Source organism: Planomonospora sp. ID82291, from assembly GCF_015711645.1.
Classification (GTDB): Bacteria; Actinomycetota; Actinomycetes; order Streptosporangiales; family Streptosporangiaceae; genus Planomonospora.
In genome coordinates, this window is the sequence record NZ_JABTEX010000001.1 from 56,849 (window position 1) to 113,837 (window position 56,989).

At 73.0% G+C, this 56,989-nt stretch carries 53 protein-coding genes and 1 tRNA gene (1 of these 54 only partly in view); 29 read left to right on the top strand and 25 right to left on the bottom strand.

Translation table 11 applies throughout. The annotated features are described in order from the left end of the window. The first annotated feature begins 280 nt into the window (after positions 1-280). Together HS045_RS00270 and HS045_RS00275 are read left to right on the top strand one after the other, a co-directional pair. A complete protein-coding gene (locus HS045_RS00270) occupies positions 281-550 on the top strand; it encodes a hypothetical protein (protein ID WP_196449171.1) in 270 nt (89 codons plus the stop codon). A gap of 347 nt (positions 551-897) precedes the next feature. Next, positions 898-1,458: a DUF6461 domain-containing protein gene (locus tag HS045_RS00275; RefSeq protein WP_307827330.1), complete on the top strand. Its 561-nt coding sequence runs from the start codon at positions 898-900 to the stop codon at positions 1,456-1,458. Positions 1,459-1,859: 401 nt separating this feature from the next. Here the strand turns inward: HS045_RS00275 and HS045_RS00280 are convergent, their stop codons facing one another. The 9 genes from HS045_RS00280 to HS045_RS00320 all read right to left on the bottom strand — a co-directional run bounded on the left by HS045_RS00280 (position 1,860) and on the right by HS045_RS00320 (position 5,964). Then, entirely contained in the window at positions 1,860-2,273 is a 414-nt protein-coding gene (locus tag HS045_RS00280; protein ID WP_196449173.1) for a type II toxin-antitoxin system VapC family toxin, read from the bottom strand. A 1-nt stretch (position 2,274) separates the two neighbouring features. After that, positions 2,275-2,478 (bottom strand): hypothetical protein, encoded by a 204-nt coding sequence (locus HS045_RS00285; protein WP_196449174.1) that lies wholly within the window; start codon positions 2,476-2,478, stop codon positions 2,275-2,277. Positions 2,479-2,671: 193 nt separating this feature from the next. After that, a tRNA-Val gene (locus HS045_RS00290) sits at positions 2,672-2,743 on the bottom strand. Between the two features lie 32 nt (positions 2,744-2,775). Beyond that, positions 2,776-3,741: an ROK family protein gene (locus HS045_RS00295; RefSeq protein ID WP_196449175.1), complete on the bottom strand. Its 966-nt coding sequence runs from the start codon at positions 3,739-3,741 to the stop codon at positions 2,776-2,778. A 101-nt stretch (positions 3,742-3,842) separates the two neighbouring features. Further along, positions 3,843-4,157: a hypothetical protein gene (locus tag HS045_RS00300; RefSeq protein WP_196449176.1), complete on the bottom strand. Its 315-nt coding sequence runs from the start codon at positions 4,155-4,157 to the stop codon at positions 3,843-3,845. Between the two features lie 58 nt (positions 4,158-4,215). Then, entirely contained in the window at positions 4,216-4,686 is a 471-nt protein-coding gene (locus HS045_RS00305; protein WP_196449177.1) for a peroxiredoxin, read from the bottom strand. A 100-nt stretch (positions 4,687-4,786) separates the two neighbouring features. Next, positions 4,787-5,215, bottom strand: a complete 429-nt coding sequence (locus tag HS045_RS00310) for a DUF3052 domain-containing protein (RefSeq protein WP_196449178.1) — start codon at positions 5,213-5,215, stop codon at positions 4,787-4,789. Positions 5,216-5,342: 127 nt separating this feature from the next. After that, a complete protein-coding gene (locus HS045_RS00315; protein ID WP_196449179.1) occupies positions 5,343-5,759 on the bottom strand; it encodes a secondary thiamine-phosphate synthase enzyme YjbQ in 417 nt (138 codons plus the stop codon). A 10-nt stretch (positions 5,760-5,769) separates the two neighbouring features. After that, on the bottom strand, positions 5,770-5,964 hold the full coding sequence (locus tag HS045_RS00320) for a DUF1918 domain-containing protein (RefSeq protein ID WP_196449180.1): 195 nt from the start codon (positions 5,962-5,964) through the stop codon (positions 5,770-5,772). A gap of 283 nt (positions 5,965-6,247) precedes the next feature. On the opposite strand from HS045_RS00320, the gene aceE reads away from it, so the two are divergent. Further along, positions 6,248-8,995 (top strand): pyruvate dehydrogenase (acetyl-transferring), homodimeric type, encoded by a 2,748-nt coding sequence (aceE, locus tag HS045_RS00325; RefSeq protein WP_196449181.1) that lies wholly within the window; start codon positions 6,248-6,250, stop codon positions 8,993-8,995. Between the two features lie 89 nt (positions 8,996-9,084). After that, a complete protein-coding gene (locus tag HS045_RS00330; protein WP_196449182.1) occupies positions 9,085-10,608 on the top strand; it encodes an alpha/beta hydrolase in 1,524 nt (507 codons plus the stop codon). 87 nt (positions 10,609-10,695) lie between these two features. Here HS045_RS00330 and HS045_RS00335 read toward each other — a convergent pair whose 3' ends face one another. Further along, positions 10,696-12,507 (bottom strand): bifunctional serine/threonine-protein kinase/glutamate ABC transporter substrate-binding protein, encoded by a 1,812-nt coding sequence (locus tag HS045_RS00335; RefSeq protein ID WP_196449183.1) that lies wholly within the window; start codon positions 12,505-12,507, stop codon positions 10,696-10,698. A 217-nt stretch (positions 12,508-12,724) separates the two neighbouring features. On the opposite strand from HS045_RS00335, the gene HS045_RS00340 reads away from it, so the two are divergent. Further along, positions 12,725-12,955, top strand: coding sequence for a hypothetical protein (locus HS045_RS00340; RefSeq protein WP_196449184.1), 231 nt, complete (start codon positions 12,725-12,727; stop codon positions 12,953-12,955). 145 nt (positions 12,956-13,100) lie between these two features. Here the strand turns inward: HS045_RS00340 and HS045_RS00345 are convergent, their stop codons facing one another. Together HS045_RS00345 and HS045_RS00350 are read right to left on the bottom strand one after the other, a co-directional pair. Continuing rightward, on the bottom strand, positions 13,101-13,487 hold the full coding sequence (locus tag HS045_RS00345; protein ID WP_196449185.1) for a VOC family protein: 387 nt from the start codon (positions 13,485-13,487) through the stop codon (positions 13,101-13,103). A gap of 77 nt (positions 13,488-13,564) precedes the next feature. Next, the gene (locus HS045_RS00350) at positions 13,565-14,266 is read right to left on the bottom strand and encodes a YafY family protein (protein ID WP_196449186.1); all 702 of its coding nucleotides are present in this window, start codon (positions 14,264-14,266) and stop codon (positions 13,565-13,567) included. 140 nt (positions 14,267-14,406) lie between these two features. On the opposite strand from HS045_RS00350, the gene HS045_RS00355 reads away from it, so the two are divergent. From HS045_RS00355 to HS045_RS00395, 9 genes are all read left to right on the top strand, one after another. Further along, positions 14,407-14,811, top strand: a complete 405-nt coding sequence (locus HS045_RS00355; protein WP_230883370.1) for a hypothetical protein — start codon at positions 14,407-14,409, stop codon at positions 14,809-14,811. A 10-nt stretch (positions 14,812-14,821) separates the two neighbouring features. Next, positions 14,822-15,982, top strand: a complete 1,161-nt coding sequence (locus HS045_RS00360) for a glutathionylspermidine synthase family protein (protein WP_196449187.1) — start codon at positions 14,822-14,824, stop codon at positions 15,980-15,982. A 70-nt stretch (positions 15,983-16,052) separates the two neighbouring features. Then, positions 16,053-16,541: a DUF350 domain-containing protein gene (locus HS045_RS00365; protein ID WP_230883371.1), complete on the top strand. Its 489-nt coding sequence runs from the start codon at positions 16,053-16,055 to the stop codon at positions 16,539-16,541. 134 nt (positions 16,542-16,675) lie between these two features. Then, the gene (locus HS045_RS00370) at positions 16,676-17,785 is read left to right on the top strand and encodes a CdaR family transcriptional regulator (protein WP_196450965.1); all 1,110 of its coding nucleotides are present in this window, start codon (positions 16,676-16,678) and stop codon (positions 17,783-17,785) included. A gap of 118 nt (positions 17,786-17,903) precedes the next feature. Continuing rightward, positions 17,904-18,836, top strand: coding sequence for an ACP S-malonyltransferase (locus tag HS045_RS00375; RefSeq protein ID WP_196449188.1), 933 nt, complete (start codon positions 17,904-17,906; stop codon positions 18,834-18,836). A gap of 73 nt (positions 18,837-18,909) precedes the next feature. Then, complete coding sequence (locus HS045_RS00380; protein WP_196449189.1) at positions 18,910-19,863, top strand: beta-ketoacyl-ACP synthase III; 954 nt, start codon at positions 18,910-18,912, stop codon at positions 19,861-19,863. Positions 19,864-19,948: 85 nt separating this feature from the next. Next, positions 19,949-20,188, top strand: a complete 240-nt coding sequence (locus tag HS045_RS00385) for an acyl carrier protein (protein ID WP_068898652.1) — start codon at positions 19,949-19,951, stop codon at positions 20,186-20,188. Positions 20,189-20,243: 55 nt separating this feature from the next. Further along, on the top strand, positions 20,244-21,476 hold the full coding sequence (gene fabF / locus HS045_RS00390; protein WP_196449190.1) for a beta-ketoacyl-ACP synthase II: 1,233 nt from the start codon (positions 20,244-20,246) through the stop codon (positions 21,474-21,476). 12 nt (positions 21,477-21,488) lie between these two features. Beyond that, positions 21,489-22,931, top strand: a complete 1,443-nt coding sequence (locus HS045_RS00395) for an acyl-CoA carboxylase subunit beta (RefSeq protein WP_196449191.1) — start codon at positions 21,489-21,491, stop codon at positions 22,929-22,931. A 249-nt stretch (positions 22,932-23,180) separates the two neighbouring features. Here HS045_RS00395 and HS045_RS00400 read toward each other — a convergent pair whose 3' ends face one another. Further along, positions 23,181-23,675 carry a DUF3145 domain-containing protein gene (locus HS045_RS00400; RefSeq protein WP_196449192.1) on the bottom strand — a complete coding sequence of 165 codons (495 nt, stop codon included), beginning with the start codon at positions 23,673-23,675 and terminating at the stop codon, positions 23,181-23,183. 388 nt (positions 23,676-24,063) lie between these two features. Between HS045_RS00400 and HS045_RS00405 the strand changes: the two genes are divergently transcribed. The 4 genes from HS045_RS00405 to HS045_RS35980 all read left to right on the top strand — a co-directional run bounded on the left by HS045_RS00405 (position 24,064) and on the right by HS045_RS35980 (position 29,023). Beyond that, on the top strand, positions 24,064-25,128 hold the full coding sequence (locus HS045_RS00405) for a S8/S53 family peptidase (protein WP_196449193.1): 1,065 nt from the start codon (positions 24,064-24,066) through the stop codon (positions 25,126-25,128). 60 nt (positions 25,129-25,188) lie between these two features. Further along, positions 25,189-25,746 carry an RNA polymerase sigma factor gene (locus HS045_RS00410; RefSeq protein ID WP_196449194.1) on the top strand — a complete coding sequence of 186 codons (558 nt, stop codon included), beginning with the start codon at positions 25,189-25,191 and terminating at the stop codon, positions 25,744-25,746. Then, complete coding sequence (locus tag HS045_RS00415; protein WP_196449195.1) at positions 25,743-26,216, top strand: hypothetical protein; 474 nt, start codon at positions 25,743-25,745, stop codon at positions 26,214-26,216. The genes HS045_RS00410 and HS045_RS00415 overlap by 4 nt, the downstream gene beginning before the upstream one ends. A gap of 185 nt (positions 26,217-26,401) precedes the next feature. Beyond that, positions 26,402-29,023 carry a CHAT domain-containing tetratricopeptide repeat protein gene (locus tag HS045_RS35980; RefSeq protein WP_196449196.1) on the top strand — a complete coding sequence of 874 codons (2,622 nt, stop codon included), beginning with the start codon at positions 26,402-26,404 and terminating at the stop codon, positions 29,021-29,023. On the opposite strand, the gene HS045_RS00425 is transcribed toward HS045_RS35980, so the two are convergent. Genes HS045_RS00425 through HS045_RS00440 form a run of 4 tightly spaced genes read right to left on the bottom strand, consistent with a single transcriptional unit; the run spans position 28,936 to position 34,302 of the window. Further along, a complete protein-coding gene (locus HS045_RS00425) occupies positions 28,936-29,748 on the bottom strand; it encodes a sulfurtransferase (RefSeq protein WP_196449197.1) in 813 nt (270 codons plus the stop codon). The two genes, HS045_RS35980 and HS045_RS00425, sit on opposite strands and share 88 nt — an antisense overlap. Then, positions 29,745-30,860, bottom strand: a complete 1,116-nt coding sequence (locus HS045_RS00430; RefSeq protein ID WP_307827331.1) for an alkaline phosphatase family protein — start codon at positions 30,858-30,860, stop codon at positions 29,745-29,747. The genes HS045_RS00425 and HS045_RS00430 overlap by 4 nt, the downstream gene beginning before the upstream one ends. After that, positions 30,857-31,450 carry a DUF5998 family protein gene (locus HS045_RS00435; protein WP_196449198.1) on the bottom strand — a complete coding sequence of 198 codons (594 nt, stop codon included), beginning with the start codon at positions 31,448-31,450 and terminating at the stop codon, positions 30,857-30,859. Before HS045_RS00435 ends, HS045_RS00430 begins: the two co-directional genes overlap by 4 nt. A 56-nt stretch (positions 31,451-31,506) precedes the next feature. Further along, complete coding sequence (locus tag HS045_RS00440) at positions 31,507-34,302, bottom strand: bifunctional GNAT family N-acetyltransferase/acetate--CoA ligase family protein (RefSeq protein ID WP_307827332.1); 2,796 nt, start codon at positions 34,300-34,302, stop codon at positions 31,507-31,509. Between the two features lie 178 nt (positions 34,303-34,480). Between HS045_RS00440 and HS045_RS00445 the strand changes: the two genes are divergently transcribed. Next, the gene (locus HS045_RS00445) at positions 34,481-35,374 is read left to right on the top strand and encodes a carbohydrate kinase family protein (RefSeq protein WP_196449199.1); all 894 of its coding nucleotides are present in this window, start codon (positions 34,481-34,483) and stop codon (positions 35,372-35,374) included. Positions 35,375-35,557: 183 nt separating this feature from the next. On the opposite strand, the gene HS045_RS00450 is transcribed toward HS045_RS00445, so the two are convergent. Together HS045_RS00450 and HS045_RS00455 are read right to left on the bottom strand one after the other, a co-directional pair. After that, positions 35,558-37,627 (bottom strand): RecQ family ATP-dependent DNA helicase, encoded by a 2,070-nt coding sequence (locus HS045_RS00450; RefSeq protein WP_196450968.1) that lies wholly within the window; start codon positions 37,625-37,627, stop codon positions 35,558-35,560. Positions 37,628-37,777: 150 nt separating this feature from the next. After that, positions 37,778-38,581: a hypothetical protein gene (locus HS045_RS00455; protein WP_196449200.1), complete on the bottom strand. Its 804-nt coding sequence runs from the start codon at positions 38,579-38,581 to the stop codon at positions 37,778-37,780. Positions 38,582-38,674: 93 nt separating this feature from the next. Between HS045_RS00455 and HS045_RS00460 the strand changes: the two genes are divergently transcribed. Together HS045_RS00460 and HS045_RS00465 are read left to right on the top strand one after the other, a co-directional pair. After that, complete coding sequence (locus HS045_RS00460) at positions 38,675-39,265, top strand: GNAT family N-acetyltransferase (protein WP_374191353.1); 591 nt, start codon at positions 38,675-38,677, stop codon at positions 39,263-39,265. A gap of 83 nt (positions 39,266-39,348) precedes the next feature. Then, entirely contained in the window at positions 39,349-41,859 is a 2,511-nt protein-coding gene (locus HS045_RS00465) for a DNA topoisomerase (ATP-hydrolyzing) subunit A (protein WP_196449201.1), read from the top strand. A 107-nt stretch (positions 41,860-41,966) separates the two neighbouring features. Here the strand turns inward: HS045_RS00465 and HS045_RS00470 are convergent, their stop codons facing one another. Further along, positions 41,967-42,335 (bottom strand): VOC family protein, encoded by a 369-nt coding sequence (locus HS045_RS00470; protein ID WP_196449202.1) that lies wholly within the window; start codon positions 42,333-42,335, stop codon positions 41,967-41,969. A gap of 96 nt (positions 42,336-42,431) precedes the next feature. Next, on the bottom strand, positions 42,432-42,749 hold the full coding sequence (locus HS045_RS00475; RefSeq protein WP_196449203.1) for a hypothetical protein: 318 nt from the start codon (positions 42,747-42,749) through the stop codon (positions 42,432-42,434). 165 nt (positions 42,750-42,914) lie between these two features. Between HS045_RS00475 and HS045_RS00480 the strand changes: the two genes are divergently transcribed. After that, positions 42,915-43,409: a carbonic anhydrase gene (locus tag HS045_RS00480; RefSeq protein ID WP_196449204.1), complete on the top strand. Its 495-nt coding sequence runs from the start codon at positions 42,915-42,917 to the stop codon at positions 43,407-43,409. A 222-nt stretch (positions 43,410-43,631) separates the two neighbouring features. Here HS045_RS00480 and HS045_RS00485 read toward each other — a convergent pair whose 3' ends face one another. Continuing rightward, entirely contained in the window at positions 43,632-45,704 is a 2,073-nt protein-coding gene (locus tag HS045_RS00485) for a type IIA DNA topoisomerase subunit B (RefSeq protein ID WP_196449205.1), read from the bottom strand. A gap of 240 nt (positions 45,705-45,944) precedes the next feature. On the opposite strand from HS045_RS00485, the gene HS045_RS00490 reads away from it, so the two are divergent. Then, a complete protein-coding gene (locus HS045_RS00490; RefSeq protein ID WP_196449206.1) occupies positions 45,945-46,175 on the top strand; it encodes a hypothetical protein in 231 nt (76 codons plus the stop codon). A gap of 26 nt (positions 46,176-46,201) precedes the next feature. Here HS045_RS00490 and HS045_RS00495 read toward each other — a convergent pair whose 3' ends face one another. Then, a complete protein-coding gene (locus HS045_RS00495) occupies positions 46,202-46,996 on the bottom strand; it encodes an N-acetyltransferase (protein WP_196449207.1) in 795 nt (264 codons plus the stop codon). 115 nt (positions 46,997-47,111) lie between these two features. Here HS045_RS00495 and HS045_RS00500 point away from each other — a divergent pair, with 115 nt between their 5' ends. Further along, positions 47,112-47,849 carry a YaaA family protein gene (locus HS045_RS00500; protein ID WP_196449208.1) on the top strand — a complete coding sequence of 246 codons (738 nt, stop codon included), beginning with the start codon at positions 47,112-47,114 and terminating at the stop codon, positions 47,847-47,849. Between the two features lie 175 nt (positions 47,850-48,024). Here the strand turns inward: HS045_RS00500 and HS045_RS00505 are convergent, their stop codons facing one another. Both HS045_RS00505 and HS045_RS00510 read right to left on the bottom strand, forming a co-directional pair. Next, on the bottom strand, positions 48,025-49,665 hold the full coding sequence (locus tag HS045_RS00505; protein ID WP_196449209.1) for an RNA polymerase sigma factor: 1,641 nt from the start codon (positions 49,663-49,665) through the stop codon (positions 48,025-48,027). 241 nt (positions 49,666-49,906) lie between these two features. Continuing rightward, entirely contained in the window at positions 49,907-52,000 is a 2,094-nt protein-coding gene (locus HS045_RS00510; RefSeq protein ID WP_196449210.1) for a SpoIIE family protein phosphatase, read from the bottom strand. A gap of 677 nt (positions 52,001-52,677) precedes the next feature. Between HS045_RS00510 and HS045_RS00515 the strand changes: the two genes are divergently transcribed. The 5 genes from HS045_RS00515 to HS045_RS00535 form a co-directional block, all read left to right on the top strand. Next, positions 52,678-52,920, top strand: coding sequence for a hypothetical protein (locus tag HS045_RS00515; RefSeq protein WP_196449211.1), 243 nt, complete (start codon positions 52,678-52,680; stop codon positions 52,918-52,920). 340 nt (positions 52,921-53,260) lie between these two features. Next, entirely contained in the window at positions 53,261-54,772 is a 1,512-nt protein-coding gene (locus HS045_RS00520) for a hypothetical protein (protein ID WP_230883556.1), read from the top strand. A gap of 9 nt (positions 54,773-54,781) precedes the next feature. Continuing rightward, positions 54,782-55,537 (top strand): LamB/YcsF family protein, encoded by a 756-nt coding sequence (locus HS045_RS00525; protein WP_196449212.1) that lies wholly within the window; start codon positions 54,782-54,784, stop codon positions 55,535-55,537. A 14-nt stretch (positions 55,538-55,551) separates the two neighbouring features. After that, positions 55,552-56,193, top strand: a complete 642-nt coding sequence (locus tag HS045_RS00530; RefSeq protein ID WP_196449213.1) for an allophanate hydrolase subunit 1 — start codon at positions 55,552-55,554, stop codon at positions 56,191-56,193. Positions 56,194-56,221: 28 nt separating this feature from the next. Beyond that, on the top strand, positions 56,222-56,989 hold the 5' portion of the coding sequence (locus tag HS045_RS00535; RefSeq protein ID WP_196449214.1) for a biotin-dependent carboxyltransferase family protein. Its footprint extends 78 nt past the window's final position; the window shows 768 of its 846 coding nt (coding positions 1-768); its start codon is at positions 56,222-56,224; the stop codon falls past the right edge of the window.

The window sequence follows — 56,989 nt, forward strand, 5'->3', positions numbered from 1 at the left end:
GATCACCTCGGCGCCGTGGAGAGCGGAGAGATGCCGCCACCGACCGTTCCACCACGACGGCAGCGGCCGGATCACCGTGATCATGGCGACCACCGCACCGAGCCTGACAGGACGAACGTATGGTCACGACCTCTGGGGCGTCGGGTCCGGCGTCACGCGGAGCAAGCCGTCACGGACGCTCCAACCGATACCCGCGTCGTCCCGGTCGACGGCGCCCGGCAGTCGGGCGACGCCCCTCTTCTCGACCGGGCTGCGATCGGGGACGCCTTCCGGCGGCTCGGTGATCGTCTCGCCCGGCGCGGACGGTTCGGCCCGCCGGGTCTTCGACCATCCGGGACTGCGTGTGTCCGCGGCTTCAGCAGAGCACCTGCCCGCGATGAAAGTCCTGGCCGCTCGGCGACGGGACACCGGCGACATCCGCACCCTCGTCGGCAGACTCGCGCTCGGCTCCGCGGACGAGGTGCTTGCCCTCTGCACGGAGGTCTTCCCCGACGAGCCCGTTCCCGACCGTGCCCGCCTCATGCTGGAAGACCTGTTCGACGAGAGCTGACGGCAACGCCGATCAGCGGGCCACGGCACGACGCCCCGTTCCCGAGATCAGGAACGGGGCGTTTCGGCTGGTGGGCGTTATCGGGCTCGAACCAGTGACATCTCGCTTGCAAGGCAATCCGAACGGCTCCCCGAGCAGGACCGATATCGGCCATGACCTGCGGCTACGGTCTCTGGCCGTCCACCGGTGTCCAGCCCTATCCCCGGTCGTTGTCAACCAGTTGGTCACCCGGAACACAGCCCTGAGTCTGGGATCGTCCCCTGGCACTCCTTCATCGGCCGGGACTCCGAACCCCTTTTGTCGGCGACGACTGCAACCATGCCCCTCACATGATTCAAGGAGCGACAGTGATCGAGTATCTCGAGGAGTTCCGCTGGCTCTCCGACTGCGAAGAACTGGATGAGATCTACTGCGTGTCCTTCGTCCGGGATCTCACCCCGGAGGAAGTTCTCCGCCGGTTCAGCGGGGACGAGAACACCACGGAGGAGTGCGATGCAGCCGATTACGTCGGCACCGCGAAGATCGGCGACTGGACCCTGGTCGTCGAACCAGGAGGATGGGAGCTCGCCGCCACCCCCGAGATATACACCCGGGTCGGACGGGGAACCGAGATCGTTTCAGTCTCCCGCCACGACTGCGCCTCGGACACCTTCGTCTACATCGTCGATGGCGAACCCGTCGTCCAGTTTGAACCGATGTTTCCGGGAGATCGGTCAGGCACCGATCCAGACCGCCTCGTCGAGGAGATGCGCGTGGTCGGGCTGAACCCCGACCACGACATCGACGGACCGGACATCGGTTCCCCGATCGAGAGGTCATTCGCCCTGGCCAGTAAAATCGTCGCTCTCCACTTCTCTCCGGAGATGCTGGAGCTCTGCTCCTTCCGCACCGCACCTCGTGAGGACTGATCGGCACCCGCGGGAAGACCAGTTCGCTGAGGATCTCAGGGGTTCAGGGGATAACGGGTCGACAGCTCCCGAACTTGGAGAACGTCCGAGCAGGGCTTGAGAGGGACCAGGACCGCGCAGCGCGCCAGATGGCCCAGATGGTGCGGTCACTGGGCAGGCTGGCGTACATGTCCGGCATTCGCGACGCCGTGCTCGCAGCGTCCTCCGGCTCATTGTGGCGTCGGTCGAAGCCACGGCCGACCGGGACAGGTACGACGCCGGTCCTCCGAAGCGAGCAGGACGCCATCACGCCTGCGAGCAGCGGTGAGTTCGGGCAGGCGGGCGCTTGCCGTTACTTCGAGCGTTCATGTCGGACCGGGCCCTCTGCGACGCGCCCGGCTGGATTTCCGAATGACGACCGGTCAGCCCGGCAGCAGGGTGAATGCCGATATGTGCCGCGGTCTGACAACCCGGAAGTGACGATGGTCCACCGTGGCGATCTCCTTCAGCGCCAGCCGCTCAGCGATAGCGATCACTGCCGCATCGACCAGCCCGAGGGGCAGATCGATGTAGGTCTCAACGAGCTGGGCCATTCGAGGAAGGTCTTCGTCTTCCAGCTCCGCCACGTGGAATCCATCGCCCCCGAACGACTTGAGGAACGTCACCTCGGCTCTCGGACCGACACGGGACTCCAGCAGATAACCGATCTCCCCCATCACCGGAGAAGGCACGAGCAGCGGACCGCGCGCCCGGCGGAGCAGCTTCAGGCATTCGTGATGGTGCCGGTCCTTCACATTGCCCGCAGCGAGGAGCACGCCCGTGTCGCATAGAAGCACCTCAGTGACCCCATTCCGAGCGGAGGATCTCCTCGTGCCGCTCGGACAGCTCAGGTTCGGCTTCGAAGGAAGCGAAGAACGGTAGATCCCGCTCGGCTCCTTCGCACTCCCCCAGACGGCCCCGGATCAGTTCCAGAGCCGGACGCAGTTCCACCTCCGGCAGCTGATCCACCAGGTGGTGCAGTTCCTCACGCATGGCGCTCATATGGACGAGTGTAGGCCTCTGACCTCGATCACCAGGGCTGTCCCGGTGCTCCAGGTGCCGACCATGCTCCGGAGAACCGGTTCTGGCTTGGCGACTCGCTGGCGAAGCGAGCGCTCACCAAGTGGTGAACGCTCGACTCTCCGCCGAAAAAACTGCACCCCTGACCTGTCGATGCAGTTCAGGGGCCTGAAGGTGGGCGCTACCGGGTTCGAACCAGTGACATCTCGCTTGTAAGGCGAGCGCTCTACCGCTGAGCTAAGCGCCCGGGAAATCCCGTCGCACAGACGGGATACAACCTTACGGCACGGCGGAGGTCGTCGGCACATCGAGCGACCACGACGCACCCGCCTCCGGCGCCCCGGCCGCGCGCCAGCCGAGCAGGGCCGCGCCGAGCATGCCCGCGGCGACGCCCAGGGCCGCCTTGCGCAGCGGCGGGGCCGCGCGGAAGGTGAGCCGTTCGCCGAGCCGTACGGCCAGCGGGTCGGACAGCAGGGGGCCCGCCTCGGCCAGGCCGCCGCCCAGGACGATCGCCGAGGGGTCCAGCAGGAGCGTGTAGGTGGCCAGGGCGAGCGAGAGCGCCTCGACCGCGTCGTCCCAGGTCTTCACCGCCAGCGGGTCCCCGGCGGCGGCCAGCGCGGCGACCTGCTCGGCCGTGGCGGCGGACGCGGCACGGGCCGAGTAGCGGCGGGAGACGGCCGAGGCGGAGGCGTAGGTCTCCAGGCAGCCGATCTGGCCGCAGGCGCACCGCTCACCGCCGGGGAAGACCGGGATGTGGCCGATCTCGCCGGCCCAGCCGGAGGTCCCGCCGTACGGCCCGCCGCCGATGACCATCGCGCCCGCGATGCCGGTGCCGATCGGCAGGAACAGGAAGTCGGAGAGCTCCCGGCCGGCGCCGAGCACGCTCTCGGCCAGCCCGCCGGTGCGCACGTCGTGGCCGAGCAGGACCGGGACGTCCAGGGGGACGAGCCCGGCGGCGGGGACGTCGCGCCAGCCGAGGTTGGCGGCGTAGAGCGCGGTGGCCGTCGCGTCGTCGACCAGCCCGGGGACGGCGATGCCGGCCGCCGCGGGCGCCGTGCCGAACAGCTCCGCGCCGCGGGCGGCGAGGTCGCCGGTGAAGGAGCGGATGACGGCGATCACGTTGTCCGGGCCCCGCTCGGCCCCGGTGGGACGGCGGTCGGTCGCGACGACCGTGCCGGTGCGGGTGACGATCCCGCCCTTCATCGAGGTGCCGCCGACGTCGACGGCCACCACGTACTCGCTCATCCCGGCCTTTCCCGATCACCGGCGCGGACGCGCCTCCGCACGGGAGGGAGCACGTCATCTGTCCTTTTCGCGCCGACTCACCCTAACGCAGAGCCGGCAGGTCAGGCCGGGGAGAACCGTCCGAGCACGCGGTCCAGCGCCGCCGCGACCTCGTCGGCCAGCCCGTCGGGCCGCTCGGGATCCGCCTGGGGCCGTTCGGCGAGCCGTACGGCCCCGCAGGAGCGGCACTCCACCTCCCCGAGCCGGCAGATGAGCGCGATGGACCCGCACGAGGAGCAGGTGTCGAGGTCCAGGTCGTGCACGCGCTGGCAGTCCGGGCAGATGAGCACCTGGGTCTGCCGGCGTACCCCGCGCTTCCAGGGGCTGGCGCCGCGGACCGGGTCGGTCTGCCGGGCCCCGCACGAGAAGCAGGGCATGATCGCCTCCGAGTGGTCGAGGTCGGCGGATCCGTGGAGGACCCCGCCGGATAACCGCTTAGGAAAGTTCGGCGAGCACCTTGAGGTACTCGGCGATGTCACGTGCCTGCGGGAGCGGGTTCACCACGCGCCAGCGGACCACGCCGTCACCGTCGATGACGAAGGTCCCCCGCAGCGCCGCGCCCTTCTCCTCGTCGAACACACCGTACGCCCGCGCGACCCGCCCGTGCGGCCAGAAGTCGGAGAGGAGGGGAAACCCGTAGCCTTCCCGGTCGGCCCAGGCCCGCAGGGTGAACACCGAGTCGGACGAGACGGCGAGGACCCGGACGTCCTCGGGAGCGGCGGGGACGAACTCGTCCCGGAGCGCGGAGAGCTCACCGCGGCAGACACCGCTGAACGCGAAGGGGTAGAAGATCAGCAGGACTCTGCGGCCGCGGTGGCCCGAGAGCCCGACCGGGGCGCCGTGCTGGTCCCTCAGCTCGAAGTCCGGAGCAGGCGAACCCACCTCGACCGCCGTGTGCACTGGCATGTCCGCTGGATCCTCTCACCCCGATGGCGGATGGGCACACCATCATCCTGCCGTACGGCTCACGCGAGCCGTACGGCAGGGGGGACCCGTACCCGACCCCTTACCGGCGCGCCTTGGGTGTGGCCAGCCGCGTCCCCGACCAGTCGGGGGCGGCGCTGATGCTGCTGGTCTGCGAGAGACCCGCGGTCGTCGCGTCCTCCCCGATGTCACTGGGCTCCACGTGGCCCTCTCGACCGGCCTTGGGAGTGAGCAGCCAGATCTGGCCGCCGTCGGTCAGGTTGGTCACCACCCCGCTCAGGGCGTCGAACAGGTCACCGTCCCCGTCCCGCCACCACAGCAGCACGACGTCGACAACGTCCTCGTAGTCCTCATCGACCAGTTCGCTGCCGGTCAGCTCCTCGATGGAGTCGCGCAGATCGTCGTCGACGTCGTCGTCCCATCCGACTTCCTGCACCACTTGACCCGGCTTGAGGCCGAGACGTTCGGCCAGGCTGCGTTCGCCCTGCGCCTGACCCGCGGTCGCGCTCACGTTCATCCCTCCTGCTTCGATGGCCCCGCCCCTTGTGCGGCGGTGCTCACAGTGCTTCGGCACAGTCCACACGCTGTGACCCTCAGTCGTCAACGGTCGCCACGGCAACGACTGGGCTACGCGTGAATTAGCCCGACAAAAATGACAACCGGACCCGCCGCTCGCGGTTGTCCACGTTGAGGTCCACCACGGCGACGGACTGCCACGTGCCCAGCGCGAGTCTCCCGGCCAGGACCGGGACGGTGGCGTACGGAGGGATGAGGGCCGGCATGACATGCGACCTCCCATGCCCTGCGGATCCGTGCGCATGCCGCCACCGGTCGTCGGCCGGGAGCAGGTCCGCGAGCGCGGCGAGCAGGTCGTCGTCGCTGCCCGAGCCCAGCTCGATCAGTGCGACCCCCGCGGTCGCGTGGGGCACGAAGACGTGCAGCAGGCCGTCCAGGCCGCCGTCCCCGCACGACCGGACGAAGTCCTCGCACGCGGCGGTGATGTCGTGCACCCGCTCGCGGGAACCGGTCACCACCTCGATCATCTGGGATCTCACACGCGGAATCCTATGATCCGCGCTGGGCGGGGACGACGATCGCGTCCGGACCGGGGACCATCAGGCCCGTGTGTCCGTCCTCGAACCGCACCAGATAGGGAGGTTCTCCCTCGTTTCCCCGTACTTCGAGAACCTCGCCCCGCCGGTCGCGGTGGCCGACCGTGTCGCCGTGGACCAGTATCTGATCACCCACTGTCGCGCGCATTGCGCTCCTCCTTCCCGAGGCGGCCTTTCCCAAGGCGACCTTCCCGAGGCGGCGGAATGCCCCCTCTCCAGGGTCGTACCCTGCGGTCTTCCAGAAAAGAGCGCCCCCGGTGTTACCTTTCCCCGCCATTCGTCCTACCATCGGTGGACTAGGCCACATCGTTGCCCCTGCCAGCGGGGACATCCTGGTTACCGGTCGGTAGAGATGCACTTTCCGGAGCAAGAGACCAGGATGGACAGTGACCGACACCAGACAGAAGTCCATCCTCGGAAGGCGAGACCCAGTGGCTTCCGGACGCCAGCGTTTCTCGATCATCAGTGACGGCCTACCCAGTCAGCTCCCTGATGTCGACCCCAGCGAGACCCAGGAGTGGCTCGAGTCGCTCGACAACGTCGTCAAGACGGAGGGCCGCACGCGCGCCCGCTACTTGATGCTCCGCCTGTTGGAGCGGGCGCGGGAGCACCAGGTCGGCGTCCCCGGCCTGCGCAGCACCGACTACATCAACACGATCCCGCCGGAGCGCGAGCCCTGGTTCCCCGGCGACGAGCACGTCGAGCGGCGGATCCGCGCCTACATCCGGTGGAACGCCGCGGTCATGGTGACCCGGGCCAACGCCCGGACCAACGTCGGCGGCCACATCGCCACCTACGCCTCGGCCGCGTCGCTCTACGAGGTGGGCTTCAACCACTTCTTCCGCGGCAAGGACCACGGCGAGTCGGGCGACCAGGTCTTCTTCCAGGGCCACGCGGCCCCGGGCATCTACGCCCGGGCGTTCCTGGAGGGCCGCCTCAACGAGGCACAGCTCGACGCCTTCCGGCAGGAGCTGTCGCACGGGTTCAAGGGCCTGCCCTCCTACCCGCACCCGCGCCTCATGCCGGACTTCTGGGAGTTCCCCACGGTCTCCATGGGCCTGGGCCCGATCGGCGCGATCTACCAGGCGCGGTTCAACCGCTACCTGCTCAGCCGCAAGGTCAAGGACACCAGCCGCAGCCACGTGTGGTGCTTCCTCGGCGACGGCGAGATGGACGAGCCCGAGTCGCTCGGCGCGATCGGCGTGGCCGCCCGCGAGGAGCTCGACAACCTCACCTTCGTCATCAACTGCAACCTGCAGCGCCTCGACGGCCCGGTCCGCGGCAACGGAAAGATCATCCAGGAGCTGGAGACCTACTTCCGCGGCGCCGGCTGGAACGTCATCAAGGTCGTCTGGGGCCGCGACTGGGACCCGCTGCTGGCGGCCGACGTCGACGGCGTGCTCGTCAACCAGATGAACACCACCCCCGACGGCCAGTTCCAGACCTACTCCGTCGAGTCGGGCGAGTACATCCGCGAGCACTTCTTCGGCGGCGACCCGCGCCTGCGCAAGATGGTCGAGCACCTGTCCGACGACGAGATCCGCAAGCTCTCGCGCGGCGGCCACGACTACCGCAAGGTCTACGCGGCCTTCAAGGCGGCCCGCGAGCACGTCGGCCAGCCGACGGTCATCCTCGCCCAGACCATCAAGGGCTGGACGCTCGGCAAGGACTTCGAGGCGCGCAACGCGACGCACCAGATGAAGAAGATGTCCAAGGCCGAGCTGAAGGAGTTCCGCGACCGGCTCTACCTGCCGATCCCGGACTCGGCGCTCGAGGCCGACCTGCCGCCCTACTTCCATCCGGGCGAGAACGACCCCGAGATCGCCTACATGAAGGAGCGGCGCGCCGCGCTGGGCGGCTTCCTGCCCCGGCGCACGGTCCGCGCCAAGCCGATCAAGCTCCCCGGCGAGGCCGCCTACGCGCAGCTCAAGAAGGGCTCCGGCAAGCAGAACGTCGCCACCACCATGGCGTTCGTCCGCCTGCTCAAGGACCTCATGCGCGACAAGGAGATCGGCCACCGCTTCGTGCCGGTCATCCCGGACGAGGCCCGCACCTTCGGCCTCGACGCGATCTTCCCGACCGCGAAGATCTACTCACCGCACGGCCAGACCTACGAGGCCGTGGACCGGGAGCTGCTGCTGTCCTACAAGGAGTCGACCGAGGGCCAGATCCTGCACGAGGGCATCAGCGAGGCCGGTTCGATGGCCTCGACGATCGCGGCCGGCACGTCGTACGCCACGCACGGCGAGCACATGATCCCGATCTACATCTTCTACTCGATGTTCGGCTGGCAGCGCACCGGCGACCAGATGTGGCAGCTGGCCGACCAGATGGGCCGGGGCTTCCTGCTCGGCGCCACCGCCGGCCGCACCACCCTGAACGGCGAGGGCCTGCAGCACGAGGACGGCCACTCCCCGCTCATCGCCGCGACGAACCCCGGCGCCGTCTCCTACGACCCGGCGTGGGCCTTCGAGATCGGGCACATCGTCAGGGACGGCCTGCGGAGGATGTACGGCGAGTCGCCGGAGAACGTCTTCTACTACCTGACCGTCTACAACGAGCCCTACCTGCAGCCGGCCGAGCCCGCCGACCTGGACGTCGACGGCCTGCTCAAGGGCCTGTACCGGTTCGCTCCGGCGCCGGCGGTCCAGGGCCCGAAGGCCAACATCCTGGTCTCCGGCGTGGCCGGGCCGTGGGCGATGGAGGCCCAGCGGATGCTGGCCGAGGAGTGGGGCGTGGCGGCCGAGGTATGGTCGGCCACCTCCTGGTCGGAGCTGCGCCGCGAGGCGCTGGCCGCCGAGGAGCACAACCTGCTCAACCCGGACGCCGAGCAGCGGGTGCCGTACGTCACCCGGGCGCTGTCGAAGGCCCAGGGCCCGTTCGTGGGCGTCAGCGACTACATGCGCGCGGTGCAGGACCAGATCGCCCAGTGGGTGCCGGGAGACTGGACCTCGCTCGGCACCGACGGCTTCGGCCTGTCGGACACCCGCTCGGCGCTGCGCCGCCACTTCCACGTGGACGCGGCCTCGATCACCCTGGCCGTGCTCACCCAGCTCGCCCGGCGGGGCGAGCTCGAGGAGGAGGTGCTGCGCGAGGCCATCTCCCGCTACCACCTGAAGAACGGCGTCACCGAGGCCGGCGGCGCCGAGAGCAACGACACCCAGTCGATGGGTCTGTGAGATCCTTCCGGGTGGGACCTCCCAGGTGGAGGCCCCACCCGGAACGGGACGGGCGCCCTGTCCGGGGTGACGCGGAGGGGGAGCACGTCATGCGAGCAATCCGGGCGGCGGCCGCGACCGCGGCGCTGGCCGCCGCGCTGGCCGGCTGCAGCGGCGGAGCCGGCGACCGCGGCGGAACGGCCGCCCCGAGCGGCTCCGCCGCACCGTCGGGCCCGATCTCCTGGGGGCCCTGCACCGACATCAAGCGCGCCGACGGCCAGGGCGTCGCCACCCCGGCCCCGGACCAGCGGTGCGGGAAGCTGGCCGTACCGCTCGACTACGCCGACCCCGCCGCCGGGACGATCGACCTCGCCCTCATCCGCGTGCAGGCCACCGGCCCCGGAGAGCGGATCGGTTCCCTGCTGTTCAACTTCGGCGGTCCCGGCGCCTCGGGCGTCGACACCCTGGCCCAGGCCGCCAAGGCCTTCGGCTCCCTCGGCGCCCGCTACGACCTGGTGAGCTTCGATCCGCGCGGGGTGGAGCGCAGCTCCGGCGTCCGGTGCGGCGGCACCGCGGAGATGGACGAGTTCACCTCCGTCGACAGCGTGCCCGAGGACGCGGCCGAGCGCGCGGAGATCGAGCGGATCGTCGAGGAGTTCACCGCCGCCTGCGAGGAGACCTCCGGGAAGGTCCTGCCGCACATCGGCACCGTGAACGCCGCCCAGGACATGGACCGCATCCGCGCGGCGCTGGGCGACGAGCGGCTCAACTACCTCGGCATGTCGTACGGCACGCAGCTCGGCGCGGTCTACGCCACCCGCTACCCCGCCAAGGTGGGCCGCTTCGTGCTGGACGCCCCGCTGGACCCCAGCGTCTCGATGCGGGAGCACACCCTGGTCCAGACGGCCGGTTTCCAGAAGGCCTACGAGGCCTTCCTGAAGGACTGCGTCAAGGACGGGCAGTGCAAGATCGGCTCGGACGCCGCCGCCGCGAACCGCACCGTCGAGGCCCTGCTGGACCGGTTGAACGACGAGCCCCTCAAGGTCGGCGACCGGGAGCTCACCCAGGGGCTGGCGAGCACGGGCATCGCCGCCGCCCTCTACTCCGAGCAGACCTGGCCGCTCCTCGACCAGGTCCTGGCCCTGGCGGTCAAGGGCGACGGGCGGGGGCTGCTCTTTCTGGCCGACAGCTACACCGGCCGCGGCTCCGACGGCTCCTACAGCACGGTCATGAGCAGCTTCCCCGCCATCAGCTGCGTGGACACCGCCGAGCGGCCCGGCGAGGCCGAGCTGCTGGCGACCGAGAAGGCGGCGCTGAAGATCTCCCCGCTGTTCGGCAGCGCCGGCATGGGGACCATCTGCTCGTCCTGGCCGGTCCCCGGCGACGAGGAGGCGACGAAGATCGACGCCTCCGGTTCCGCCCCCATCGTGGTGATCGCCGGCACCGGCGACCCCGCCACGCCGTACGAATGGGGGCCGAAGCTGACCGCGCAGCTGAAGACGGGCGTGCTGGTCACCTACAAGGGCGAGGGGCACGGCGCCTACCTGTCGGGCGACGCCTGCGTGAAGAAGGTCACCGACGCCTACCTGCTGGAGGGGAAGGTCCCCGCCAAGGGGACCACCTGCCCCGCCTAGCCGCGGCGGGGCCGCCGCACCGCCACCCCGCCATGATCCCCCTGCCCCGCCCAGCCGCGCCGGCGCGGGACGGGGCCGGCCCGCCGGCTACCGGCAGCGCTCGGGACGGGGCCGGCCGGTCGCGAACCGGAAGTCCACCGCGCCGAAGTGGCGGTCCAGGAGCTTCCTCATGCTCCCGTCGGCGTACATCGCCGCGACGGCCTCGTTGATCGCCGCGCAGGCCTTCGGGTCGCCCTGCCGGAACGCCACGCCGTACGGCTCGCGGGTGAGCCCGAGACCGGCGACCTTGAACCGCCCGTTCAGCCGGGCGCCGAACCCGGCGATCACCAGGTCGTCGCCGGGCAGCGCGTCGGCGGTGCCGTCGGCCACCTTGGCGGCGCACTGCGCCATGTCGTCCGCCTCGACGGGCTCCACGCCGACGACCCGGTCGCGGATCAGCGCGGCGGTGGTCGAGCCCTGCGGGACGCAGAGCCGCCGGCCGCGCAGGTCCTCCGGGGACGAGATCCCCGAGCCCCCGCGCACCAGCACGTCGCGCCGGGCCAGGTAGTACGGCCCGGCGAAGGCGACCCTGCGCCGGGTCCTGGCGTCGATCGAGAGGTTGGCGACGACCAGGTCCACCTCCCCGCTCTCGACCGCGGCCTCCCGGCGCACGCTCACGTCCTTGAACACGACCCGGTCGGCGGGCACTCCCAGCTCGGCCGCGATGCGCCGGGCCACGTCGATCTCGAAGCCCGCCGGAGGGCTGCCCAGGGCGACTCCGGGCAGGCCCCCGCGGTAGCCGATCGTGATCTTCCGTTTTCTCGCGATCCGGTCGAGCAGCGGCGAGCCGGTGGAGGGCGAGGGCGCCGGGGAGGAGACGGCCGGCGGCGCGGGCGCGGGCGCGGTGGCGGCGCCGGACGGGAGGTCGGGCCGCAGGACGGCGAACGCGGCGGCCAGGCCCGCGACCGCGGCCGCCGCCCCGCCCAGGACGACGGGCCGGCGCCGCAGGAGTCCCCGGGCGGGAGCGCGGACCCCGTCGCGGGTCAGGTCCGCGGTGGCGGCCTGGACGCCCTCGGCGAGCACCTCGTCGGAGACCTCCGCCCCCTCCTCCGCCAGATGGCCCAGCAGACGCCTGAGCACCTCGTCCGCGGTGGGCCTGCGGGCCTGGTCCTTGCGCAGGCAGGCCCCGACGACCGCCCGCAGGCCCTCGGGGAGCGCGCCCAGGTCGGGCTCGTGGTTGATGACGCGGTTGAGCGTCGCCACGATCGTGTCGCCGCCGAAGGGCGCTTTGCCGGTCGCCGTGAAGAGCATCGTCGAGCCCCAGGCGAACACGTCGGCGGGGCGGCCGACCCGCTCTCCGGCGATCTGCTCGGGCGCCATGTAGGCGGGGGTGCCGACCGCCCGGGTGGTGATCGTCCCGCTCTCATCGATGATCTTCGCGATGCCGAAGTCGACGACCCGGGGGCCGTCGGGGGCCAGCAGCACGTTGTCGGGCTTGAAGTCGCGGTGCGCGATCCCGGAGCGGTGGATGGCGGCCAGCGCGGTGGCCGTGCCGATCGCCAGCTTCTCCAGCGCCTCCCCGGCCAGCGGACCCTCGCGTTCGACGATCCGGCGCAGCGACGGGCCGTCGATCAGCTCGCTCGCGATGTACGGGGTCTCGCCGTCGAGGTCGGCGGCGAGCACCCGGGCCGTGCAGAACGTCTCCACCCGCCGCGCGGCGGCCAGCTCCCGGGCGAAGCGGGAGCGCGCGTGCGCCTCGCCGGTGAAGCGGACGTGCAGCAGCTTGACCGCGGCGCGCTCGCCGTCCTCGGCCTCCCCCAGGTAGACGACCCCCTGGCCGCCCTCCCCCAGCCTGCCCCGCAGTTCGTAGTCCCCCAGCCGCGGCGGGTCCCCCGGCCGCAGCGGCATGATCTCCGACATCGCCGACCCCTCGTGACACGGCGCTTTGCCCGAACATTACACATCACGGGCGGCCGGGTCCGGAGCGGCGGCCGGGTCGAGATCACAATCGGGATCACCGGGGGCGTCGCGCATACGACTTTCGTCGGGGGCTCGGAGCCGAAGACGCGACCTCGGTCGGGCGGACCGATCCTGTCGGCCGATCCCCCCGGAGGCGCCTCCCTCCTACCGTCGGCTCATGCGCAATCCCATCCAGGTGCTGGGGGTCCTCCTGGTCCTCCAGGGCGTCAGCGGGACCATCGACCAGGTGGCCGTCCAGCCGTTCATGAGCCCGTTCCTCAACTTCTTCAACCGCGTGATCGTCGAGCGGACGGATCTCCTGACCGGATACGAGATCTACGCGAACCTGATCCTGGCGGCCCTGGGCGTCGTCGTGGTCGTCGCCGCGGACCGGATCGGGCCGTCCTGACGCCTCGCCCGGCGGGCCGGATCGGGCCGTCCTGACGCCTCGCCCGGCGGACCGGATCGGGCCGTCCTGACGCCTCGCCCGGCGGACCGGCCGCGGGCCCGGGGAGCGGACCCGCGGCCGCGCGGGGTTCCGGCCGCCCCGGCGGTTACGCCCCGGCCGCCGCACCCGGCGGGGTGAAGACGCCGAACAGGTTGCCCGAGACGTCGCGGACGTAGGCGAAGTCGGGGCCGTGCTCGTTGCCGACCGCCTTGAAGACGACCTCTCCGCCCAGGCTCTCCACCCGCGCGCAGGTCGCCGCGGTGTCGGCGACGACCACGGAGAAGACCGCGTGGTTCGGGAACGCCCCGCCGTGGGCGTACAGGCCTCCCCTGGGCCCGTCGCCGCCGGGGTAACCGATGCGCCGGTAGTCCATGCCGCCCTTCGCCAGATCCTCGCCGGCGGCGAAGGACCAGCCGAACAGCTCGCCGTAGAACTTCTCCGCGCTCTGCGGGTCGTCGGTGGCGATCTCGAACCAGGCCACGGTGTTGATCATCAAGTGTTCTCCTCGGAATGCTCTTCTCGAACACCTCTACGATGAACCGGCCTGGCGACAACCCTATGTCGGTGTTTTCAATCCAGTTCCAGATTTCCGAAGACCAGTCCGGGCGCCTGCGGCGCGAACCGCTCCGGCGGGTGCTCGGGCGAGGGCTCGTCGGTCTCCTCCGCCCTGCGGATCCGGTCGAGCCGGAAGATCCGCGCGTCGCGGCGGAGCCGGCACCACCCCACGAGGTACCAGTGGCCGCCGCGCCCGCCCGCGAAGAGGACGGGCTCCACCTCCCGCCGGGTCGCCTCGCCCTTGACGTCGGTGTACTCGATCGCCAGCACGCGCCGGTGCAGCAGCGCCTGCTCGATCACCCGGGACACCCGGGGGTACGGCTCCGGCTCGACGAGCAGGTGGACCCGGGCGGCCAGCCGCCTGGCCCGTTCCCCCTCCGGCGCGGGCATCGCGGCCACCAGCTTGCGCAGGGCGCTGCGGGCGTGCCGGGCGAAGGGACTGCCGGAGGCCCCACTGAGCGCCACCGCCACCGCGACCGCCTCTGCGGGGGTGAAGTTGAGCGGCGGCAGGGACACGCTCTTGTCCAGCACGTAACCGCCGCGCCTGCCGGGCTCGGCGTAGATCGGCACCCCGGACTGCTGGAGCGCGGAGATGTCGCGCTCGACCGTGCGCACGCTCACCTCGAACCCGGCCGCCAGCTCCCGCGCGGAGCGGGGCCGGGGCGAGGCCGCGCGCAATTCCTCGACCAGGGCGTAGAGCCGATCGGTACGGTTCACACTCCGACGGTACGCGCCGCCACCGACACTCTTCGCGAAAAGGGAACCTTCAGGCGGGTTCAGCCGGTTGAACAGTGAAAAGACCCCGGATACCCTGTTCCGACACTTCGTATTGGAGCCCGATGGCGCAGAAACATCCGATGGCGCACCAGCCCCCCCGCAAGCCCGTCCCCAAGAAGCCGGGCGCGAAGGCCTCCACCGTCATCACGATCACCGGAATCGGCATCGTCTCCCTCCTCGTCGTCGGGGCCTGTGCGGCCCAGGACGACTACGAGGAGGTCGGGGCCGACTGCGTCAACCTCGACAACCAGCTGCCCGACGGCTCCTACGAGGTCGTGGACGAGGACTACTGCGACGACGACGGCACCGTCCGCTACCACGGCTCCCACGGCGCCTACGGCTGGTACTACGGCGGCACCCGGACCGGCACCCGGGTGGGCAGGGGCACCACCGTCCGGCCCTCCGACGTCGGCATCGTCAGCCGCGGCAAGGGCACCGTGATCCAGCGCGGCGGTTTCGGCGGCCGCGGCTCCAGCGGCAGCTGACCCCGCGGCCATGAGACGCGAGAGCTCGCCTCCCCGCGACGGCTGGGAGAAGACCGTCGAGGGCCACGGTCTGGCCTACCACCGCTCCGCCCACCCCGGCGGCCTCGACCGCCCCTACTGGGACGAGAGCGTGCACTACGTCTTCTCCATGGACGAGGTCCTCGCCCTGGAGGAGCAGGTCGACGAGCTGCACCGGATGTGCCTGCACGCGGTGGAGCACGTCGTCTCCACCGGGCGCTACCGCGACTTCGCGATCCCCGAGTGGGTCGCGCCGGAGATCGCCCGCTCCTGGGAGCGGCGCGACCCGCACCTGTACGGCCGCTTCGACCTGCGCTACGACGGCACGGGCCCGGCCAAGCTGCTGGAGTACAACGCCGACACGCCCACCAGCCTGCTGGAGAGCTCCGTCGTGCAGTGGTTCTGGCTGCGCGACCTCCATCCGGACGGCGACCAGTGGAACTCCATCCACGAGCGGCTGATCGACCGGTGGCGGCAGATCGCGGCGGAGCTGCCCACCGGGCCCGCGCACTTCGCCTGGACCGCCATGGACGAGTCCGGCGAGGAGGCGATGACCCTCGCCTACCTGCAGGAGACCGCCGTCCAGGCGGGGCTCACGACCGTCTCGGTGGCCATGGAGGACATCGGCTGGGACCCGCTCAACCTCCGTTTCGTCGACGTGGAGGGCAGGGTGATCCGGACCCTGTGCAAGCTCTACCCGTGGGAGTGGGCGGTCGCCGACCGGTTCGGAGCCGACGCCGTGCGCCAGCAGGTCTCGATGACCTGGATCGAGCCGCTGTGGAAGATGCTGCTGTCGAACAAGGCGCTGCTCGCGGTCCTGTGGGAGCTGTACCCCGGCCATCCGAACCTGCTGCCCGCCTACCTCGACGGCCCCCGCGACCTGCCCGCGCACATCGCCAAGCCGCTGCTGGGCCGGGAGGGCGCGAGCATGACCGTCACCGGCCCGGACGGGACCGTGCGGACCGGCGGCGGCTACGGCGCCGAAGGCTACGTCCACCAGGCGTTCGAGGCCCTGCCGGTCTTCGACGGCCAGCGCCCGGTGCTCGGCGCCTGGGTGGTCTGCGACGAGGCCGCGGGCCTGGGCATCCGGGAGACCTCCGGGCTGATCACCGACAACACCTCGTCCTTCGTCCCGCACCGCATCGCGCCGTAGGCCCGCGCGGACCGCCGCGCCCTCCGACCCTCCCCACGCCCACCGAACCCCACAGCACGGAGAGAACCCCATGAGCCCCAGCCTGCAGCCGACCCCGCTCCCCACCACGGCGATCGGCACCGAGACCGTCTCCCTGGCCGAGCTCCTCGGCCGGGGCTCGCTCGCCATCGCCTGCTACGCGGTGCTCGGGGTGATCCTGCTGATCATCGGCTTCTACGTGATCGACCTGGCCATCCCCGGAAAGCTGAGCCGGCTGATCAAGACCGACCGCAACCCCAACGCGGCCCTGCTCACCGCCTCCGGGCTGGCCGCCGTGGGCCTGATCGTCGCGGCCTCGATCTGGTCCTCCGGGGGCGCCCTGCAGGAGGGCCTGCTGGCCACCGCCGTCTTCGGCCTGGTGGGCATCGCCGTGCAGACGGTGGGGATGATCGCCTTCGACAAGATCGCCGGCATCTCCGTCCGCGAACTGGTCGCCGAGCCCGACCTGCAGCCCGGTACCCGCCTGCTGGCCGTCACGCACGTGGCCATCGGCCTGATCACCGCCGTGGCCGTCATCTAGGCACGCGCCCGGCCCCGGCCCGCCGCTCCGCCCGGGGCGGCGGCGGTGCGGCTCCCGCATCCCGGCCGACCTGGCACTCTTATTGCGTGAACGATCAGATCCGCGAGGACACCACGCGCAGGCTGGAACGGGCCATGGGCACCCTGGGCACGGCGGCCATGGCCCGGATGGAGGACCGGCTGCCGTGGTTCCGCGCCCTGTCCGCCGAGGACAGGTCCTGGGTCGGGCTGGTCGCACAGGCCGGGATCGCCGCGTTCGTGGAGTGGTTCCAGCACGCCGGCGAAGGACGCCCGACGCCCAGCATCGAGTTCTTCGGCACCGCGCCCCGGGAGCTGAAGCGGTCGATCTCGCTGCAGCAGACCGTGGACATCGTCCGGATCGTCGTCGAGGTGGTCGAGGCGCGGACCGGGGAGCTGGCCGCCCCGGGCGGGGAGGACCAGCTGGAGCAGGCGATGCTCCGCTACACGCGCGACGTCGCCTTCGCCGCCGCCCACGTCTACGCCCGCGAGGCGGAGGCCCGCGGAGCGTGGGACGCCCGGCTGGAGGCGCTGATCGTGGACGCGCTGGTCCGCGGCGAGGTGGACGACGGCCTGCACTCGTGGGCCGCCGCGCTGGGCTGGACCTCCTCACCGGTGGTCGTGCTCGCCGGCCGGGCGCCCGACGACGACCCCCAGGCGGTGATCGACGGCCTGCGCGACCGGGGCCGCCGGGCCGGGATGGACATGCTGGCCGGGGTCCAGGGCGACCAGCTGATCGTGATCGTGGGCGGCGCCGACAGCGTCGGCGCGGCGGCCCGGCACGTGGTGCCGCGCTTCGGCCCCGGCCCGATCGTGATCGGCCCCGAGGTGAGCGACCTGCACACCGCGGCCAGCTCGGCGCGGGCGGCGATCGCGGGCCTGCGCGCCGCCCCGGGCTGGCCGGACGCCCCCCGCCCGGTCCACTCCGAGGACCTGCTCGCCGAACGGGCCATCGACGGCGACGAGGCCGCGCGGACCCAGCTGGTCCAGAACGTCTACCTGCCTCTGGTCGGCACCCCGCTGCTCGACACGCTCGCCACGTATCTGGAGCAAGGTACGTCACTCGAAGCGACGGCTCGGCTACTCTTCGTACATCCGAACACGGTCCGCTACCGGCTGCGCAAGATCACGGAGTTGACCGGATACCAACCGACGGAGGGCCGTTCAGCCTTCACTCTGCAGGTGGGCCTCATCCTCGGGCGGCTGTCCGAAACATCCGTGATCTAATCGTCCCTTACTTAATCTGGACGAAACCCCTGCCGTAGGTTTCCTACAAAAAACTGTGGACCAAGTTCGTTCGGATCTCTATCCATGTGGCTAACTTCTACAGGGCAGGCTGGATTTCGTGCTCGTCATCGTCGCTCCGGGCCAAGGCGCCCAGACCCCAGGCTTCCTGACCCCATGGCTTGAGATGCCCGGCCTGGCGGACCGGTTGTCCGCCTGGTCCGATGTCGTCGGCCTCGATCTGATCGCCTGCGGGACCACCGCCGACGCGGATGCGATCCGTGACACCGCGGTGGCCCAGCCGCTGCTCGTGGCCGCCGGCCTGGCCGCCGCCGAAGCCCTCGGCGTCCCGTTCGGCCCGGCCGCCGGAGCGCCGGGCGCGGTCACGCCCGACCTCGTCGCGGGCCACAGCGTCGGTGAGCTGACCGCCGCCGTCCTGGCCGGGGTCCTCACCTGCGAGCAGGCCCTGACCCTGGTGCGTGAGCGCGGGCAGGCCATGGCCAAGGCCGCGGGGGTGACCGAGACCGGCATGGTCGCGGTGCTCGGCGGCGTCGAGGAGGACGTGCTCGCCGCGATCGACAAGCACGGCCTCACCCCGGCCAACGTCAACGGCGCCGGTCAGATCGTGGCCGGCGGCACCCTGGAGCGGCTGGCGGAGTTCACGGCCGAACCGCCCGCGCGGGCCCGGCTGATCCCCCTGTCGGTCGCGGGGGCGTTCCACACCTCCCACATGGCTCCGGCCGTCGACCACCTGCGCGAGGTCGTCGCCTCGATCACGCCCCGCGACCCGTCGGTCGCCCTGCTGTCCAACGCCGACGGCGCCGTGGTCACCGACGGCGGCGCCTTCCTGGAGCGCCTGATCGACCAGGTCGCCAACCCCGTCCGCTGGGACGCCTGCATGGCCACGATGGCCGACCGGGGGGCCACCGCGATGATCGAGCTGCTTCCCGGCGGCACGCTCACCGGCCTGGCCAAGCGCGCCCTGCGGGGCGTCGCGGCCGTGGCGCTGAAGACCCCCGACGACCTGGACGCCGCCCGGGCGGTCCTGCAGTGAACCGGCGCGCGCCCGGCGGATCCGGTACGGCGGCGCGAACGGCCCGTACGGCGAACGAGGAGCTGATCGACGGATGAAGGTCTCGCAGGGCGCCCCCGGCGCGAAGATCCTGGCCTTCGGCCACTACCAGCCGTCCAAGGTGGTCACCAACGACGACCTGTCGGAGACGATGGAGACCAGCGACGAGTGGATCCGCAGCCGGGTCGGCATCCAGGAGCGCCGCATCGCCGAGGGCGAGTCCGAGGTCGACCTGGCCGTCCAGGCCGGCGGCAAGGCCCTGGCCGCGAGCGGGCTGTCCGCCTCCGACGTCGACCTGGTGATCATCGCCACCTGCACCCTGGAGACGCAGATCCCCAACGCGGCGGGCAGGGTCGCCACCCGGCTCGGCATCGACGCCCCCGGCGCGCTCGACGTGAACACCGCCTGCTCCGGCTTCTGCTACGCGCTGGCGGTCGCCGACGACGCGATCCGCGCGGGATCGGCCACCAACGTGCTGGTCGTCGGCACCGAGAAGTTCTCCCCCTGGATCGACTGGACCGACCGGAGCACCGCGGTGATCTTCGCCGACGGCGCGGGCGCCGCGGTCGTCGGCCCGTCCGACACCCCCGGCATCGGCCCGGTGGTCTGGGGCAGCGCCGGCGACAAGGCCGACGCGATCATGATCAAGGACCGCCGCTCCTTCCTCCAGCAGGAGGGCCAGACCGTGTTCCGCTGGGCCACCACCGCGCTCCACCCGGTGGCCCGGCAGGCGTGCGAGCGCGCCGGGGTGGACCCCGCCGAGCTCGCCGCCTTCGTGCCCCACCAGGCGAACGTGCGCATCATCGAGGCCATCGCCCGCAGGATCGGCGCCGAAAACGCCGTCGTCGCCAAGGACCTCGTGCTGGCGGGCAACACCTCCGCCGCCTCGATCCCGATGGCCCTGTCCCGGATGATCGAGCGCGGCGAGGTGCCCTCGGGCGGGCTCGCCCTGCTGCTCGGCTTCGGCGCCGGCCTGACCTACGCCGGTCAGGTCGTCGAGATCCCCTGAGAAGATCCACCGGAAGACCCCTGAGACCTGCGCGGCCCCGCCGCGCGGACCGAGAAGAACACCGACCCCAAGGAGAACACGCGACATGGCCATGACCGAGCAGGAGATCCTCGCTGGTATCGGCAAGATCATCAACGAGATCACCGGCATCCCGGCCGCCGAGGTGACCCCGGAGAAGAACTTCGTGGACGACCTCGACATCGACTCGCTGTCCATGGTCGAGATCGCCGTCGCCGCCCAGGACGAGTTCGGCGTCGAGATCCCCGACGACCAGCTCAAGCACCTCAAGACCGTCAAGGACGTCATCAACTTCATTCAGGGCTGACGGCCGGGCCGTCCCCGACCGAAGCCTCGGACCGCACGAACAAGGAGCGTAGAACGTGAGTAAAGACCAGGTACGTGTCGTCGTCACCGGGCTCGGCGCGACGACGCCCCTCGGTGGAGATGTCGCCTCGACCTGGTCGGCGCTCCTCGCCGGTCGGTCCGGGGTACGCACCATCACCGAGGACTGGGCCGACTCCGTCCCGGTGAAGTTCGCCGCCTTCGCCGCCGTGGACCCGACCGAGGTGCTGCCCCGGCCGGAGGCACGGCGGCTGGACCGGGCCGAGCAGCTCGCGCTGGTCGCGGCCCGCGAGGCCTGGGCCGACGCCGGGATCGAGAAGGTCGACGCCGAGCGGCTCGGCGTCGTCGTGGGCAGCGGGATCGGCGGCATCACCACGATCCTCGCCGCCTACGACACCTTCAAGGAGAAGGGCTGGCAGCGGCTCTCACCGTTCACCGTCCCGATGCTGATGCCGAACGGTCCCGCGGGCTGGATCGGCATCGAGGTGGGGGCCCGGGCGGGCGTGCACGCCACCGTCAGCGCCTGCGCCACCGGCGCCGAGTCGATCGGCTACGCCATCGAGATGATCCGCTCGGGCCGGGCCGACGTGGTCGTGGCCGGCGGCACCGAGGCCGCCATCCACCCGCTGAACATCGGCTCGTTCGCCGCGATGCGGGCCATGTCCACCCGCAACGACGACCCGCAGGGCGCCTCCCGTCCCTGGGACAGGGGCCGGGACGGGTTCGTGCTCGGCGAGGGCGCGGGCATCGTCGTGCTGGAGTCCGAGGAGCACGCCCGTGCCCGCGGCGCGAAGGTCTACGCCGTCGCCGCGGGCGTCGGCTACTCGGCCGACGCCCACCACATCGCGCAGCCGGAGCCGACCGGAGCCGGGGTCATGCTGGCGATGCGCCGCGTCCTGGAGGACTCCGGTCTCACCGGTCAGGACGTCAAGCACGTCAACGCGCACGCCACCTCCACCCCCGCGGGCGACGTGGTGGAGACCGTCGCGATCAATCAGGTGATCGGCGGCCACCCGCTGGTGACCGGCACCAAGTCGATGACCGGCCACCTGCTCGGCGGCGCCGGCGGCATCGAGTCGGTCTTCACCGTCCTCGCGCTGCACGAGCGGATCGCCCCCGGCACCATCAACGTGGACGACCTCGACGACGGCATCGAGGTGGACCTCGTGCTCGGCGCCCCGCGCAAGTTGCCGGACGGTCAGATCGCCGCGATCAACAACTCCTTCGGGTTCGGCGGACACGACGTCGCCGTCGCCTTCACCAGCCTCTGACAGGAGCCCGCCATGACTGTGCTCGAGAACAGATCCGCCGAAGCCACCGGGGCTCCCGAGGCCGCTCAGCCCGTCGAGGAGGCGGCCGATCCCCGCGATCCCCAGGTGCGTCTGGCCGCCCTCCTCGACGAGGGCTCGATCCGGCTGATCACGCCGGTCGACCGCAGCGGCGTGCTCGCCGCGATGGGCCGCATGGAGGGCGTGCCGGTCGTCGTGTTCTGCAGCGACGCCCGCGTCCAGGGCGGCGCCATGGGCAGCGAGGGCTGCGAGCACATCGTGCACGCCTACGACGTCGCGGTCCGCGAGCGCGTCCCGGTCGTCGGCGTGTGGCACTCCGGCGGCGCCCGCCTGGCCGAGGGGGTCGAGTCCCTGCACGCCGTCGGCCGGGTGTTCGCCGCGATGACCCGCGCCTCCGGCGTGGTCCCGCAGCTGTCCGTGGTCGTCGGCCCCGCCGCCGGCGGCGCGGCGTACGGTCCGGCGCTGACCGACATCGTGATCCTCGCCCAGGAGGGCCGCATCTTCGTCACCGGTCCCGACGTGGTCCGCAGCGTCACCGGCGAGCAGATCGACATGGCCGCGCTCGGCGGTCCGGAGCCGCACAGCAAGCGCAGCGGCGTCGTGCACGTGGTCGCCAAGAGCGAGACCGACGCCTACGTGCAGGCCCGCCGGCTGACCGTGCTCCTGGGCCACCAGGGGCGCGTCCGCACCGAGGTCGAGGAGGTCGACTTCTCCGGCCTGCTGCCGGAGAACGCCCGCCGCGCCTACGACGTCAAGCCCCTGGTCACAGGCCTGCTCGACGAGCCCGGGGTGGAGCTGCACCCCAAGTGGGCGCCGAACATCGTCACCACGCTGGGCCGCCTCGGGGGCCGGACCGTCGGGGTGATCGCCAACAACCCCATGCGGCTGGGCGGTTGCCTGGACTCCACCTCCGCGGAGAAGGCCGCCCGCTTCGTGCGCATGTGCAACGCCTTCGGGGTGCCGCTGATCGTGCTGGTGGACGTGCCCGGCTACCTGCCCGGAGTCGGCCAGGAGCACGACGGCGTGGTGCGCCGCGGCGCCAAGCTGCTGCACGCCTTCGCCGAGGCCTCGGTGCCGAGGGTCACCCTGGTGACCCGCAAGGCCTACGGCGGCGCCTACATCGCGATGAACTCCCGCTCCCTGGGCGCCACCAAGGTGTTCGCCTGGCCGACCACCCAGGTGGCGGTGATGGGCGCGCTGGCCGCGGTGCGCATCCTCAAGCGCCGCGAGATCGCGGCGGCTCCGGAGGAGGAGCGCTCGGCCCTGGAGGCCCGGCTCGCCGAGGAGCACGAAGTGCTCGCCGGCGGCCTGGACCGGGCCATCGAGCTCGGCGTGGTGGACGAGGTGATCAAGCCCGAGGAGACGCGCGGCGCCATCGCCAAGATCCTCGCCCAGGCCACCCCGGCCCGCGGCGCCCACGGCAACATCCCCCTGTGACCTGTCCACCGTGACCGCGGTCGTCCCGGCCGGACGGTCAGGACCCGCTGCGGACATCCGGACGGACATCCGGGGAACGCCGACGGCCCCGCACGGAGTGATCCGTGCGGGGCCGTCGGCGTTCCCCGCCGGGCGGCACCGGGCCCGGCCGGGCGGTCGCCGGCTCCCGGCGTGGCAGGCGGCCTCGGAGCGCTCCACGCGCGTACGGCAGGCGGACACGGAACGGGAGGAGTCCGGGTCCGTCCGGCCTCAGACGGCGGCGTGCAGCCAGCGGACCGGGGCGCCCTCTCCCGCGTAACGGAACGATTCGAGCTCCTCGTCCCACTGCCTGCCCAGCAGCCGGTCGAGTTCCTCCTCCAGGACCACCCGGCCCTGGCGGGCCAGCAGCATGGCGGAGCGCAGCCGGTCCTCGGGCACGAGGATGTCGCCCGTGGCCCCGATCACCGCGGTGAAGGCGCCCAGCGTCGGGGTGTAGGCGTGGCGGGACCCGTCGGAGCCCGGGGAGGCGTCCTCGGTGACCTCGAAGCGGATCCGCTGCCAGCCCATCAGCGAGGAGGTGATGGCCGCGGCCGTTCCCACCCGCCCTTCCCATTCGGCCTGTGCGCGCACATGGCCCGGCGCGGCGGGCTGCGGCGTCCACGTCAGGTCTACGGGCACGCCAAGGACACCCGCGACCGCCCATTCGATATGAGGGCACAGCGCGGGCTGAGCCGAGTGGACGTAAAGCACGCCACGAGCAGACACCGGACCTCCCGTTTCGTACGAGGTGCGCCTTCCCCAACGGCCTCGTGCGCGGATGATCACAAGTGACTGAAGGAGAGACTACCGTCGGTCGCGACGTCGCACCAGAGGGGGGTCATACCGAGATGGTGCGACGCGAGTGTCTCTCGTACCGCGACGGGCGGGCCGTACCGTTTCGATCGGAGGAGTCCGGCCCGTTTCTTTACCCGGCTTTACGAATGCATTACCACGAGGGCCACCGAATTCGATCGGGTGTTCCCGTGGGGGAACGCTCCCGGAGGGCGGGCCCGGCGGAAAGAAATCCCGGCCTCCCCCCTCCGGAGATTCACGTAGGGCATGGTCGGAGAAGAGGATTTCCATCGACGCGGTGACCGACACCGGAGGAGCAGACATGGACGCCGACATCGCGCGGGTCGAACCCGTCCCCGGCTCGCCCGCCCTGATCAGGGCCGGTCAGCTGCTCACCGACGCGGCCGGGATGACCGCCGTCTCCCGGTGGACCGCCGCGGCGTCCGAGGCCGACGGGATCTTCCGGATACGGCTCTCGCCCGGCGTGGACGTCTGCGACCTGGCGGCCGCGGTCCGGGACCGGGGCCACCTGGCCTCCCCCAACCACGTCCTGATGGGCCAGCCCCTCTTCTTCGGCGGTCCGGCGTCCCGCCCTTTTCCGGCCGCCCCGGTGCCCGCACCGCTTCCCCCGCCGCTCCCGGACGAGGACCCGGTGACCGTGGCGGTGCTCGACACCGGCCTGACCGCGCACCCGTGGTGGGAGAAGAGCCCCTGGTTCCTGGAGCGGCGGCGCGAGGCCTCCGAGGCGCCCGACGGCGACGGCGACGGCGTGCTGGACGCCCAGGCGGGGCACGGCACCTTCATCGCCGGGCTGCTCCTGCGGTCGGCCCCCGCCGCCCGGCTCCATCCCCTCCAGATCCTGGACGGCCGCGGCGTCGGCGACGAGGCGGGACTGCTGCGGGCGCTGGCCAGGCTCCGCGACGATCCGCCGCAGGTGCTCAACCTCTCCTTCGGCTGCCACACCTTCGACGACCGGCCCTCCCCGCTGGTGGAGGCGGCGCTGGGCGGACTGACCGGCACGGCGGTGGTCGCCTGCGCCGGCAACACCGCCTCGGACCGGCCGTTCTGGCCCGCCGCGCTGCCGGAGGTGGTCGCCGTGGGCGCCCTGGACGCCGCGGAACAGGACCGGGCGCCGTTCTCGGCCCACGGCCCCTGGGTGGACGCCTGCGCCCGGGGCGAGTGGCTGACCAGCGCCTTCCTGGAATACGGAACCTTCCACGGCTACGCGCGCTGGAGCGGCACCTCCTTCGCCACCGCCGTGGTGGCCGGAGCCGTCGCCGCGGCCGCCCGGGGCATGCCGCCGCAGGAGGCCGTGGCCCACGTCCTCGACCCGCGGCGCACCCGGAAGATCTCCGATCTGGGAGCCGCCGTCCCCCTCCCAAGGTAAAGTCTCCACCCGGAGTGATCGATCGGACACTACGGGTGTCCGTCGGAGAGGGAGGCGCCGGTGGTCGACCAGCACACGATCGAGGCCGTACTGGCGGGAGACCAGGACGCCTGGGACGTGGTGGTCAAGCGCTTCGGTCCTCTCGTCTGGTCCGTGGTCCGGGCCTACGGACTGAGCGCGGCGGACGCGCACGACATCGTGCAGGGGACGTGGCTGCGGCTCGTCGAGAGCCTGCCCGGCATCCGCGACCCGGAGCGGATCGCCTCCTGGCTGTGCACCACCGCCAGGCGCGAGGCCGCCCTCCTGCTGCGACGGACCCGGAGCGAGCAGCTGACCGCGGAACCGGTCGAGCCCGCCGACCCGGCCGGCGGCGGGTACGCCGCGGATCCGGCACTGGCCGTGCTGACCGCCGACGAGGGCCGCCGACTGTGGCGGGCCGTCGAAGGCATGAACGAGCCCTGCCGGTCGCTCTTCCGCCTCATGGCCACGGCTCCCGACGCGGGCGTCCACCAGTTGGCCGGACGCCTGGGCATGCCCACCGGCAGCTACGGTCCGACCCGGCGCCGCTGCCTCGACCGGCTCCGCGCCCTGCTCGTCCCGCAGGAGGCGGCGTCATGACGCGCCGCCCCTCCTCCGGCGCCTTCGACGACGCGGCGCTGATCGCCGCCCTCCGTCTGGCCGCGGGGCACGACCCCGTGCCCGACGAGGTCGCGGCCACCGCCCGAGCGGCCTTCCGCCTGCGGCTCCCCGGCGCCGCCACGGCCCTGCCACTGCCCGTGCCCGCGGCATCCGGCATCCGCTCCACCGGCCGGGCCCACCTGCTCCGCTTCGGCGCCGACGGGCTCACCGTCGATCTGGACGTCGACTCCTCCGGCGGCCTGATCGACCTGGCCGGGCGGATCTGCCCTCCTCCGGGGGCGGACGCGCGGGTGGAGGTCCGCACGCCCTGCCGGGCCGAGTCGCGCACGCCCTCCCCCACGGGGCAGTTCGCCGTCGTCGGTCTGCCGCCGGGTTGGTTCAGCGTGGTGTGCCACCGTCCGGAGCGTCCGCCCGTCGCCACCAGCTGGACCCGGATCCGACCTGAATGACCGCCGCGCCAACCGGCCTGCCGCCCGCCCCGCCGGAAGACGCCGTCCGGGAAGACCCTCACCGGGAAGCCGGCGTTCAGAAAGACCCTCACCGGGAAGACCCCGTCCGGCAAGGCTCCGTTCAGCAAGACGCCCTCCGGGACGGCCCGGTCCCGGAAGGGTCCGTCGCCTCGGGCGCCCTCACCGTGCGCGCCGCCGTCGCCGCGGCCGAGCGGGCGGTCCGCCTGTCCGGCAGCGATCCCGGCCGCGCCCGGACCCTGGCCCGCGCCGTCCTGGACGCCGGGGCCCGGGAGGAGGCCGCCGCGGTCGCGCACCGCGCGCTGGCGCTGGCCGCGCGCGAGCTGGGGGACCTGCACCTGGCCGAGGAGCACCTGCGCCGCGCCGAGCGGATCGCGCTCTCCGCCGGTCTGCCCCACCGCGCCGCGCAGGCCCGGCTCTTCCTCGTCCACGTCAGGACCGAGCTCGGCCACCCCGCCGAGGCCCTGACGATCGCGGCGGTCGCCGAGCCCCACCTCACCCCGGCCGAGGTGGGCAGGCTCGGCGTGAACCGGGCCGCGGCCCTGGTCCGGCTGGGCCGCTACGACGAGGCGGTCCGCCACTGCGACCGCGCCGAGGGCGTACTCGGCGACGACCCCGCCTTCCTGGCCGGGGCGACGTTGAACCGGGGGCTCGCCCGCGTGTATCTCGAGGAGTTCGCGGCGGCCGAAGCCGACCTGACGCGGAGCGCCCGGCTGGCCGCTGCCGCGGGACTGGACCACGTGCTCGCGCTGGCGGAGGGCAACCTGCCGTTCCTGGCCGCCCGGCGCGGTGACCTGCCCGCGGCGTTCGCCGCCTACCGGCGGGCGGAGCGCGTCCTGTTCGGCTATCCGGAGCGGCTGGCCACCGTCCGCTGCGACCTGGCCGAGGCCCTGGTCTCCGCGCAGCTGCCCGGTGAGGCGCGGGTACTGCTCGACCAGGCGGTGCCGGAGCTGGAGGCCGCGGGTGCGCGCACGGCTCTGGCGGAGGCGCATCTGATGCTCGCCCGGGCCGAGCTGTCCACCGGCGATCCGCGGCGCGCCCTGCGGAGCGCCGACGCGGCCCGGACCGGACTGATCGGCCAGCAGCGCACCCGCCTGGTCCCGCTCACCACCGAGATCACGCTCCGCGCGCGGCTCGATCTGGGCGAGGACGCCGACCCCGTCTCAGGGAACCCGCTGGTCGCCGAGATGCTGACGTGCGCGGACGAGCTCGACCGCGCGGGCCACCCGTCGGCGCCGTTGCGGCTCGTCGCCGCCGAGCTCGCGCTCCGGCTGGGCGACGGGCGGACCGCCGACGGCCTGCTCGCCCTCCTGGCCTCCTCCTGCCCCGGACCGGTCGCCCACCACGCGACCGCGCTGCGCCGGGCCGCGGCGGGCGACCGGCGGGGCGCGCTCGCCTCGGCCCGGGCCGGACTGGCGGCCACCGGAGCCGACGCGATCCGGTCGCAGGACCCCCTGGAGCATGTCCGCGCCGCCCGGCGGGGGGAGCCGCTGGCGGCGCTGGGCCTGGCCCTCGCCCTCCGGAGCGGCCGGGCCCGGACCGTGCTGGCCTGGGCGGAGCGGTGGCGGGCGACCACCGGCGGCGCCGTGGGCCTCGGAGCCACCGCAGGCACGGCAGCCGCCGGGGACGTCAGAGCCGGCGGAGCCACCGCAGGCACGGCAGCCGCCGGCAGCGTGGAAGGCGTCCGGGAACCGGCGGGCACGGGGACCGCCCGGCGCGCCCGGAGCGACCGGGGACCCGGGCAGGCGGGTCGCGGCGCCGTACCCGGTCCGGAGGAGTTGCGCGCGGCGCTGGGCGGCGCCGCGCTGGTCGAGTTCGTCCGCCACCGCGACGAGCTGGCCGTCGTCGCGGTCACCCCGGGCGGGGTCCTGCTGCGCCGCCTGGGCTCCCTCGCGGCCGCGGCCGAGGCCACCGTCCGGCTCCGGTACGGCCTGCGCCGCCGGCACCTGCTCGACGGGGACGCGCGCGGCCTGGCCGCGGAGGCGGCGGCGGTGGAGCGGCTGCTCCTCGGCCCCCTGCTCCCCCGGCTGGGCGACCGGCCGCTGGTGATCGTGCCCGCCGGGCCGCTGCACACGCTGCCCTGGCCGGTGCTCCCGTCGAACGCGGACCGGCCGGTGACGGTCGCGCCGAGCGCCGCCGCCTGGCTGGCCGCGCGGCGGGCGGTGCCTCCGGGGGCGGGCGCGGGCGGGACCGTGGCGGTGGCCGGCCCGGGCCTGCGCTGCGCCGAGGCCGAGGCCCGCATGGTGGCCGCCCGCCGTCCGGGGACCGAGCGGGTCCCCGCGGCCCGGCGCGCGGTCCTGGCGGCGCTGGAGCGGGCCTCCGTGGCGCACCTGGCGGCCCACGGGACGTTCAGCGCGCGCAGCCCGCTGCTGTCCGGCATCGATCTCGACGACGGCCGGCTCATGGCCTACGACCTGCTCCGGATCCGCACGCCGCCGGAGCTGGTGGTGCTGTCGGCGTGCGACGCGGGAATGGCGCACGCCCCCACCGACGGGACGCCGCTGGGCCTGGCCGGGGCATTCCTGGCGTCGGGCACCCGGTGCGTGGTGGCCGGCCTGGTGCCCGTGCGCGACGACGAGACCCTGGCGCTGATGACGGTCTTCCACGGCCTGCTGGCCGCCGGCCGGCCGCCCGCGGCGGCGCTGGCCGCGGCGGCCGGCCGGACCGGGACGGCCGGGTTCGCCTGCTTCGGGTACGGCGATCAGCCGGTGGCGACCGGCCGGGAGGGGTCGGCCACCCAGTGGGACCACGACCCGACGTACAGGGCCGCCGGGATGCCCGCGACCTGAAGCGCCAGGACCTGGTGGGCGGCCGTCACCCCGGAACCGCAGTAGGTCCCCACCGCCATGCCGGGCACCGCCCCGAGGGTGTTGAACCTCTCCCGCAGGAAGTGCGGCCGGTGAAAGCGGCCGGACGGGTCGACGTTCTCCGTCGTGGGGGCGCTGACCGCGCCGGGGATGTGCCCGGCGACCGGGTCGATCGGCTCGACCTCCCCCCGGTAGCGCTCGGCGGCGCGGGCGTCCAGCAGGATCCCGTCGGCGGCCAGCTCTGCGGCCGCGGCGGCGTCGAGCACGGGCATGCCCCCCGGGCGGGCGGTGAAATCGCCGGGCGGCACCTCAGGCGTCTCGTCCGAGACGGAGCGTCCCTCGGCGGTCCAGGCGCGCAGCCCCCCGTCGAGGACCCGGACGTCGGGGTGGCCGAAGTAGCGCAGCGTCCACCAGGCGCGGGCGGCGGACATGGCGCCGGCGTCGTCGTAGACCACCACGGGCCGGGAGCCGGAGACGCCGAGGCGGCGCATCGCGGCCTGGAACCGGCCGGCCTCCGGCAGGGGGTGGCGCCCCTCCGGGCCCGCGGGAGCGGCCAGGTCGGCCTCGAGGTCGCAGAAGACCGCGCCGGGGACGTGCCCCTGCCGGTAGGACTCGATCCCGGGCGGGCCGCCGAGCGCCCAGCGCACGTCGAGGACGGACGCCGCGGGCAGCGCGGCCAGGTCTCCGGGAGTGATCAGCGGGCTCACCGGGTGCTCACCTCCAGGAGCGGGACGTACTGCTCGGCGGGGGTCAGGGAGCCGTGGTAACCGGTGAACGACGACTCCAGCGGCTCGGCGACCGAGGCGGTGACGACGGTCCCGTCCCGCGGCACCGCGACCACGTCGCCGATCCTCGGCAGCCACTCCGCCCGGACGCGGGGGCCGAACCAGCCGGACGCGACCGCCTCCTCCCGCGAGGCCACCCAGGCCGCCTCCCCCAGGACGCCCCGCCAGGACTCCAGCACGGCCCCGGCGGCCCCGGGCTCGGCGTAGACGTGGCGGGCCCTGGCCTCGCCGCCCAGCAGGGCGACGCCCTCGCGCAGGGCGGGCACGGCGTCGGCGTCGATCCGGTCGGTGGCGTTGACCATGCCGTGGTCGGCGGTGACGTACATCGCCGACCCGGGCGGGAGGGTCTCGGCCAGGCGCTCGGCCATCCGGTCGACCCGGGCGAGCTGGTCGAGCCACTCGGGGGTGCCCCAGCCGCACATGTGGCCGGCGGCGTCGAGGTCGCCGTAGTAGACGGTGACGTGCGCCCGGGGCTCGGCCAGGGCCCGGCGGACCCCCTCGACCCGGTCGTCGACCGCGTCGGCGCCCACGAAGCGGACACCCCGGTAGACGGCCTGGTTGAAGCCGGTGCCCTCGAAGTGGGCCGGGGCCACGTAGCTGACGCTGATCCCGGCCGCCGCCGCGCGCTCGAAGACGGTCGCGGTGGGCTGCCACTCCTCGGGCGCGACCAGCGGCCCGAACGCGGTCCAGCGCAGGCAGTTGAACAGGTAGCCCGCCCCGGGAACGGCCAGCTGGTAGCCGAGCATGCCGTGCTCGCCGGGCGGCAGGCCGGTGCCGAGCGTGCCCAGGCTGGTCGCCGTGGTGGCGGGGAAGCCCGCGGTCAGCGTCCGGCCCGCCCGCGCCGACAGGAAGGGGGCCGTCTCGGGGTGGGCGCGCAGCAGCTCCGCGCCCAGGCCGTCGACGAGGAAGAGCAGCACCCGGTCGGCGGGGACCAGCCCCAGCGGGTTGGCGCCGTCCATTCCCAGCACGGCCAGGAGCGAGGAGGACAGGTCGGCCAGCGACGCCTCGCCGTACGCCGGGACGAGGGGGCTCACGAGACGGCGGCGCGGGCGGTGGCCTCCGACAGCGCCTTGGCGAAGGCCAGCACGTGGGAGACGGCCTCGGGGCCGTCGGCGGCCTCGCTCACCCGCAGGGAGAGGTCGTCGGCCGTGACCGCGCCGGTGTAGCCGTGGTCGGCCTCGCAGTTCTCGTCGCCGCAGGTGGCCGGCTCCAGGTCGACGTGGGAGATCGCCCCCCAGCCGATGGTGAGCGTGACCTCGGTGGGCGGCACGCCCGGGACGTAGGAGGCGGGATCGGGGACGACGCGGGTGACCGCCACGGACTGGATCCGGCGCAGGAGCACGGCCTCGGTGGTCGTGGAGGCGTGGGACGCCGAGACTCCTTCCACCGCCGGGTGCTCGTCGGTGTGGCAGACCAGCAGGCGGGTGGGCGAGAGCACCAGGACGGTGACGTGCCGGCGCACCTCCATGGCGGGGTCGAAGGTGGCTTCGTGGTGCACCACGTAGGCGTCCACCTGCTCCTTGCCCAGGGCGGATTCGACGGCGTCGGCCACCAGGTCGGGGTAGTAGCCGCTGCGGTCGATGGCCTCGCGCAGGCCCGCGGTCGAGAGTCGGGTTTCCCTCATGGGTCCATCCTGCCCTGTCCCGGGCGTCTGTTTCACCCCGAGCTCCGCGCGGATCCTCAGCTGAGCCGCCGCGGCCCGCCGTCGGGGCGCGGTCCTCCGGGATGGCGCAGTACGGCGCGGGCCCCCAGCACGACGACCTCCGACTCCCCCACCAGCACCGGGTCGAGGTCGAGCCCGGCCACCTCGGGCAGGTCGTCGGCCAGCCGGCCGACCCGGACCAGCAGGTCCTCCAGGGCCTCGACCGCCACCGGCGGGTAGCCGTACTCCCCGAAGAGCAGCGGCGCCGCGCGCGGCGACTCGACCAGCTCGGCCGCGTCCTCGCGCGTCAGCGGGGCCAGCCGGTAGGCCTCGTCCCGCAGCAGCCGGGCCGTCACCTCGCCCAGCCCGAAGGAGACGACGGCGCCGAAGCCGGGGTCCTCGACGAGGTTCACCACGGTCGGCACCGCGGGCTGGGGGACCATGCGCTGCACGGCGAGCACGGCGTCGGGACCGAGCTGGCGGAGCAGGTCGGCGAAGGCGTCGCGCACCCCGTCCGGGCCGGCCAGGCCGAGCCGGACCGTGCCGGCCCGCTTGGCCGCCTCGGGGTCGGCGGCCTTGAGCACCACCGGCCAGCCCAGCCGCTCGGCCGCCGCCACGGCCGCCTCCGGCGAGCCGACGACCTCGGCGGGCCAGACCGTCAGCCCGTAGTGCGCCAGCAACTCCGCGACCTCCGCCTCGGCGGGGACGCGCTCGCCGGTCTCCCCTGCGGTCACCGCCGCGACCGGCGCGGTCCCCCCGCTCTCCGGGAACTCCGCACTCTCCCCGCTCTCCAGGAACTCCCCGCTCTCCCCGCTCTCCCCGCTCTCCGCGGACGGAGCGCCGTCCGGCGCCGCCCCGCCGGACGGGCCCCCTGCGGGCGGGGCCGCCAGCAGCCGCTCGACGAGCGCCCTCGCGGCGGCGGCGTCGACGTCGTCGAGCTCCTCCACCGGCGCGCCGGCGGGCCGCTCCCGCCAGCGCGCGTACCGCACGACGTGGGCCAGGGCCCGGACCGCCTCCTCGGGCGCCGCGTAGGACGGGATGGAGCCCCGCTCGGGCACCTCCGCCCCGACCCGCAGCTCCGCGGGCATGCCGAGCTGCCCCTCGAAGGTGGCCAGCACCGGTTTGCCGCCCTCGCGCGCGACGCGCAGCAGCTCCGCGGCGACCTCGCCGGCCCGTCCCGGGATCGGCGGCATGTAGATCGCGACCGCGGCGTCCACCTCCGGGAGCAGGGCGGCCAGGGCCGCGCCGAACTCGGCGGCCCCGGCGCGCGCGCCGAGGTTCACCGGCGGCCGGGGCTCCAGCCCCGCGCGCGCGCACGCGTCCACGGCCAGCAGCGCCAGCGCGTCGGAGTTGCCGACCAGGCCGACCCGCGGACCGGCGGGCAGCGGCTGGTGGGCCAGGAGCTGCGCCACGTCGAACTGCTGGATCAGGTCGTCCACCCGGATCACCCCGGCCTGCTCGAACAGCGCGCTGAGCGCGGTGTCGGGCAGGCCGAGCACCTGGGCGGCGTGACCGACGGGCACGCCCTGAGTGGTGCCGCCGCTCTTGACCACGACGATCGGCTTGCGCCGGGAGATGCGCCGGGCCAGCCGGGCGAACTTGCGCGGGTTGCCCAGCGACTCCAGGTAGAGCAGGATCACGTCGGTGGCGGCGTCCTCCTCCCAGTACTGCAGCAGGTCGTTGCCGGACACGTCGGCCCGGTTGCCCGCGGAGACGAACGAGGAGATGCCCATGCCGCGCTGGGCGACCCGCTGCAGCAGCGCCGTGCCCAGCGCGCCCGACTGGCTGAAGAAGCCGACCCGGCCCCGGCCGGGGACGGTCGCGGCGAGGGTGGCGTTCAGCCGGACGGCGGGGTCGGTGTTGGCGATGCCCAGGCAGTTGGGGCCGACGACGCGCAGGCCGTACGCGCGGGCGATGCGGACCAGCTCGTCCTGCCGGGCCCGCCCCTCCGCACCGGTCTCGCCGAAGCCGGAGGAGACCACGATCAGCCCGCGCACGCCCTTCTCCGCGCACTCCTTGACCACGTCGATCACCCCGTCGGCCGGTACGGCCAGCACCGCCAGGTCCACCTCGCCGTCGATGGCCGTCACGCTCGGGTAGGCCCGGACCCCCGCGACGGCCCGCGCCTCGCGGTGGACCGGGTAGACCGGGCCGGCGAAGTCCGCGCCGAGCAGGTTGCGCAGCACGGTCTGGCCGACGCCGCCGGGCTCGCGGCCCGCGCCGACCACCGCCACCGAGCCGGGGGTCAGCAGCCGCTCGATGGAGCGGGCCTCGGCCCGGTGCTCGCGGGAGGCGGTCACCGCCTGGGAGGTCTCGGTCGGGGTGAGGTCGAGGGTCATCCGCACCACGCCGTCGGCGAAGCGGCTGCGCGCGGTGTAGCCGGCCTGCTTGAGCACGCCCATCATCTTCTGGTTGGCGGGCAGCACGTCGGCGACGAACCGGGCGATGCCGTTCTCGCGCGCGGTCTCGGCCAGGTGCTCCAGCAGGACCGAGGCGACGCCGCGGCCCTGGTGGGCGTCCTCGACGAGGAAGGCCACCTCGGCCTCCTCCGCGTCGATCCGGTCGTAGCGGATCACGGCCACCATCTCGGTGCCGATCGTCGCGATCAGCGCGACCCGGTCCACGTAGTCGACGTTGGTGAAGCGGGTCACCTCCCGGTCCGACAGGCGGGGGCGGGGGCCGAAGAAGCGGAAGTAGATCGACTCCTCGGACAGCCGGGAGTAGAAGGTCCTGAGCCGGTCGGCGTCGGCGGGCCGGATCGGGCGCACGTGCGCGGTGCCGCCGTCGGACAGGACGACGTCCGCCTCCCAGTGGGCGGGGTATTGAGCCTCCACAGTCCCGAGGGTAGACGCGAATCCCACATGTCGGACCAGCCGGGTGGGTTAGCGCAACGCTTGTGCATCGACTGCGGTCCCGTGTCCGATCCGGTGCCCCCATCCAGGCGGGAAACTGTTAGGTTTTTCGCGGTCCCCTAAGCATGTTCGGCATCGAAGTCACAAGGCGGTGGACATCATGACGCGGGTGGTCGTGGTGGGCGATCTCATGACCGACGCGGTCGCGCGGGCTCGCTATCCGCTGGCCCGGGCCAGCGACACGCCGGCCGTGGTCACGATGCACGGCGGGGGGTCGGGCGCCAACATCGCCTCCTGGCTGGCGGTGGAGGGCGCGGAGGTGGCCTTCATCGGCCGCCGCGGCGCCGACATCACCGGCCGCAACCGCGACATGGAACTCATGGGGTACGGCGTCGACGCCCGGCTCGTCATGGACCCCGAGCGCCCCACCGGCACCTGCGTGGTGCTCGTCACCCACAAGGGCGAGCGGACCATGCTCTCCGACCCGGGCGCCAACGCGGCACTGTCCCCCGAGGACCTCCCCCGCGACCTGTTCGCCCAGGGCGGCCACCTGCACCTGTCGGGCTACACCCTGATCAACGAGGGCTCGCGTGAGGCCGGCCTGGCGGCCCTGGAGATGGCCGGCCGCGCCGGGATGACCGTCTCGGTCGACTGTGCCTCCTCGGCCCCGCTGGAGCGCACCGGCGCCGAGCCGTTCCTGGAGTGGACCCAGAACGCCAAGCTGCTGTTCGCCAACGCCGACCAGGCCAAGGTCCTGACCGGCCGCGACGATCCGGCCGCCGCCGCCAAGGTGCTCACCGCCTGGTTCCCCCAGGTCGTGATCAAGCTCAACGACGAGGGCTCGCTGTGGTACTCCAACAGCCGCAGCGAACCGGTCCGGGCCTCCGCCGAGTCCGTGGAGCGCGTGGTCGACGGCACCGGCGCCGGCGACGCGTTCACCGCGGGCTTCCTGCCGGCCTGGCTGGAGGGCAAGCCCCCGGCCGAGTCTCTCGCCGCGGGCAACCGCCTGGCCGCCAGGGCCATCGCCCACCTCGGCGCCCGCCCCCGCCTCTGACCGGCGGACTGCCCGGAGCGCCTCTGACCGGCGGACTGCCCGGAGCGTGTCCGCCCCACCGGGCCACCCGCTCATGTCCGGTGACGGCGCGCCGGTGCGCCGCGTCCGTCGGCCCGGCCGCTTCGCGGGTCCCCTCCGGCTCCCCGCCCTGTGCAGACCCGTGACGCGCCCGCATGGTGCGGGCTAGCTCGTCACCGCCAGGGCGAGGGGCAGCACGGCCGGGGCTCCGGCGTGGCGGAGCAGCGCGGTCCCCAGCGTCATGGTCCAGCCGGTGTCGACGCGGTCGTCGACCAGCAGGACCGGGCCGCCCGCCTCGGCGACCGCCGCGCCGAGGGCGGAGGGCATGGCGAGCGTGGCCCGGATGGCCTGGACCCGCTGGGCGCTGTTGAAGCGCCGCGCGGGCGGCCCCGACCGGTAGCCCAGGTCGCCCAGGTAGGACAGGCGGCCGACCTGCGCCAGCCGCTCGGCCAGACTGCGGACCAGCACCGGGCGGGTGGCCGACGGCACCGCGACCACGGCGACCGGGCGCTGCGCCCACTCCCACGACGAGAGCACGGTGACCACCGCGGCGAACACGTCGTCGGGGACCGGGCCGTCGGGGGCGCCCTCGGCCAGCAGCCCGCGCAGCCGGTTGCCCCAGCCGATGTCGGTGAGCCGGCCCAGGACCCGGCCGGGCTCGGCGCCCAGCTCGGGCTTGATCCGGCCCTTGAGGTCGCTCAGCCCGGACGGCCACTGCCGGCGCGCCTCGATCTCCACGCCGGGCCGGTGCAGGCTCTCGGCGGCGCGCTCGACCGCGCGGGCCTCGACCTCGGGCGAGCGGTGCGTCCCGGTGCAGTTGTCGCAGCGCCCGCACGGCGTGGCGGAGTCGTCGTCCAGCCGGCGGCGGAGGAACTCCTCACGGCACCCGGCGGTGTCGAGGTAGTCGAGCATGGCCTTCTGCTCGGCCTCGCGCTCGGCGGCGACCCGGGCGTAGCGGTCCGCGTCGTAGTCCCACGGCTCGCCGGTGGCCTCCCAGCCCCCCTTGACCCGGCGCACCGCGCCGTCGACGTCCAGGACCTTGAGCATGCTCTCCAGCCGGGTCCGGCTGAGGTCGACCCGGCTCTCCAGTGCGGCCGTGGACATGACCCCGCCGTCGGCCAGCGCCGCCAGCACGGTGCGCACGACCTGCTCGGGCGGGAAGGCCAGCGAGGCGAAGTAGGACCAGATCTCCCGGTCCTCGGCACCCGGCAGCAGGATCACCTCGGCCCGCTCGACCCCGCGACCGGCACGGCCGACCTGCTGGTAGTAGGCGACCGGCGACGGCGGAGCCCCGACGTGGACGACGAAGCCCAGATCGGGCTTGTCGTAGCCCATGCCCAGCGCGGAGGTGGCGACCAGCGCCTTGATCTTGTTGTCGAGCAGCGCCTGCTCGGCGGCGAGCCGCTCGGCCTGCTCGGTCTGGCCGGAGTAGGCGGCCACCTCGTGGCCCTGCTCGCGCAGGTAGGCGGCGATCTCCTGGGCGGCGGCCACGGTGAGGGTGTAGACGATGCCGGAGCCGGGCAGCTCGTGCAGGGCCTGGGCGAGCCAGGCCAGGCGCTGCTCGGCGCCGCGGAGCCGTACGACGCTCAGGTGGAGGCTCTCGCGCTCCAGCGGCCCGCGCAGCACGAGCGTCTCCTCGCCGAGCTGCTCGGCGACGTCACGGGTGACGCGGGCGTTGGCGGTGGCGGTGGTGGCCAGCACCGGCACGCCCTCGGGCAGCTCCTCGAAGAGCGTGCGCAGCCGCCGGTAGTCGGGGCGGAAGTCGTGGCCCCAGTCGGAGATGCAGTGCGCCTCGTCCACCACGACCAGGCCCGCGCTCTCGGCGAGCTCCGGCAGGACCTGATCGCGGAACTCGGGGTTGTTGAGCCGCTCGGGGCTGACCAGCAGCACGTCGACCGCGCCCTCGGCCACCTGCCCGTAGATCTGCTCCCACTCCTCGGGGTTGGCCGAGTTGACGGTGACCGCGTGGATCCCGGCCCGCTCGGCGGCGGCGATCTGGTTGCGCATCAGGGCCAGCAGCGGCGAGACGATGACGGTCGGCCCCTCGCCCAGCTCGCGCAGGAGCGCGGTGGCGATGAAGTAGACCGCCGACTTGCCCCAGCCGGTGCGCTGCACGACCAGGACCCGGCGCCGGTCCATGACCAGCGCCTTGATCGCCGCCCACTGGTCGTCGCGCAGCCGGGCGTGCTCTCCGGCGAGCGCCCGCAGGCGCTCCTCGGCCTCCTGGCGCAGCATCTGCTCTTCGCTCACCGGTCATTGCTATCAGGTCCCGGTGACGGTTTCGCCCCACCCGCCCCGCCCGCGCCGTCCGGCCGCACGGCGGGGGCGGGCCGTACCGCCCGGCGGACCGGGGACCGGGGCGGGCGGTACGGCGCTCCCGGAAGGTCAGACCTCCTCCACCGACCCGCACTCCCCTTCCTCCATCGGGGCCGCGTCGTCGGCGTAAGCGTCCTGCAGCGGGCCGTCGCCGCCGCCCTCGGACCGGAAATCGGGACGGTGGAAGCGGCCGGGGAGGTCGCATTCCGTGCCCGCGCTCCACCCGTCGATGCCGTCGCCCTCCCAGTGGCGGAGCCGGCCGCCCCGCTCGTCCCGCCAGAACTCGTGGCGCGCCTTGGTGTAGGCCATCACCCGGACGATGGGCCCGGCCTTGCCCGCGGGCCGGACCGCGTAGACGAACCGCGCCTCGTACGTCACCACCAGCAGGGGGCCGACGTCCTCGTCCTTGCCCGGACCGGCGGAGAGCCTTCCCTTCACCTTGACGCCATCGCCGACCAGTTCGGTCGTGCCGGGCGCGAAGCTGAACACCCAGGCCCGGGTGTCCTTCGTGCCGTCCTCGTGGTCGAGGTTCTTCAGGAAGAACGTCCGCTGCTCGGGGTCGAGCAGCCAGGCGTAGGCCTCGGGCTTCCCGCCGAGCAGGCTCTGCTCGTCGAGATGGGCGGCCTCCAGCAGGCGCCTGCCGACCTTGTAGGCCGCTCGGACGTCCTCGGCCGTGAAGCGGCCCACGGCCTCGGCCGCCGGGGCCTCGATCCCCGTGATCCCCTCGGCGAACCTCTCCGCGGGGGACCCCTCGAACGGCGCGTCCTCGGTGACCACGGCCGGATCCGCCACCGCCTCCCCGGCGGCCCTGCCCACCGCGTCGATCGCTCCGCAGCCGGTCAGCGCGCCCGCCAGGCACACGGCCGCGATCATTCGCCTCAGTCCAGGGCCATGCACCGGCGCATCGTAGTGAAGGTGATCTCCACCGGTACATCCGGATACGGGCACCGGCGAGGACGTGGTTTCATGAGGCTCACTATGGACGTCACCACCTGGTACCTCGAGCAGACCTCCCCCGCCGACCTGCGCCCCGCCGAACCTCCGGTGATCGAGCTCGACGTCGTGCGCGCCGAGGTCGCCTCCCCGGAGTTCAGCCGTTTCCTCTACACCGCCGTGGGCGGCGACTGGCAGTGGACCGACCGGCTGCCGTGGACCTGGCGGCAGTGGGCGGACCACCTGGACCGGGGTGTGGAGACCTGGGTGGCCTACCACCGCGGCACCCCCGCCGGGTACGCCGAACTGCTCCCGCAGGACGACGCGGCGGTCCAGATCATCTGCTTCGGTCTCCTGCCCTGGGCGATCGGCAGGGGCGCGGGCGGGCACCTGCTGGAGGCAGGCACGGCACGCGCCTGGGACCTGGCCGAGCGCCTGCCGGACCGCGAGCCGACCCGCCGGGTGTGGCTGCACACCTGCTCCCTGGACGGCCCGGCGGCGCTGGCCAACTACCGGGCGCGGGGGTTCCGGGTCTACGACACCCGGACCGGCGTCCCGGGCGACGCGGACGAGGGCTCCACCCCCGGTCCCTGGCCCGGCGCCGGTCGGCGCGACCGCGGGTGACGGCCGGCGCCGACGCCGCGGGTGACGGCCTGCTTCGGCGTTGACGTCGCGGGCACTCCTTGTTCTTCGGCACAATGTTCGATATGGCCCGACGGACGACCACACCCCCCGCTGACGAGGACTTCGAAGAGCGGATCGTCGACATCGACGTTTCCGCCGAGATGCGCACCAGCTTCCTCGAGTACGCGTACTCGGTGATCTACCAGCGCGCGCTGCCCGACGCCCGGGACGGCCTCAAGCCGGTCCAGCGCCGCATCCTCTACTCGATGAGCGAGATGGGCCTGCGGCCCGACCGCGGGCACGTCAAGTCGTCGCGGGTCGTCGGCGACGTCATGGGCAAGCTGCACCCCCACGGCGACACCGCCATCTACGACGCGCTGGTCCGCATGGCGCAGCCGTTCTCCATGCGGCTGCCGCTGATCGACGGGCACGGCAACTTCGGCTCCCCCGACGACCTGCCCGCCGCGATGCGCTACACCGAGGCGCGCCTGGCCGCCGCGGCCATGGCGATGGTGCAGTCGATCGACGAGGACACCGTCGACTTCAAACCCAACTACGACGGCCAGGAGACCGAGCCCACGGTCATGCCGTCGGCGTTCCCCAACCTCCTGGTCAACGGCGCCACCGGCATCGCGGTCGGCATGGCGACCAACATGGCCCCGCACAACCTGGTCGAGGTCGTCGCCGCCGTCCGCCACCTGATCAAGAAGCCGGACGCCACGCTCGAGGACCTGATGCGGTTCGTCCCGGGCCCCGACCTGCCCACGGGCGGCACGATCATCGGCCTGGACGGCGTCCGCGACGCCTACGCCCGCGGCCGGGGCACCTTCCGGATGCGCGCCAGGTGCGCGGTCGAGCAGGTCAGCCCCCGGCGCAAGGGCATCGTCGTCACCGAGCTGCCGTTCAACGTGGGTCCGGAGCGCGTGGTCACCAAGATCCGCGAGCTGGTCACGGCCAAGAAGCTGCACGGCATCTCCGACCTGAAGGACCTCAGCGACCGCCACCGCGGCCTGCGGCTGGTCATCGAGATCAAGAACGGCTTCATCCCCGAAGCCGTGCTGGAGGAGCTCTACCGGCTGACGCCGATGGAGGAGACCTTCGGCATCAACAACGTGGCGCTGGTCGACGGCCAGCCCCGCACGCTCGGGCTGCGCGAGCTGCTCCAGGTCTACGTGGACCACCGCCTCGACGTGGTCCGCCGCCGCTCGGCCCACCGCCGCCGCAAGCGCGAGGAGCGCCTGCACCTCGTCGAGGGCCTCGTCGTCGCCCTGCTCAACATCGACGAGGTCATCCGCGTCATCCGCTCCTCGGACGACTCCGCCCAGGCGCGCGAGCGCCTGATGGCCGCCTACGCGCTGTCGGACGTCCAGGCCGCCTACATCCTCGACACCCCGCTGCGCCGGCTGACCCGCTACGACAAGCTGGAGCTGGACCGGGAGCAGGAGACCCTGCGGGCGGAGATCGCCGAGCTGACCGCGATCCTGTCCTCGGAGGACCGGCTGCGCAAGGTCGTCTCCGACGAGCTGGCCCAGGTCGCCAAGACCTACGGCACCCCCCGCCGCACGGTCCTGCTGGAGGCCTCCGGCGCTCCCAGGAAGACCGCGGCGCCGCTGGAGCTGGAGGTGCCCGACGACCCGTGCCTGGTCCTGTTCTCCTCCACCGGCCTGCTGGCCCGTACGGCCGACGCCTCCCCGCTGCCCCGCGAGGGCGGACGGTCCCCCCACGACGTGCTCGTCTCCGCGGTGCGCAGCACCGTCCGCGGCGAGGTGGGCGTGGTCACCAGCCACGGCCGGATGATCCGGGTCCAGGTCGTGGACCTGCCGACCCTGCCCCCCTCCGCCGATCCGCCGTCCCTGTCCGGCGGCCATCCGGTCTCCGAGTACGTCGCGCTGAACCCCGGGGAGACGGTCGTGGGCATCGGCTCCCTCGACCCCGACGGGCCCGGCCTGGCGCTGGGCACCGCGCAGGGCGTGGTCAAGCGGGTCGTGCCCGACTACCCGGCCAACCGCGACGACTTCGAGGTCATCGGGCTCAGAGACGGCGACACCGTGGTGGGTGCGACGGAGCTGACCTCCGAGGAACACGATCTGGTCTTCATCACCTCCGACGCCCAGCTCCTGCGCTTCTCCGCCTCCATCGTCCGGCCCCAGGGCCGGCCGGCGGGCGGCATGGCCGGGATCCGGCTGGACGGGGGCGCACGGGTGATCTGGTTCGGCGGCGTGGACCCGGCTCTGGAGTCCAGGGTCGTGACGATCGCCGGTTCCTCCACCGCCCTGCCCGGCACCCAGACCGGCGGGGTCAAGATCTCCGATTTCGCCGAATACCCGGCGAAGGGCCGTGCCACCGGCGGGGTCCGCGCCCAGCGGTTCCTCAAGGGCGAGGACGTCCTGCTGCTCGCCTGGGCGGGCCCCGGGCCGGCGCGCGCCGTCTCGGCCACCGGCAAGCCGGTTCCGCTCCCCGAGGAGCTCGGCCGCCGGGACGGTTCGGGCCTCCGCCTCACCCACGCGGTCGCGGCCGTGGGCGGCGCCCTGGGCTCCTCGCCGGACGCCGCCGCCGACGAGGCCGCCGGACGGCCCCCGCAGGCGGCGGAGTAGGGTCCGGCCGGTCCGGGTCCGCCGCTCCACCGGGCGGACCCGCCCACGGCCCTCTCGCCGGAGGTCCGCGAGAGACCGCGGGCGGGCGGTGGACGGCGCCGCGCGTCTCAGTCCACGCAGAGGCAGAACGGGTGTCCCGCTGGGTCCAGATACACCCGGAACGACCCGGTCTCGTCCGGTTGGTGTGTGTGCTTGACCCCGCCCAGGGCCAGCACGGCCGCCTCGGCCTCGTCGAGATCGTCGACGGTCAGGTCCAGATGGAACTGCTGGGGGCGGGCGGGGTCGGGCCAGTCCGGCGGCCGGTGGTCGGGCGCCTTCTGGAAGGAGATGCGCTCCGCCTCCCCGGTTCCTTCGATGGTCACCCAGTCGTCCTCGACCGTGGTGGTCTTCCAGTCGAGGAGCGCACCGTAGAAGTCGGCCAGGCGGTGGGGGTCCGGGCCGTCGAGGACGACGGCCCGGATACGTGCGATTCCCATGTTTCCTCCCAGAATGACACCATCGAATACTCCATGATGGTGTTGCACTTGATCGACTCCCCCCTTCCCCCGCCCATCCGGATCATGCGCGACCGGTCAGGCGGGCGATCCCTGAAGGGCCGACCGGATGGCCGCCAGCAGCTGCCGCGGCTCCCCCGCCTCCCAGAAACGGACGACCCGGGCGACCTCCTCGCCCGGCCGGAACTCTCCGGTCCCCTCCGGACCGAAACATCCGACGTCCGCGAGCGCCGCCAGGAGCGGGTCGTCCTCGCCCAGCGCCTCCACGTAGACCGTCGCGTCCAGCAGCGCCAGCGCCGAGCGCGCGTTGCGTCCCCCGTCACGGGGCTCCACGCGGTCCAGTTTCCTTCTGGCCTGGGCACGCAGGTAGCCGGCCAGGGATTCGGTTCTGCTCATGGCCCTTCCCGAGGTCATTCACCGTATGTCAGAGGTCGATCACCTAAAGTGATCGACGATGCGGGATCCTAGCCGAGAAGACGGGAAGTGGTGCCCCGGAAACCTCTATGAAACGGACATGAGGGATCATCGAGATGCTCATTTCACTGACCGAGGGGTGCGCTTGTGAGTGCGTTCGACGACCTGCTGACCGCCAACGAGAAGTTCTCCGCCACGTTCACCGACGCGGAGCTGACCGGCAAGGCGGCCCGGGGACTGGCCGTCGTCACCTGTATGGACTCGCGTATCGACCCGCTGGGCGTGTTCGGCCTGAAGCCCGGTGACGCCAAGATCCTGCGCAACGCCGGAGCCCGGGTCACCGACGACGTGCTGCGCACGCTCGTCCTGGCCGTCTACCTCCTGGGGGTGAACCGGGTGCTGGTCATGCCGCACACCGACTGCGGCATGTCCAAGGTCACCGACGACGACGTGCACGCGCTCGCCGCCCGGCACGGCGTCGACACCCGCAGCCTGGAGTTCCACACGGTCCCCGACCAGGACGCCGCGCTCCGCCACGACCTGGTGCGGATCAGGACCAGTCCCTTCCTTCCGGAGGGGATGGCCGTCGGCGGCGCCATCTACGACGTGCGCACCGGAAAGCTCGTGCCGGTCGAGCTGTGAGCCCCGCTCCGCGGAGAGGGCCGTCGGCACGCGTGGCGCTCACCGGTCCTCTCCGCGGGGCCGACGGGATCCGGCCTTCGGGCCGGGCCGCGGACCGGCGACCGGATCCGGCGAACGCGGACGCGACGAACGCGCCGAGGCCCCGCCGGCGGGGCCTCGGCGCGGCGGCCGGAAGACGGTGGCCGGAAGCCGGAAGCCGGAAGACGGTGGCCGTCGGGCGGCTCAGGCGTCGATGTGGTCGCGGTCGACCTCGGCCGCGCTGCCGACGATGAACTCCCGGCGCGGGGCCACGTCGCTGCCCATGAGGAGGTCGAAGATGCGCTCGGCCTCCTCGACGTCCTCGATCCGGACCCGGCGCAGGGTCCGGTGCCGGGGCTCCATGGTCGTCTCGGCCAGTTGGTCGGCGTCCATCTCGCCCAGGCCCTTGTAGCGCTGGACCGGGTCCTTCCACCGCTTGCCACGGCGTTCGAGGTCGCGCAGGACGCGATGGAGCTCGGCGTCGGAGTAGCAGTAGACGTACTTCTCCTTGCCCCGGCCCGGGTTGGTGATCTCGATCCGGTGCAGCGGCGGAACCGCGGCGAAGACCCGGCCGGCCTCGACCAGCGGCCGCATGTAGCGGTGGAACAGGGTCAGGAGCAGGCAGCGGATGTGCGCGCCGTCGACGTCGGCGTCGGCCATCAGGATGACCTTGCCGTATCGTGCGGCCTCCAGGTCGAACGACCGGCCGGAGCCCGCGCCGATGACCTGGATGATGGCGGCACACTCGGCGTTCTTGAGCATGTCGGCGACGGACGCCTTCTGCACGTTCAGGATCTTGCCGCGGATCGGCAGCAGCGCCTGGAACTCCGAGTCGCGCGCCGCGCGGGCGGTGCCCAGCGCCGAGTCCCCCTCGACGATGAACAGCTCGCTGCGGTCCACGTCGTCGCTGCGGCAGTCCACCAGCTTGGCCGGGAGCGCGGAGTTCTCCAGGGCGGTCTTGCGCCGCTGGTTGTCGCGGTGCTCGCGGGCCGCGATGCGGGCCTTGGCCGCAGCGGTGATCTTCTCCAGGACCGCGCGCAGCTGCGGCTTGAGCGTGCGGGAGGGGGTGGTGAAGAACTCCTTGAGCTCCCGGGAGACGACGTGGGAGACGATCCTGCTGGCCGCCGCGGTGCCCAGGACCTCCTTCGTCTGCCCCTCGAACTGCGGCTCGGGCACCCGGACGGTCACCACGGCGGTGAGCCCCTCCACGATGTCCTCGCGGGTGACCGGCGCGTCGTTGCTCTTGAGCAGGCGGGTCTCCCGGAGCTGGTCGTTCACCGTGCGCACCAGGGCCCGCTCGAAACCGGTGACGTGCGTGCCGCCCTTCGGCGTGGCGATCACGTTGACGAAGGAGCGGACGGTGGCGTCGTAGCCCTTGCCCCAGCGCAGCGCCACGTCCACGGTGAGCTCGCGCTGGACCTCGGTGGAGGTCATGTGGCCCAGGTCGTCGAGGACCGGGACCGTCTCGTGGAAGTGGCCGACCCCCTGCAGGCGCAGCACCTCGCACACGGCCTCGTCCCGGGCGAGGAAGTCGGTGAACTCGGAGATGCCCCCGTCGAAGCGGAACTCCTCCTCGGAGGGCTCCTCGCCCCGGCTGTCCCGCACCGACAGGGTGAGGCCCGGCACGAGGAACGCGGTCTGGCGGAGGCGGACGTGGATCTCGTCGAGGGAGACCTCGGCCTCGGGCAGGAAGATCTGGCGGTCCGCCCAGAAGCGGACGCGCGTGCCGGTGACGTCGCGGGCGAGCGCGCCGCCGTCGCGCAACCCCGACTTCTTCTTGAACTTGGCGGTGGGCCCGTCGCCGTCGAAGACCCCGGGGACGCCCCGGCGGAAGCTGATCTCGTGGATCCGGCCCTCGCGGTCGACCTCCACGTCCAGGCGGGAGGACAGGGCGTTCACCACGGAGGCGCCGACGCCGTGCAGTCCGCCGGAGGCGGCGTAGGATCCGCCGCCGAACTTCCCGCCGGCGTGGAGCTTGGTGTAGACGAGCTCGACTCCGGCCAGGCCGCTCTTGGGCTCGACGTCGACGGGGATGCCCCGGCCGTTGTCGCGGACCTCGATCGAGCCGTCGGGGTGGAGCTCGACCTCGATGCGCGTGCAGTAGCCCGCCAGCGCCTCGTCGACCCCGTTGTCCACGATCTCCCACAGGCAGTGCATGAGACCGCGGCTGTCGGTGGACCCGATGTACATGCCCGGGCGCTTGCGGACGGCTTCGAGCCCTTCCAGCACCGACAGATGACGGGCCGTATAACCCGCCTCCGTGCTAACTGCGGTCACACCCACTCCCACTCTGCTCGAACACGTGTGCGCAGCTTACCGTTCTTCCCGCCGCGGCGCGTCCCAGCTTGTCAGCAGAGGGCCGCTCGCGTTACCCGGGGCGAGAACCCCGTCACTCCCGGTCGCATTCCGCTCTCGGCGTACTCGCAGGTCGATTGGGAACGTCCGCATCGGGTTAGATGTTGTCTCAAGTGACTGACGCCCGATCCCCCACGTCGGGGATGACCCGAAAGGCGATACGTGACTGGAGCTCTCGCCCCCGCCAAGCCGTTGACGGCCACGGACCGCTGTGACCGGTGCGGCGCCCAGGCTTACATCCGAGCCACCCTTCCCGTCGGTGGGGAGCTGCTGTTCTGCGCCCACCACGGGCGGCAGCACGTCGCCGTGCTGCGGGACAAGGGTGCCGACATCCAGGACGAGTCGGCGCGCCTCAGCGCGACCACCTCGACCGCCAGCAACGACGAGAGATAGAACCGACGAGAGACAAGGGCTCCGCTTCATCGGACCCGATAGTGATATCGGGCCGACACCGTGAAACCCAGCCGCTCGTAGAGCGACCGGGCCGCGGCGTTGGCCTCCACCACACATAGGTACGCATGCCGAGCGCCCTGCTCCCGCCCGTGCGAGAGCAGGGCGTTCAGCATGCGCCGCGCGTGGCCCCGCCGCCGCGCGTGCGCCGCCGTGGCCATGCAGTAGATACCGAACCACTCCCCCTGCGCGACGCCCCGTCCCACCGCCTCCGCTCCGAGGGAGCCGTAGACGGCGGGCACGCCGGTGAGGATCCGGCGGGCCGTCTCCCGGGCGTCGCCGCCGCCCCTGCCGTCCACGGTCCACCAGACGTCCAGCCACGTCGAGTCCGGTTCCGCCGCGAGCCGGACCTCCGCCTCGGCCCCGCCGCCCTCCGGCACGCCGTCCCCGCCCGGCCGCGGCTCCCCGCCCCGCACCGGAGCGCTCCCCGGCCCGGCGCCCCCCACCGCCGCGACCGACTCCAGCGGCGCGACCATCACCAGGGTGGGATCCACGACCCGGTAGCCACGAGCCTCCAGCAGTCCGTCCAGCTCCGCCGCCGCGCCCGCGCCGACGGAGAAAGCACAGGGCAGCCCCCGGCCGGCGTAGAACTCCTCCGCCGCCTCCACCGCCGCCTCCAGATCCCGCCGCTCCCCGAGCGGCAGGACCGAGTTGGCCCGTTTGGTGACTCCGCCCGCGGCGCGCAGTGTCCATCCGCCGGAGTCCGTCCGGCTGAGGGCGGGCCACGCCTGGTCGACCAGGCGGTCGAACACGTCGTCCGTCATGGCCAGAGATCATAGGGGCCAGAGATCATAGGGTTCATCCACCGCACCACTTTCCCCTGGGTACGGCGCTCCCCGCGGCCCGGCGGCTCCCCGCAGGCCCCTAAGCTCGGGAAGCGTGCTGATTCTGCTGCCTCCCTCGGAGGGCAAGGCCACGGCGGACGCGGGCCCCGCCCTCGACCTGGCCTCTTTGAGCTTCCCGTCCCTGCCCCGGCGGACCGTCCTGGAGGCGCTGACCACACTGTGCGGACGGCCGGAGGAGGCCCGGTCCGTGCTCGGGCTGTCGGAAGGCCAGACCGGCGAGCTCACGAAGAACCTGCGGCTGCGGACCGCTCCCGCGCTGCCCGTCGCCGAGCTCTACACCGGAGTGCTCTACGACCACCTCGGCCTCGCCTCCCTGACCGCGCAGGCCGCCGGGCGGGCGGCGGAGCGCCTGCTGGTCTTCTCCGGCCTGTGGGGGCTGCTCCGGATCACCGACCGGGTCCCGCCGTACCGGCTGTCCATGGGGGTGCGGCTGCCGCCGCTCGGCGGACTGGGCGCCTTCTGGCGCCGGTCGCTCACCCCGGTGCTCGACGCCGAGCCGGGCCTGGTCGTGGACCTGCGCTCCGGCACCTACGCGGCGGCCTGGCAGCCGGGCGGCCGGGGAGTGGCGGTGCGCGTGCTCAAAGACGGGAAGGTCGTCAGCCACATGGCCAAGGCCACCCGGGGGGTGATCGCCCGCAGCCTGCTCGAGGGCGGCGCCGACCCGCGGACCCCGGAGGAACTGGCCAAGGTCCTCGGCGATCTCGGCCACGTGGTCAGGCTCGGCCCCGCACCCGGCGGCAGGCGCCCGTGGACTCTGGACGTCCTGGTGTGACGGCGCCGGGCCCGCCTCCGGCCCGCCGGAACCGCCGGCCGCTCGGGGGAGCGGGACACGCCCCCTCCGGACGGAGCACGCCGGGCAGGGCCCGTGCCGGTCGGCACGGGCCCTGTCTCACAGAGATCCGCAGGTCCCCGCGGCGCCCCACCGCGGGATCCCCGGAGGTCGGGACCTAGTCCAGGTAGTCGCGCAGGACCTGGGACCGGGACGGGTGGCGGAGCTTGGACATCGTCTTCGACTCGATCTGGCGGATGCGTTCACGCGTCACCCCGTAGACCTTGCCGATCTCGTCCAAGGTCTTCGGCTGGCCGTCGGTGAGACCGAACCGCATGGAGACCACACCCGCCTCGCGCTCGGAGAGCGTGTCCAGAACGGAGTGGAGCTGCTCCTGCAGCAGCGTGAAGCTCACCGCGTCCGCCGGGACGATCGCCTCGGAGTCCTCGATGAGGTCGCCGAACTCGCTGTCGCCCTCCTCGCCCAGCGGCGTGTGGAGGGAGATCGGCTCGCGGCCGTACTTCTGGACCTCGATGACCTTCTCAGGGGTCATGTCGAGCTCGCGGGCCAGTTCCTCGGGGGTCGGCTCGCGGCCGAGGTCCTGCAGCATCTGCCGCTGGACGCGGGCCAGCTTGTTGATGACCTCGACCATGTGGACCGGGATGCGGATGGTCCGCGCCTGGTCCGCCATGGCGCGGGTGATCGCCTGCCGGATCCACCACGTGGCGTAGGTGGAGAACTTGTAGCCCTTGGTGTAGTCGAACTTCTCGACCGCACGGATGAGGCCCAGGTTCCCCTCCTGGATCAGGTCCAGGAAGAGCATGCCGCGGCCGGTGTAGCGCTTGGCCAGCGAGACCACCAGCCGGAGGTTGGCCTCCAGCAGGTGGTTCTTGGCCCGGCGGCCGTCCTCGGCGATCCACTCCAGCTCCGCGCGGACGTCCACCGGCAGCTGGTCGCCGTCGGTGCCCAGCTGCTCCTCGGCGAACAGGCCCGCCTCGATGCGCTTGGCGAGCTCGACCTCCTGCTCGGCGTTGAGCAGGGGGACCTTGCCGATCTGCTTGAGGTAGTCCTTGACCGGGTCGGCGGTGGCTCCGGCGGCGGCGACCTGCGCCACGGGGGCGTCGTCGTCGTCGTCGGAGAGGATCAGCACCTCTTCGTCGCTCTGCGGGACGGCCACGTCGGCGACGACCTCGGGCTTGGCCTCCTCGTCGGCCTCGGCCTCGGGCTCCGCCTCGACCTCGACGTCCTCGACCTCCACTTCGAGGTCGAAGTCCTCGATCTCGACGTCCTCGAGGTCGATCTCCTCCTCGTCCTCCCCCGCGGCCGCCTTCGGCTTCGGGTCGGTCTTGGGCGCGAGCGCCTCGGGACCGGCGCTCTTGGCGGGTCCCGAAGAGGGCTTCTTCGCGGCCGGGGCGACCTTCTTCGCCGGAGCCGCGGGCTTCTTGGGCGCGGGGGCCGGCGCGGGCTCGGAGCCGCCGACGACAGCGGTGACGGTCTCCGGCTGCTCCTTGGCCGCCGCGGCTGCGGTCTTGGTCTTCTTGACCGGGGCGGGCGCGGCGGGGGTCCGGCGCTTGGCCGGAGCCTTGGGCTTCTTGGGGCCCGCGGAGTCCTCGGCGGTCAGCCGTACGATGATGCCCTCTTTGCTGAGGTTGCGCAGGATCCCAGCGACCTGCGCCATCGGAATGTCCGCTTCCTCGACGGCCTTGCGGACATCCTCGGACTCGAGGAACCCCTGCGAGCGCCCCCGCTCCATCAGCTGCTGAATGACGGGCTCGTTCAGCTCGGATGGCTTCGAGCGAGTCGAACTTGCAGGCGACACGAACACCTCTCGAAGGAAAGCGTGACGAGAATGGACTCAGATGCCCGCTAGGGGCGGATGCCTCTAGTGGTGCTCAGAGAGGCCGCACGAACCGCGACGCACCTGCCCAGCATTCTGACATGACACCGTGATCCAAACGGCCGCCTCCTGGCGGTTGCCCTCCACCCTAGGCCGACGAAGACAGTAGTGCGTACGGAAGCGGGGCACCGATACCCGAAAGCAACCCTTATGACTGTTTCATTCAGTCACTCTTCGTGGTTGGCGGAACATGAATTGCAAGTACCGTGACGTCGTCATCCTGCTCATACCCCGCCAGCATGCGATCCACCAGGAAATCCAACAACATATGCGGACTACTGACAACTTCCGGCGGCGCTTCGGTTACGACCGAGCAAAGTTCCGCGAGGCCGGCGTCCAGCCCGCGCTTGCGGTTCTCCACCAGGCCGTCGGAGTACAGGACCGCGGTGTGGCCCGGCGGGACGCAGAACCTGAACTGCCGCCGGCTCGCCGGCCAGCCGAGCGGGGTGCCCGGTTCCCCCTCGCACAGCAGCGGCATGCCCTGAGGTGAGACCAGCAGGGGCGGCGGGTGGCCGGCCAGCGCCAGCGTGCCCTCGCCCGTTCCGGGTTCGACCACCATGTAGGCCAGGGTGGTAACCTGCTCCTCCTCCTCGGTCGCCTCGAAGACGCGGTCCAGACCGGTGAGCACGGCGGCGGGCGGCGGGTTGGTCAGGGCCAGGGCCCGCATCGCGTTGCGGATGCGGCCCATCCCCGCCGCGGCCTTGACGCCCTTGCCCATGACGTCGCCGACCACGGCCGCGACCCGGCCGTCCTGCAGGACGAACGCGTCGTACCAGTCGCCGCCGACCTGCACGTGGCGGCTGCCCGAGCGGAACCGCTGGGCCAGCATGAGGCCGCGGACCACCGGCAGGCGGTCCGGCAGCAGGCTCCGCTGGAGCGTCTCCGCGGTGCGGTGCTCCCGCTCGAACAGGGTGGCCCGTTCGACGGCGAGCGCGCACTGCCCGGCGAGGGCCTCCAGGAAGACGCCGTCCTCCTGGGAGATCTTCTGCGGGCGGGTGAAGGCGAACCGCAGCGCGCCCAGAGCACGCCCCGCGGCCAGCAGCGGCAGACCCACCCAGGCCCGCTCGTCGCTGTGGGCGAGGAAGCCGTTGATCACCCCCTCGTCGGCTCCGGCGTCGACCAGCTGGGCCCGCAGGCTCTCCGGGGATTCGGCGAAGACCGGACGGCGGCTGTTCACCGCCATGGTCATCACGCTGGAGTGCGCGAGCGGGATCTCCTCTCCCGGCGCGCCCGGGACGTCGGGGATGCCGCCGTTGTTGACCAGCTTCAGCACGGACCGGTCGGCGTCGAGCAGGGCCACGGCCGACCGGTCGGCCGCCAGCGCCGTACGGCCCACGTCGATGATGACCTGCACGACCTGCTCCACCGTGAGCGCTTCGGCCAGCTGCGCCGTGGCGCCCTGCAGCCGCGCCGTGCGCAGGGCCGCGGCGCCGAGCTGATCGGTCAGCCTGCCGCGCATCTCCTCGGCCTCGCGCTGCGGGGTGACGTCGGTGTTCGCCCCGACCCACTCGACCACCCGGCCGTGCCGGACGATCGGTACGGCACGCACCTCGAAGTAGCGGTAGCCGCTCGCCCGGGTGCGGACCCGGTAGCTCCACTCGAACATGGTCCGGCCGCGCAGCGCCTCCCGCCAGGCCTCCTCGGTGTGCGCCCGGTCGTCCGGGTGCACGGCCTCCAGCCAGCCGCCCGCGAGGTACTCCTCCAGCCCCTGACCGGTGATGGCCCGCCACTGCGGCGCGTCCTCCTGGACCGTGCCGTTCGGGGCGGTGATCCACACGAGCTGCGACTGCGCCTCGACCAGCGACCGGTAGCGCTCCTCGCTGCGCCGCAGGTTCTCCTCGACCAGCCTGCTCTCGGTGACGTCGACGCCCACCAGGCAGACCGCGCGGAGCACGTCCGTGTCGTCGTGGACCGGCGAGAAGGTCAGCGACCAGTGCCGGGTCTCACCGTCGGCCGTGCGCACCCGGATCCGCTGGTCCCCCTCGGCCTCCGCACCCTCGACGACGGCGCGGACCGCCCCCTCGACCAGCGCGGTGAGATCGGCGGGGAGCAGCCCCGCCGGGGCATGGCCCACCAGCCGCTCGGCGGGCAGGCCCACCATCTCGGCGAAGACCTCGTCCACCCGCTGGAACCGTCCGGCGGGGTCGAGGAAGGCGAAGGCGAACGGCGACTGCGACAGCAGGCCCTGCAGCAGGCCGGAGTCCGAGATGTCCACACCCGACTCCCGGGGACGGGGCACGGAGGTTTCGGCGCTCATGGTCGGCACCTCCGTCGCGTGCCAGGGTCTCCCACGAGGCACATCTCCAAACTTGCGAATTGGCGTAGCGCAGCTCCGGAAACCGGATCCTGCAGCACATCATCGGCGATGGGCGCCTGCGGACGGAAGTCCCGCCCATGATGCGACGAACCTCCCCGGTCCGAAGACCAGGGTCTCCACGTTAACGCGACAGGTCTCCGGTGGGAGAGACCCCGCCCCCCGCGCCCGGCGGACCGTCCACCGGGACCCGTGGACGCCCGATCCGCACCGGAGACACGGACCTCGCGGGTCTCCCGTCCCCGTCACCGCGGGAGACGGCGGGGCATCCACCACCCCGCCCTCCCCTTCGACGCGCCCCGGTCGTCACCGCCGGCACGTTCAAGCGTTCGCGGCCAGGACCCTAGCAGGATCGAGCCGGACCGTCCCGACAACCGCCCACCTCGCCTCCGCCGTCTCCTACCGGCAAGATCAGCCTACTGACTCCCGCCCGTTTTGGCTTCCCCTTCGCGGACACATTCTTTACTTTCCTCCTGCCGCGATGAGTCAACGATGGAGTCAGCTTTCCCTCCCGCTTCCGGGAGGCTTGACACCGGCGCGATAAGTTGTGGAATGAAAACGCACGTCCCCGCCGTCCACCCGGGGCCACGTCCCCGGTAATCCGGAGGAATGTGACATCCATGCCCGTTCTCGCCATCCGCTCCGTCAGCGGTACGACCACGTTCCACGACTCCCTGAGCAGCCGGCTGGCCGCCGAGTTCCGCACCCTGCCCCCGGGGACCGTCGACCGCTGCGTGGCGGACGTCCGGGCCTGCACCGAGCATCTCGGCGTCGAGGCCACTCCCGAGGTCGTCGAACGGGTCGCCCGCGAACACCTGCTCGCCATCGTCAACTCCGCGCCGCCGCCGCGAAGTCCCCGGTAACATCGGGATCACCGAGCCGCGTTCCGCGCACCCATCGGCTCGGGAACGCGAGAAGGTCGGAGCGTGAGCGAGCGAGCCCATGGGCACGGCAGCGTCCGCGGATGCGCGATCCCCCGCCGAGGGCGGGGGATGCGCGTGAGCGAGCGCGGCGAGCGGGCCGATGGGCACGGCGGCGTTCGCTCACGCGCGCCTCTCGCCGAAGGCGAGGAGTCTGCATGAGCGAGCGAGCCGACGGCCACAGCCGCCCGGGGGTCATCCGGTCGGCGGAGGAGGCCGCTTGAACCGCCGGCATCGCAGAGACCCGCGGGAGACCCACGCGCCCGACGAGGTGTTCTCCGAGATGCTGCTGGCCGCCCGCGAACTGCTCGCGGTGAGCAGCCCCCTGGACGCCGAGCTCATGGTCTCCGACATGGTCGGCGCCTGGTGGGGGCGGCGGCTGCGCCGCGGGAACGCCGAGCAGGTCCTCGGTGAGGGGCTGGTCGACTACGCGGCCAAGGCCGGCTCCCCCGCCGCGCTGACCCTGCTGATCGCGCTGGCCTACCTCGGCACCGCCCGGCAGGCCGCCAAGGCCGAGGGCGCGGCGCTGGCGCTCATCGAGCGCGACGTGGCCAGACCCCGCTGGGCCGACCGGCTGGGCGCGGTGAAACCCACCGGCTGCTACGTCTCCCGTGACGCCTACGGCGACCAGGACACCGTGGTCTGCACCTTCGGCTACCGGAGGGCCGACAGCGGCGAGGACCGGCACGCGCTGGTCATGGTCGTCGACTACAACATGCGGGGCATCGCCCGTGACGCGTGGGTCTCCTCCCACGTCGACAAGCTGCTGGAGCAGGCCAGGGCCGAGGCCGAGGCGAACCCGATGCTCCGCTTCGAGGAGATCGAGCCCCAGCAGGCCCGAGCCCTGCTGGAGTCGGCCATGAAGGCCACCGCCGAGTACGGCGACCGCAAGACGGCCGCGCCGGTCAGCGACAGCTACAGCGCCTATCACGCCTTCGCCCGCTCCCGGATCAAGGCGCTGCCCCCGGGCCGCAAGCGTCCGGCCCCGCTGCACAGCGAGGCCCCCTACAGCCGCGACCGCCGGGCGATGCTGGCGGCGGAGTTCCTCTCCTCGGACGCGGCCGAGCACCTGTCGGATCCCTCGGCGGCCTCCCGCTGCGCCGACCACATCATCGACTACGGCTGCGACCAGGACTTCGGCCGCCCGCTGCGGGTCAGCCCGACCAAGTGCGAGACGTTCCTGCTCGACTGGCTGCCGCGCAAGGTGATGCTGAGCCCCGCCGAGCAGGAGGCCGTGCCGTACGTCCTGTCGGCGTGGGCGCGCTTCACCGCGCCCCGCACCGGGCTCTCCGAGGAAGGGCTACGCGCGACGCTCGACGGCATCTGGGAGGCCACCGCGCGTTTCCCGGAGACCTACCGCGATCCCACGACCTTCGGGCTGGACCGCGGCCTGGTGGAGCGGCTGCTCCCGGACGGCGACCTGTCCGCGCTGGCCCGGCGGGTGTTCGCCTTCCCTTTCCTGCAGGGCGAGCACGGCGAGGTCAAGCTCGACCTGCTCAACCCCGCCGACGAGGGCGACCGGCGGATCCTGCTGGAGATCGACCACGCCGGCGAGCCCGGCCGGTTCGACCGCGACGAGCACCTGGCCTGGCACGAGGAGATCGCCGCGCGGCTGTGGGAGGGGGATCCGCCGCAGCTGTGGGAGGCGGCGCAGCGGCTGCTGGACCTGGGCCACGACCGGCACGAGGTGCTGCACGTGCTGATCGAGATCGCCGAGCGGATCGGCGACGATCCGGAGGAGCTGGCCACCGCCCTGGACGACATCGCGGACATCCCCGACGAGCCCCCGCTGTAGGCGAGCGCCGTGGTGATCGATCTCAACGCCGACCTCGGCGAGGGCTACGGCATCTGGCGGCTGGGCGACGACGAGGCCCTGCTCGACGTGGTGACCAGCGCGAACGTCGCCTGCGGCTTCCATGCCGGTGATCCGCTGACCATCCGCCGCACCTGCGAGGCCGCGGTGGCCCGGGGGGTGCGGATCGGGGCGCAGGTCTCCTACCGGGACCTGGCCGGGTTCGGCCGCCGCGAGATGGAGGTGGATCCGGAGGAGCTCCGCGCCGAGGTGCTCTACCAGCTGGCGGCGGTGGACGGCGTCGCCCGCGCGGTGGGGGGCCGCGTCTCCTACGTCAAGCCGCACGGCGCGCTGTACAACCGCGCCTGCCGGGATCTCGAGCAGGCGGAGGCGGTCGCGGCGGCGGTCGCCGACTACGACCGGGGCCTTCCGGTGCTCACTCTGCCCGGCTCGGCCGTCCACGGGGCCGCCGCCCGCCACGGGCTGGTCGCGGTCGCCGAGGCCTTCGCCGACCGGGCCTACACCGCCGCCGGGGCGCTGGTCCCCCGCCGCTCCCCCGGCGCGGTGATCCACGACCCGGACGCGGTCGCGGCCCGGGCCGTGCGCATGGCGACCGCCCGGGCGGTCGTGGCCGCCGACGGCTCCGAGGTCCCGGTGGACGCCCGCTCGATCTGCGTGCACGGCGACACCCCGGGCGCCGTACGGCTGGCGCGGGCCGTCCGCGACGCGCTGGTGGCGGCCGGGGTCGCGCTGGAGGCCTTCACGTGAGCGGAGGCCCCCACATGAGCCCGCCGGACGGTGTGCGCATCCGGCCGGCCGGGGAGCACGGACTGCTGGTGGAGACCGGATCGCTGGAGGCCGCGCACCGTCTGGACGCGCTGCTGCGGGCCGACCGCCCGGCCGGGGTGACGGAGATCGTGCCCGGTCCCGCCACCGTGCTGGTCGTCGCGCCGGGCGCCGATCCGGACCGGCTCCGGCCCCGCCTGGCCGCGGCGGCGCGGGCCGCGCGCGCCCCGGGCCCGGCCGCGGTCGCTCCGGGGCGCCTCGTGACGGTCCCGGTGGTCTACGACGGCGCCGACCTGGACGACGTGGCGGCGCTGAGCGGGCTGACGGCCGGCGAGGTGGTGGAGCGGCACACCGGGCGGGAGCTGGTGGTGGGCTGGCTGGGGTTCGCCCCGGGGTTCGCCTACCTCACCGGCCTGGACCCCGTGCTGCACGTGCCGCGGCTGGCCACTCCGAGGACCGCGGTCCCCGCCGGGGCGGTGGCGGTCGCGGGCCCCTACTCCGCCGTCTACCCCTCGGCCTCCCCGGGCGGCTGGCGGTTGCTCGGACGGTCCCCGACACCCGTGTGGGACGTGGCCGCCGATCCGCCCGCCGTACTGACGCCCGGCACCCGGGTCCGCTTCCGGGCGGTCGCCGGATGAGGGCCCGGCCCGTGCGCCCGGCGGCCTCATGATCGAGGTGGTCGCGCCGGGCCCGTACGCCACGGTGCAGGATCTGGGCCGTCCCGGTTACGGCCACCTCGGGGTGCCCCGCTCCGGCGCCGCCGACGCGCCGAGTCTGCGGCTGGCCAACCGCCTGGTCGGCAACCCCGAGGGCGCCGCCGGGATCGAGCTGACCTTCGGCGGAGCCGTGCTGCGCTTCCTGGACGGCGGGTGGGCCGCGCTCACCGGCGCCGTCTGCCCGGTCGCCCTGCCGGGCGGTTCCGCCGGGATGTACGCGCCCTTCTGGGTCCCCGCGGGCGGTGAGCTCCGGATGGGCGCCCCGGCGACCGGTCTGCGGACCTATGTCGCGGTCCGGGGCGGCGTCGACGTCCCCCCGGTGCTGGGCAGCCGGTCGGCGGACTCGCTCTCCGGCCTCGGCCCGGACCCCCTCGCGCCGGGCCGGATATTGCCGGTGGGACCGTCCGCCGACCTGCCGCCGATCACCGTGGACGCCGCGCCCCCTCCGGGGGACGCCCCCGGCGTCCTGCGGGTGCTGCCCGGTCCCCGGGACGACTGGTTCGCCCCGGGGGCGCTGTCCGCCCTGTGCGCGGAGCCGTACGAGGTGAGCCAGGACAGCGACCGCGTCGGCGTGCGGCTGGTGGGCGCCCCGCTGGAGCGCGCCCGGAGCGGGGAGCTGCCGAGCGAGGGCGTGGTGGCGGGGTCCCTGCAGGTGCCGCCCGACGGGCGGCCGATCGTGTTCCTCGCCGACCACCCGCCGACCGGCGGTTATCCGGTG

Bases quoted from the DNA above. Each gene is read 5' to 3' on its own strand.
- HS045_RS00285 (WP_196449174.1), bottom strand. From the start codon at position 2,478: ATGAGCGCCATGCGTGAGGAACTGCACCACCTGGTGGATCAGCTGCCG.
- HS045_RS00295 (WP_196449175.1), bottom strand. From the start codon at position 3,741: ATGAGCGAGTACGTGGTGGCCGTCGACGTCGGCGGCACCTCGATGAAG.
- HS045_RS00300 (WP_196449176.1), bottom strand. From the start codon at position 4,157: ATGCCCTGCTTCTCGTGCGGGGCCCGGCAGACCGACCCGGTCCGCGGC.
- HS045_RS00305 (WP_196449177.1), bottom strand. From the start codon at position 4,686: ATGCCAGTGCACACGGCGGTCGAGGTGGGTTCGCCTGCTCCGGACTTC.
- HS045_RS00320 (WP_196449180.1), bottom strand. From the start codon at position 5,964: ATGCGCGCGACAGTGGGTGATCAGATACTGGTCCACGGCGACACGGTC.
- HS045_RS00330 (WP_196449182.1), top strand. From the start codon at position 9,085: ATGCGAGCAATCCGGGCGGCGGCCGCGACCGCGGCGCTGGCCGCCGCG.
- HS045_RS00335 (WP_196449183.1), bottom strand. From the start codon at position 12,507: ATGTCGGAGATCATGCCGCTGCGGCCGGGGGACCCGCCGCGGCTGGGG.
- HS045_RS00340 (WP_196449184.1), top strand. From the start codon at position 12,725: ATGCGCAATCCCATCCAGGTGCTGGGGGTCCTCCTGGTCCTCCAGGGC.
- HS045_RS00345 (WP_196449185.1), bottom strand. From the start codon at position 13,487: ATGATCAACACCGTGGCCTGGTTCGAGATCGCCACCGACGACCCGCAG.
- HS045_RS00355 (WP_230883370.1), top strand. From the start codon at position 14,407: ATGGCGCACCAGCCCCCCCGCAAGCCCGTCCCCAAGAAGCCGGGCGCG.
- HS045_RS00360 (WP_196449187.1), top strand. From the start codon at position 14,822: ATGAGACGCGAGAGCTCGCCTCCCCGCGACGGCTGGGAGAAGACCGTC.
- HS045_RS00365 (WP_230883371.1), top strand. From the start codon at position 16,053: ATGAGCCCCAGCCTGCAGCCGACCCCGCTCCCCACCACGGCGATCGGC.
- HS045_RS00370 (WP_196450965.1), top strand. From the start codon at position 16,676: ATGGGCACCCTGGGCACGGCGGCCATGGCCCGGATGGAGGACCGGCTG.
- HS045_RS00380 (WP_196449189.1), top strand. From the start codon at position 18,910: ATGAAGGTCTCGCAGGGCGCCCCCGGCGCGAAGATCCTGGCCTTCGGC.
- HS045_RS00385 (WP_068898652.1), top strand. From the start codon at position 19,949: ATGGCCATGACCGAGCAGGAGATCCTCGCTGGTATCGGCAAGATCATC.
- HS045_RS00395 (WP_196449191.1), top strand. From the start codon at position 21,489: ATGACTGTGCTCGAGAACAGATCCGCCGAAGCCACCGGGGCTCCCGAG.
- HS045_RS00405 (WP_196449193.1), top strand. From the start codon at position 24,064: ATGGACGCCGACATCGCGCGGGTCGAACCCGTCCCCGGCTCGCCCGCC.
- HS045_RS00415 (WP_196449195.1), top strand. From the start codon at position 25,743: ATGACGCGCCGCCCCTCCTCCGGCGCCTTCGACGACGCGGCGCTGATC.
- HS045_RS00435 (WP_196449198.1), bottom strand. From the start codon at position 31,450: ATGAGGGAAACCCGACTCTCGACCGCGGGCCTGCGCGAGGCCATCGAC.
- HS045_RS00445 (WP_196449199.1), top strand. From the start codon at position 34,481: ATGACGCGGGTGGTCGTGGTGGGCGATCTCATGACCGACGCGGTCGCG.
- HS045_RS00450 (WP_196450968.1), bottom strand. From the start codon at position 37,627: ATGCTGCGCCAGGAGGCCGAGGAGCGCCTGCGGGCGCTCGCCGGAGAG.
- HS045_RS00455 (WP_196449200.1), bottom strand. From the start codon at position 38,581: ATGATCGCGGCCGTGTGCCTGGCGGGCGCGCTGACCGGCTGCGGAGCG.
- HS045_RS00460 (WP_374191353.1), top strand. From the start codon at position 38,675: ATGAGGCTCACTATGGACGTCACCACCTGGTACCTCGAGCAGACCTCC.
- HS045_RS00465 (WP_196449201.1), top strand. From the start codon at position 39,349: ATGGCCCGACGGACGACCACACCCCCCGCTGACGAGGACTTCGAAGAG.
- HS045_RS00470 (WP_196449202.1), bottom strand. From the start codon at position 42,335: ATGGGAATCGCACGTATCCGGGCCGTCGTCCTCGACGGCCCGGACCCC.
- HS045_RS00475 (WP_196449203.1), bottom strand. From the start codon at position 42,749: ATGAGCAGAACCGAATCCCTGGCCGGCTACCTGCGTGCCCAGGCCAGA.
- HS045_RS00495 (WP_196449207.1), bottom strand. From the start codon at position 46,996: ATGACGGACGACGTGTTCGACCGCCTGGTCGACCAGGCGTGGCCCGCC.
- HS045_RS00510 (WP_196449210.1), bottom strand. From the start codon at position 52,000: ATGAGCGCCGAAACCTCCGTGCCCCGTCCCCGGGAGTCGGGTGTGGAC.
- HS045_RS00515 (WP_196449211.1), top strand. From the start codon at position 52,678: ATGCCCGTTCTCGCCATCCGCTCCGTCAGCGGTACGACCACGTTCCAC.
- HS045_RS00520 (WP_230883556.1), top strand. From the start codon at position 53,261: ATGCTGCTGGCCGCCCGCGAACTGCTCGCGGTGAGCAGCCCCCTGGAC.
- HS045_RS00530 (WP_196449213.1), top strand. From the start codon at position 55,552: ATGAGCCCGCCGGACGGTGTGCGCATCCGGCCGGCCGGGGAGCACGGA.